A 57,671-nucleotide genomic window follows, 5' to 3' on the forward strand; every position below is an offset into this window, starting at 1 on the left:
ATCAAGCTCAGAAATTAATTGCCGTAATGTTTGATTGGCTTCAATTAAGTCTTCTTGCTGAGCCAACATAAATTCTCTTCGTTTAAGGATTTTAGGGTATTCTTCAATAGCTGCCTGATTTATAGGACCTAATTCTTCAATTTGTCGTTTGATTTCCTGAACCCTTTTCCATAGAACCGTCCTATCTTCATCTGTTTGATACAGCATTCCCTCTTCCCAAGTCAGAGAAAATTCCTCAGATAGGCGATTTAGAGCTGCCTCGCATTCAGTTTCCCAACGGACGACTCGGATTTCATGGGCGTGAAGACGCTGTTCAAGAGTACGGGCCTCCTGCCGTATACTATGAAGCTCCTGATCCAATTCAAGGACTCTGCTCGACAACCCTTCTCTAGCCTGTCTGGATTGCATTAGCTCATACTGCTGATTCTCCTGGGCTTTCGAATGTTTAGCTAGTTGTTGGCTGAGGGACTCTAACTCCTGCTCAACACTCCATCGAGTTTGCTCAATATCAGCTTTTCTCTGTTTTTTCTCTGCAAGGTTCAACTCACTTTCACGAACCCCTTTACGTTCTTGGGAAAGCTGCTCCATGCATTGCGTTAGCTCTTGCTCCCATTTAGCAAGTTGGATTTTCTCTTGAGTAAGCTTCTCGGTATAGGTTTCAATTTCTTCTGCTACGATCTTGGCTTCAGATTCTCTGTGGTTATATGCCTCGCGCAAATCAGCCGAAGTTCTTTCCGCAGTCCCCATGCTTTCAGTTAAACTGGTTAAGCGTAAAGTTAATTCATCCTTCTGGGTTATAGCTTCCTTACATCGCTGCCTTAATCCCAATAAATCCCCAGCTAATCGACGTAATTGACTTAACACGTTTTCGTGCTGGGCCCTAAGCTTGACCTGCAGTTCTTGCTGATTCCTAAGTTTCAGGCCCAAGGACTCCAGAATCTCCTGTTGTTCCCTAAGGCGTTGATCATTAGCTAGACATTCACGCTCTTTCTGAGTTAAGTCTTTCTCCATTTTCCCCAGAGATATGCGCAGTGTCTCAATTTCCCGAGAGCGGCCGAGCAAATTTCCACCTTTACGCTGAATACTTCCCCCGCTCAGAGACCCACCCGGATATACCTGATCTCCCTCAAAGGTCACTATCCGAAGTTTATACCCAGAGGCTCGTGCAATCCTAGTTGCTGCCTCCATATCTGTTACAACAACAATCCGTCCAAGCAGGAACTCCATGGCTGGCAGGTATGAATTGTTATACGTAATTAAATCTACTGCGAGACCGATATAGCCCTCATCCTGGGCAACAACCTTACTCACAGACATCCGATTTCCCTGAATGACGTCCAGAGGAAGAAAGGTCACTCGTCCTAATTGATGGGCTTTTAAATAAGCAATAGCTCTTTTTGCGGAGTGTTCATTCTCTGCAATAACATTTTGCATCCCTGCTCCGAGAGCAGTTTCTACAGCAAGTTCATATTTCTCCTCAACAGTGATCAGGTCAGCAACCGTCCCGCATAGACCTTGGCAATCCTTTAATCCCTTTTTCTTGGCTAGCATCACCTCTCGAACCCCTCGCTGATAGCCTTCAAGGGAGTCTTCTAAGGATTGCAAGGCATGTAGTCTGGCCCTAGCTTGATCACTAAGAGTTCTCTGTTTCTGTAGATCTTTTGCTCTTTCAATACCTAAAGCTTTAAGCTTATTTAATTCCGCCCTATGCTCTAACTCTTCTTTTTCTGTAGCTTGAGCTTGGATTACAAGCTGATTGAGTTCTCTTTCCTGGTCAGCGCTTGTGGCAAGCAGAGATTCATTTTCTTTGTTTTTTAACTCTTGCTCTTGTTCTATGCGAAAAATGTCCTGCTCCAGAGAAGCAAGTGTATGGCGAGTCCCTGTCAATTCATTTGAACAATTCGCTTGCTCAGTTAAAGCTTGGAAAAGGTCTGCTTTTAAACCTTCGATATCCTTGGCTAAGGTATTTTCTCTAATACCTGATAATTTCTGTTCCTGGTCTGCTACTTTGCGCCGAGTTTCTTCAACGGTATGATTTAAGATGGCTTGTTTCGCAACTAGTGTTTTAATCCGCTCCTGTAAAAGCTTAACCCTTTCTTCATCCCCATTGATCTCTTGGGTTAACCTATCCGTTTGCTCGTCAAAATAATTAAACCGCTCTTTGCGGAGGTTCTGGTCATGTTTTAGAGAATTCAGAGCTTGTTCTGACTGAAAAACTCGCTCTTGCTTTTGCTGAAGTAGAGTGTCTAAGCCTTGCAATTCATCCTTTAGTTGTAAACTTTGAGCTTCTTTCAGACCTACTGTTGCTTGTGCTTCCAAAGCACTGGCCTGAAGATTACCAAAATCTTGGCCAGCTTTTAATAGTTTCTGTTTGACCTCAGAGATGTCTTGAACAACCCCAAGAATTTCAAGACGTTTTTGCTCTTGCATCAAGGCAAGGCTCTGTTCGGCCACTTGGGCTTGGGCAGCCAGAGGAGTCAGTTGTCCCTCAATTTCTTGTACAATATCATTAATACGTTCGAGGTTCAAGGTCGTTGCATCCAGACGCTTTAAAGCCTCACGTTTTCGCGAACGATACTTAGTAATCCCCGCCGCCTCTTCAATTAATGATCGACGTTCTTCCGATTTGAGGGTTAAGATTTCCTCAACCCGCCCCTGCCCAATGATCGAAAACCCTTCTTTTCCGGCTCCCGTATCCATAAAGAGTTCTTGAATATCTTTAAGACGACAAGCAGCCTTGTTAATGAGGTATTGCCCTTCTCCATCACGATAGACTCTGCGGGTAATTGTTAACTCGCGAAAGTCCAATGGAAATATTCCAGTTGTATTATCAAAAATCAGAGATACCTCTGCCATTCCAACTGGCCGGCGCTGGGTACTTCCCGAAAAAATAACGTCTTCCATTTTTGATCCACGTAGGCTTTTGGCACTTTGTTCCCCTAAGACCCAGCGAACTGCATCTGCAACATTACTTTTTCCGCTCCCATTAGGACCGACGATAACGCTTAATCCCTGACCGAGCTCTAATTTAACAGCATCAGCGAACGACTTAAATCCCTGAATATGAATCCCCTTTAAGAAAACCGGGAAATTCTCAGGTTTAGTCATCGTTCTCACTCCCCCAAAAGTCTAAGACTTGCTTCGCGGCATGTTGTTCCGCTTCCTTTTTCGTCCGGCCTGTACCTTTCCCCATTAAATCCCCTTCCACAAAAACCCCCGCAGTAAAGCACTTATTGTGGTCAGGCCCTTCTTCTAAAAGAATCTGATAACTGACCTCTTTTTCGTCCCGTTGAGCCTTTTCCTGCAAAACGGTTTTGTAGTCTCCATAATTTCCTTTGGCCACTTCTTCAATAGCTGGTTTAAGTAACTCTAGAATTACTCTTCTAGCCTCCTGAAAACCGTATTGTAGATAAATTGCTCCAATCACCGCTTCCCACGCATCAGCCAAAATCGATGGCCGTTCTCGCCCGCCTGAAACCAGTTCTCCCTTACCTAATAACAACTCTTGCCCTAACTCAATCTCATGGGCCTTGCGTGCTAAGGTTGTTTCATTAACCACAGCAGCTCTCATTTTCGTAAGTTCTCCTTCCGGACGATCCGGATAACTTAAATATAAGTATTCTGCAATGACAAAATCCAAGATTGCATCTCCCAAAAACTCCAGGCGCTGATTATTTTCTCGACCAAACTGCGGATTTTCAAATACATAGGAAGGATGAGTTAAAGCAGTGGTAAACAACCGATTCGGAGGAATACCTAATTCTAAGCGTTTAGCCAACTTAACTCCAGGTTCAATCTTAAGAGATGTCAAGGCGAATTTTTTTCGCCCTGACCTCCCTCCTGCTTTCTTTGAATTATCTCCTATGCTTGATTTCTTTTCAACCATGCTTAGATCTCCTTGTCTTTAGGCAATTTCTGAAGAACGATGGTGGCATTATGTCCACCAAAACCTAATGAATTGGACATCGCTACATTTACATCATGCTGACGGGAACAGTTAGGAACATAATCCAAGTCACATTCAATATCTGGTTCACCGTAGTTCGTTGTAGGCGGGATCGCTCCTCGTTCAATGGCCAATGCACATATGACCGCTTCAATAGCACCTGCAGCCCCCATTAAGTGCCCAGTCATAGATTTAGTAGAGCTAATAGCCAACTTTCTGGCATGTTCTCCAAAAAGACTTTTAATAGCAACAGTTTCCGTTACATCATTTGGCCCGGTACCTGTTCCATGGGCATTAATATAATCGACCTCTTCTGTACTTATTCCTGCATCTTTTAACGCTGACCCCATAGAACGAATAGCTCCGCCGCCGCCGGGAACCGGGGTTGTAATATGATACGCATCCGAAGTACTGGAATATCCAGCTAATTCAGCATAGATATGAGCTCCCCGTGCTTTGGCATGCTCTAAGGATTCAAGGACTAATACGCCTGCCCCTTCACCCATGACAAAACCGCTCCGACGTTTATCGAAAGGACGGCAAGCTTGATCAAGCAACTCCGTTTCAGTGGACATTGCCTTCATTGAGCAAAAACCCGCAAAGGCCAATTTAGTAATCGGCGCTTCTGTCCCTCCACAAAGCACAACATCGGCTTCCCCACGTTGAATTAGCCTTAAGGCTTCGCCAATTGCATTTGTTGCAGAAGCACAAGCCGTAACAACCGTCAAACTAGAACCTTGCAAGCCAAACTCAATCGATATATGCCCTGCAGCCATATTGCCAATAAGCATTGGGACAAAAAACGGGCTGACCCGACCACTTCCTTTGCTCATCAACACCTCTTTTTGATCTTCAAAGGAGGTTACTCCACCTATTCCGCAGCCCATAACTGTTCCTATGCGTTCTTTGTCTTCCTTGTCTAAATCCAGCTTAGCATCTTGAATAGCCATCTTTGCAGCCGCTATGGCGAATTGGGCAAAGCGATCCATATGACGACTTTCCTTTTTACTGACCCAATCAGTTGGCTCGAAGTCTTTGACCTCCGCGGCGACCTTCGTTGGTAAATCTGATGTATCAAAACGTGTCAAAGGGCCAATTCCGGATTTCCCTTCCATCAAGTTGTTCCAAAATTTATCCAATTCATTTCCCAAAGGAGAGATTACACCCATTCCCGTAATAACTGCACGCTGCACACTTATACCTCCTTAAAACTGAGTATTCCTTTTTTTATATCTTCGAAAATCTCGTGTACAGACAAAACCTCATTAATTTTGTGGACTCTAGCGCCCGAAAAGATAAGGCCCTGCTGAACATCTCCCTGTTGTGCCATAATTAAGCGATCCATAATACAAAAGTTCCCTTCACAACTCTTGAGACAACCTTTGCAGTCTGTTGGCGCAACATCCACATCACTGTCAAGGGCCACGGTAAAGGGATTTTTAATTCCCCGCCCAGGCAGCCCTACCGGGCTGTGAATAAATACAATATCCTTTTGGGTTGCCTTTAGCATTTCAGATTTCCAAGCCAGTGCCGCACTGCTCTCTTCACTGAGTGCAAAACGGGTTCCCATTTGTACCCCGGCCGCCCCCTTCTTTAACATTTCCGCTACACCTTGTCCATCGATAACGCCCCCTGCGCCAATAACAGGAATATCCACCGCCTCAATGACTTCCGGAAGAATATCATGGATGGAACGGTCTGTTCCCAGATGTCCACCAGCCTCTACACCTTCTACAACAACAGCTGCAGCCCCTAGCTTTTGGGATAACTTAGCAAGTTTTGCCGAGGACACAATCGGCACAACCGGAATGCCTTTTTCTTTACCCCAAGTAAACATGTCTCGGGAAAAACCTGCTCCCGAAACTAATAAATCTATTTTTTCTTCAAAGGAAGCCTGGACTAATTGGGCAAATTCACGAACTGCAAACATAATGTTTACTCCGATTATCCCCTTCGTGCGTTTCCTAGCTTCTCGTATTTCTGCCCTAAGCTCCTCTACAGACAGACCACTGCCTGCTATTATCCCTATCCCTCCCTCTTCAGCTACCGCTGCAGCGAGAGGAGCCATTGATATTTTCACGGCCATTCCTCCTTGGATAACAGGAATTCTAGCCACTAAATTTCCAATACGAAGGTCGGGTATTTTCACAATCTTTCCCCCTGTTCAAGTTCTACCACACTCAATGAATTCTTTTAGAGCTTTACTCATATATTTAAACCCTCCAATCGATATTCGATATTCGTGGTTCGAGGCACGAATATACAGCTGAATATCTAAACCCAAATCACCTTTTAAAGAAGCATTAATCAGAAAGACTTTAACCTTTAATGATATTTGGATAAGTCTAATCTAAATCTGAAGATAGTTTCAAAGGCTTAAATTCTTGGTAAAGGAGAGAGAAATATCTTAAAAGAAAGTCCCGCATTGAATACGGGACCTTTTTGTGTTTATTTGTTTTCCGTGATGTAGTTAACTGCATCTCCAACTGTACGGATTTTTTCGGCTTCCTCATCCGGAATATCCATGTCGAATGCCTCTTCTAAAGCCATAATCAATTCAACGATGTCCAAAGAATCTGCATTTAGCTCTTCAAAGGAGGTTTCCGGGGTAATAGTTGCTTCATCTACCCCCAGTTGATCTACGACGATGGCTTTCACTTTTTCGAAAACTCCCATGCTGCTTCTTCACCTCCTCTCAAAAAAACTACAAAAACCATTTACATTTCCATTCCTCCATCAACACTCAAGGTCTGTCCAGTAATGTAGGAGGCTTCTGGGGACACAAGGAACCGAACTACGTTAGCAACATCTTCAGGACTCCCTATACGACCAAGTGGTATTCCTTTCAAAATGTCTGCCTGAGTCCCTTCTGGTAATGTCCCCGTCATATCAGTTGAAATATACCCCGGTGCAACCACATTAACGCGAATTCCACGCGAGGCAAATTCTTTAGCGACAGACTTAGTAAAGCCAATGATTCCCGCTTTAGCTGCCGCATAATTAGCTTGTCCTGGATTTCCGGAAAGACCCACTATCGAAGATATATTTACAATAACTCCTGAACGTTGTTTAAGCATTCCCTTGCTCACAGCCTTGGTACAGAGAAAAACTCCTTTTAGATTGGTTTCCAAGACTGCATCCCAATCTGCTTCTTTCATACGCAGAAGAAGTGTATCCCGGGTAATCCCGGCATTATTGACTAGAATATCGATCTTACCATACTTTTCTATAGCTGTTTTTATCAAGCGGTCTACGTCAGCCTGTTGGCTGACATCAGCCTGTACCGCCACTGCTTCCCCGCCGACAGCCCGAATTAACTCGACGGTTTCCTCAGCTTTGTCAGACCTACCTGCATAATTGACAACCACTTTTACCCCTGCAGTTGCCAAATTCACAGCTATGGCTCGCCCAATTCCTCGCCCGCTTCCTGTAACAATACCCACGCTATCTTTCAGCATCATTTTAACGACTCTCCTTCAAATATGCAAGTGACTTTTCTAAGGACGCATTATCTTCCACCCGCAGGAGTTGGACAGTAGGGGCAATTTTCTTAATCAAACCTGTTAGAACCTTCCCTGGCCCACACTCGATAAAGGTATCAACACCCAGTTCGAGAAGATGACGAACGGATTGTTCCCATAGCACAGCTCCGCTAACCTGCTCGACCAAAGTATTAATTATTCGATCCGAGGAAATAACCTCTTGTCCATCAACATTCGCAATCACAGGGCAACATGGAGTTTGCCAGGCTATTCCCTCTAAAACTAAGCGCAGTTCGTTTCCCATTCTCTCCATGAGACGAGAATGAAACGGCCCACTCACATTGAGAGGCAAGGCACGTTTTGCTCCTAGATCTTTAGCAACCTCTATAGCATGAGTAACAGCTTGTTTTTCCCCTGAAATAACAATTTGACCCGGACAATTATAGTTGGCTGGGGCTACTACTCCATGGCCAGAAGCCAAGCGACAAGCTTGCTCTACTTGATCGGTTGAGAGCCCAAGAATTGCCGCCATCCCTCCCTCACCCTTTGGAACAGCCCCTTGCATAAGTTCTCCCCGGGATCTTACCACGCGCAAAGCTTCATCAAAGCCAAGACTGCCGGCAGCCACATGGGCTGAATACTCACCTAGGCTATGCCCTGCTACGTAGTCAGGTTTAATTCCCTCATCGTGAAGCAGCTGCCACGCCACTACACTTACCAGTAATATGGCCGGTTGGGTATTTACCGTCATCTGAAGTTCATCTTCCGGCCCCTCTTCGATCAAGGAGATAAACTTATCTCCTAGGATTTCACGCGCTTTCCCCAGAGCCCTCCCGCCAACAGAAGTGTTGAAAATCTCTCTTCCCATGCCAACGTATTGGGATCCTTGTCCCGGAAAAACAAAGGCAAGTTTACCCAAAATTTAGAACCTCCTATCTCCAAACCGCGCAGTAAGACGTTCATACTCTAGTTCAGCTGAACGCATAATGTCTTGAATAATCTGGGCTGCCGGTTCAATACATCTTACTGCCCCAGCAACTTGTCCTGCCATGATTGAACCATTTTCTGTATCTCCTTCTACCATGGCCAGTCGTAGTTTTCCAACACCTAGCTTCTCAAGTTCTGAAGCCAGCATACCTTCTCGCTCATATTGATCCATTTCACGAGTAAACCTGTTATCTAAACAGCGAACAGGGTGACCGGTTGAACGTCCGGTAATCACAGTAGACCGATCTTTGGCTTTAAGAATTCTGTCTTTGACAAGCTGAGAAATCGTACATTCTTCGGCACACATAAAGCGTGTTCCCATTTGCACCCCTTCAGCCCCCAGTGCTAAAGCCGCAACTAAACCTCGCCCATCCACGATTCCTCCCGCCGCTATAACCGGGATCGAAACAGCATCTACTACTTGAGGAACTAGGGGCATTGTTCCGATCTCTCCGATATGTCCACCTGACTCCATGCCTTCTGCAATCAGCGCATCTACCCCAGCCTTTTCCAAGCGCTTGGCTAGGGCAACTGAAGCCACTACAGGAATCACCTTTGTTCCGACTTCTTTAAGCATGGGTACATATTTTCCCGGATTCCCTGCCCCCGTGGTAATGACAGGCACACGTTCTTCCAAAATAACCTGCATAACCTCGTCTACGAAGGGAGACATAAGCATGACATTGACACCGTAGGGTTTTTGGGTAATCGATTTAACCTTATGGATTTCTTGACGCAGCCAATCTGCCGGAGCCTGACCTGAGCCAATAATTCCTAACCCTCCGCCTTCAGAAACCGCCGCAACCAGTTCGCCTGTCGAAACCCAGGCCATTCCACCTTGAAAAATGGGGTATTCGATTCCGATCAGTTCACATAACCTTGTTTTTATCATACTTTCAAGCCTACTTTCGTCCATTTCAAAACACATGCGCCCCATGTAAGTCCCGTCCCAAAACCAACCATCACGATAATATCCCCCTCATGAATACGCCCCGCTTTGAATGTCTCATCTAAGGCAACCGGAATAGAAGCCGCTGACATATTTCCATACTTATCTAAATTTATAACCATTTTATCGGGAGAAATACCTAAACGCTTAACTGCAGCATCAACAATTCGAATATTGGCTTGATGGGGGATAAGAAGATCCACATCTTCCTTTGCTAATCCGGCATTTTCCAAGACCTTTACTGACACATCCCCCATAATTCGGACAGCAAATTTGTAAACTTCTTTGCCCTCCATTTGAAGAGTGTGTAAGTTCTTCTCTATAGTTTCCAGGCTAGCAGGATATTTTGACCCACCCGCCGGTTGACTGAGCAGCGAACCGCCAGAGCCATCTGAACCTAATTCAAAGCTCAAAAACCCAAACCCGTCTCTTACAGGCTGTAAAACCGCCGCACCGGCACCATCACCAAAAAGGATACAAGTCGATCGATCTTGCCAATTGAGTACTTTGCTTAAGGTTTCCCCGCCAATGACCAGCACTGTTTTATACATTCCTGTAGCGACAAACTGGCTGCCGGTTACAACTCCATAGATAAACCCACTACATCCGGCTTCCAAATCAAAGCCTGCGGCATTTTTCGCTCCCAGTCGATCTGCTACCAGACAGGCGGTGGCCGGAAATGCATAATCCGGAGTTATCGTCGCTACGATAACTAAGTCAACCTCTTCAGGCGCGATCCGAGCATCCTCTAAGGCCTTCAACCCTGCTTGGTAACACAATTCCGAAACAGGCATGTCCTTCGGAGCAATATGCCGTTGTCTAATCCCTGTACGCGAAATAATCCATTCGTCATTGGTGTCTAAAAACTGTTCAAAATCTTTGTTTGTTACAATATTTTCAGGAACATATGACCCTATCCCAACAATTCCAACGCTACGCATCGCAGTCCTCTTTTCTCGTTAACTAGTCAAATCAAACTCATTTAGGGAGGTCGTCGCGAATTTGTTCGATCAAACGCACTTGCACACATTCTTGAGCTACCCGAATGGCATTAGTAATCGCCTTGGCTTTGGAACTTCCGTGGCAAATAATGCTGATACCATTGACTCCAAGTAGTGGCGCTCCACCATATTCAGCATAATCCATCATTTGGGCAATCTCTTTTAACCCGGGTTTGACTGCCAAGGCACCAAGCTTACGTAGCATGTTCGAAGTAATCTTCTCCTTTATCTGCTGAAACAATACTCCAGCAAGACCTTCTGCTGTTTTCAGGAGGATATTGCCAGTAAATCCTTCACAAACAACTACATCTGCCCGGCCATAGGGAACATCCCGCCCCTCGACATTACCGATAAAATTAATAGGACTGGCCTTTAACAAGGGGTACGCCTTTTGGGTCAAATCATTTCCTTTTCCTTCTTCGCCGCCTACATTAAGCAGTCCAACCCGAGGATTAGAAATCCCTAAAATCTTTGTAGCATAGATGCTGCCCATTAATCCATATTGACAAAGCTGTTCTGGAGTGGCATCCATATTTGCCCCCACATCGAGAATTAGCTTTCCACCTTCAGGAGTTGGCAGGATAGTAGCAATAGCCGGTCGTTCAATTCCCTTAATACGCCCCAAGCCTAAAAGCGCAGCAGCCATTTGGGCACCTGTACTTCCAGCACTTACGACGGCATCTGCTTCACCTTGTTTAACTAACCGTGTAGCGACAACTATAGAAGAATCCTTTTTCTTCCGCACTGCATTGGCCGGATGCTCATCCATTGCTATAACTTCCGATGCTTCATACTGAGATATATTTTTTGGCAGCGAGCCTGATAAAAACTTTTGCATATGTTCTTTTTGCCCGACTAATATAATTTGAAAATCAGGACTTGCTTCGGCAGCAATTATGGCTCCTTTAATAATCTCTTCAGGAGCATAATCCCCACCCATGGCATCCACTGCAATTTTCATCTACTCCATCTCCCCTCTTATACCCGCCGGATCCTCTATAGCAAAAAGTACCCAGTTTCCACAAAGTACATCCTCCGCTCCAACACTTAACCTTATTTCAACCCAATATTTATTCAGCTTGCGCTTAAGGACTACGCCTTTTGCTAGAACAACTTCCCCTAACTGGACGGGCCTAATAAATTTCAATTCAACACTACCTGTCAAAGCCATCTTGGCGTCCACTAAAGCAATGGCCAGCGAATTAGCTTGGGCAAATAAATAATGGCCTCTTGCTACTCTAGCTTTAGTGAGTACCATACTCTCATCAACGACAAGCTTTGAACAAGCTCTTTCTCCAATTACAAGTTCCATCAATTCCCCGATTAGTTCCTGATCATCTAAGGACTTTAAGGTAGAATACGCTTCCTGAGCGACTGCTCGAGTCCGTTCCCGAACCTCAGGAATCCCAAGTTCTCCGCGGTCTAATCGAATTGTGGAAACGCTCACTATAAATCGTTCCGAAAGCTCCTCATCTGTAAAAAACGGATTCTCTGCAAGAGCCTCTTTTAAAAGCTTTCGGCGTTCCTCTTTGCTATACCGGGCCATCTATATCACCAATTTCTTGCTGTGTTAGTAGGATTAAATTAGTACCTGGTCACAATTATAAACTATATAATCTCTCTTATCAAGAATTTACCCTGTCGAATTATGAAATGAGTCTGCATTAAGTTGTGAGACATGCAAAAAACCAAGAGCCCCTCTCAAAAGAGCTCTTGGTTTCATGTGCCATACCTTATGATTCCACTGTAATAACAGCCTTAGAATTATAGTACCCACAGCTAGGGCAAATATAATGCGGCATTTTTGGTTTATGGCATTGGGGGCATTCGATGTGGTTTGGTGCGGTTATTTTCCACATAGCCCGACGTTTACGAACCCTTGATTTTGATTGTCGATGTTGCGGAACACCCATAATTACACCCCCTTTATGTTTTCTGAAATTAATCAGTCATTGGATTGCCACTTGGCCAGTGCTGCTAACCGGGGGTCAACTGTACCTTCCTCGCAATTACATGGAGTTAGATTTCTATTTACACCACAGGTTGGGCAGAGCCCATGACATTCTGCTGAACAAATAAACTTCATCGGTAAAGCTAACACAATTTGTTCAAAAATTCGATCCTTTATATCGATCTCATCTTTGTCTAAAAGGAGTGCTGTCTCAAGGAGATCTTCTGTTGCTAACGCCCGAAATGCCCACTCATCTTCATAAAGAAGTTCTACAGGATAAATGAACGATTCTAAACAGCGTCCACAGGTTGCTTTAAGCTCTGTGTGAATAGTTCCTTTTACTAACATAGCTCTACTGGTGTTGTTCACCTGAAGTTGGACGTGTACCGGTGCTTGAAAAGAGATTGATTCCATTCCCAAATCGAGAGCAGAAAAATCCTCCACTAAATCATAATGGACAGTTTCTCCACCATTTAAACGAACTTGGGCTACGTTCACTTTCATAATACCACCCCAATACACATTCATTATTATAGTTGGCACAATTTTCTTTGTCAAGGAAAACTCTTTACATAGCTACTATGCACTAAAACTACTGAATTAAGTCATGAGTTTCTAAAGCAATCATTAATTCCTCATTAGTCGGAATCACCAAAGTGCGGCAACGGGCGTTTGGTTTCGAAACATCTACTTCCTCGCTTCTGACCTTGTTTTTCTCAGCATCCAGATCTACTCCAATGTAATCGAGGTTTTTACAAATAGCTTCCCGCATAGGTCCAGAGTTCTCTCCAACCCCTGCAGTAAATATAATTGCATCAACACCACCCAGTACAGCAGCATACGCACCGATGAATTGTCTGACATCATGTTCAAAAATATCTAAAGCAAGTCGTGCACGTTCGTGCCCTTGGCCAGCCGCTACTTCAATATCTCTGAAATCTGAGCTTACTCCCGAAACCCCTAAGGCACCACACTTAGTATTTAAAAAATCATTCATTTGGTCAACGGTAAAGTTTTCTCTGCACATGATATAGGTTACAATAGCCGGATCTAAAGCACCTGAACGAGTACCCATCATAAGGCCGTCTAAAGGCGTAAAGCCCATGGAAGTTTCTATTGATTTCCCTCCACGAATAGCACAAATTGAAGCACCGTTACCTAAGTGACAGCTAATAAGCTTCAGATCGCTTAAAGGCTTTTGAAGAAGGACTGCAGCTCGTTGACTGACATATTTATGAGATGTCCCATGGAAACCATATTTCCGAATCCCATATTTCTTATAATAATCATACGGCAATCCGTAAATATAACTGTTAGGTCTCATGGTTTGATGAAAAGCGGTGTCGAACACAGCTACTTGCGGAACCCCCGGCATCATTTTTTGGCAAGCCATAATTCCAGCAATATTGGGAGGATTGTGTAAAGGAGCCAACTCTACACATTCTTTAAGGGCTTTCATGACCCCTTCATCAATGACTACAGACTTAGAAAACTTTTCCCCTCCATGAACTACTCGATGCCCAATCCCACAGATTTCTTTTAGATCTTTAATAACACCATAGAGAGGGGATACTAATGCTTCCAAGACAAGTTTAATAGCCACGGTATGATTTGTAATCTCAGCCGTGATCACTTCCTTATCGCCAGATCCAGTGCGATGAGTAAGCACCGATCCCGGAAGTCCTATTCGTTCAACCAGACCCTTTCCTATGGCATTTTTTGTCGCCATATCTATAACTTGATATTTTAGCGAAGAGCTTCCACAATTAATAACTAGAATCTTCATTTTCTATACCCCTTTATTATCCAAGCTAAAAATAATATAAATAAGATTTAGTAAAATATAGTCTTCCCCGAAAAAAGAATTTTTCATTTAGATAATAACGCCATTTCTTTCCACACAGGTTGTTTCATTTATAAAGTGTAGCATAAAAACCAAGCTTTTTTAACCCCTTACGCCATTATTCTCTTAATCTCAGAACATTTCGTCAACGCAATATTTCGTCCCAGCCTAATGCCTTCTTCGGCTCGATCAAACTGGAAACTTCCGATATGTCCAATATCAGGTTGCAATAGCAGATCAGCTCCATGACATTGCACCCGAAATACTTCATCCTCTAAAATCTCGATGGATTGCAGCAAGATGTCCATAGCACTGTTGAGTTTATTCATCAACCCTTTTTTAACATCGACAGCTAAAACTATTTCTGCTCCCATTTCCCGGGCAACATGAACGGGTAATCGATTTTTAACAGCCCCGTCAACCAAAAGCCGACCTTGATAACGATAGGGTTTAAAAAAGCCAGGAATCGAAATGCTGGCCCGAACTGCTTGAGCTACACTCCCTTCTTTAAATATAACAAGTTCCCCTGTTTCAAGATCTGTCGCCACAATGGCTAAGGGAAGTTTAAGATCAGCAAAGGTCATATCTCTGGTCAAAAGACGCAGGACTTCTAGTATCCTATCCCCTTTGATTAATCCTTCTTTGGAAACGGCAGGATCTAATATTTTTTTAGCAAACCCCGGGTAGGTCAACAGGCGCTCAACGCGATAGAGATCCATACCAGCGCACCATAAGGCACCGAATATAGCCCCTGCACTACACCCGACTACGAGATCCATACTTATCTTTTCTTCCTGAAGCACTTGCAAAAAACCTAAATGGGCAAACCCTCGTGCACCTCCGGCACCTAAAACAAGCCCTTTTTTTGGATTCACAGATTTTCCCTCCCCAAGACTTCTAGGGACAGCCATTCTTCCATATAAATTATGAAGGAAGGTGGGTTTTCATGTCCAATCTCATTCGTGTCCTGGCTTTAAGTCTTCTTGCCCTGGGAATGTTTATATATCCACAGGAAGTCCTCGGCTCAGCCGGTGAGGGCCTGACTCTCTGGTGGCGCTTTGTCCTCCCGGCATTACTCCCGTTCTTTGTTCTTTCAGAACTTTTGATGGCCTCTGGCTTCGTCCACTTTTTAGGAGTTCTTCTGGAGTCTTTTATGCGTCCAGTTTTTCGCCTTCCCGGGAAAGCGGCCTTTGTTGTGGCCATGGGATATACTTCAGGATTTCCTATGGGGGCAGTACTTACTGCTAAGCTGCGCAACGACAAAGAAATAACCCGCGAAGAAGGGGAACGTCTCTTAGCATTTACTAACAATCCCAGTCCGGGCTTCATGTTCGGGGCAGTCGCTTCCGGTATGCTCGGTGAACCGACACTAGGGATAGTATTAGCAGGTTCTGTATATCTTTCCAATTTGATTGTCGGATTTCTCTTTCGATTCTATAAGGCAGCTCCTAAATCCCTGCAAAATTCTTCAACCCCTTCATTTGGAAGAGCTTGGCAGGAGATGAAACATGCCCAAAACAGAGAAAACCGCTCATTCGGGCAAATCCTAAGTGATGCCGTTAAGCAAAGTACAAACACAGTCCTTATGGTAGCAGGTTTTATGGCGATTTTTTCAGTAATCCTTCGTCTATTAAACCTTTGGCATGTTCCTTTATTATTAGCTACCATCAGCCACAGGATTATCCAAATTCTAGAAGTTCCGGTTCTACAGGCTTTTTTTAATGGACTCTTTGAAATGACCCTAGGATGTCAAGAAGCAATTCAAGCTCTTTCGACACTCAATCAGCAAGTTGCCATGCTCGCCCTTATAATGGGCTGGGGTGGACTTTCCGTATTTGCTCAAATTGCCGGTTTGATAAGCGGCACCGACCTGCGCTTTTCCTCATTTTTAATAGCCAGGGCTCTTCATGCATTCATCGCTCTTGGGCTTAGTCAGATTTTCCTTTCAGTTGCGAAGGTTCCCACCTCAAGCCTACCAGTTCGAATTGTTGACCCGTCGACCCTTTTCTGGAATAGTTGGCAGATAAGTGCTCTGGTATTCTTAGGTTGCATGTCTGTTCTTTCCATTCTCGCTATTGTTCGCTTTCGCAACTAGGCGATAGGAATCTACTATATAACAAATAAGTCATATTTTCAAATCAAGTAATGAAACTCAAGCCCAAGTCCCCAGCAAGGCGTCTCCCTCAGTACTTACACTTCTGAAATCTACGACCTTATACTATAAAGCACAAGGAAAAAGAGTGAGTACTTTACTCACTCTCCTCCACTTCAGACCGACCGGTTCGCTCTTCTTTTGCTAACCCCTTCAGCTCTTCTCTGTTCTGACGTAAGGCCTGTAGGGTTTCATACAGGCTTTTCTCAACATGTTTAAGCATTTCATCAGCATATTGAACAGCGCCGGTTTTTACTTCCCTTGCAAATGTTTGGGCCTGTTTAACAATGTTTTCGCCATAGTCCTGAGCCTGTTTAACCACTTCATTTTCTAAAGCCATCTTATCAATATAGGTTTTTCCTTGTTCAATAAGTTTCTGTGCTTCTGTCTGTGCTTCATCTAAAATACGCTGTCTCTCTTTTAAAACCCATTTGGCATTGGTGATTTCTTCTGGCAAAGCTGCCCGCACACGATCCAGCAATTCAAAGATTACAGCATCATCAACCAAAACCTTACCTGTCATAGGAATCTTAGTCCCATGATCGACAATTTCTTCGACTTCATTGATCAAACTTTGAATATCAGTTTCCATATATATCCTCTCCCTCGTCATACATCCATTCTCTGTAGGTACCATATTTTCGTATCTCCATATTCCCCTGTTTTGCGAATTTCGAAGGGATAAATGACTCCTGTTAAATCTTCATCTTTGGCAGTCTCAGCGACAATCACTCCGTCAGGTGTTAAATAGGCAAAATCCTTTATAGATTGGATTACTTTGGGAATAAGTTCCTGCCGATAGGGGGGATCCAAAAAGATTAAGTTGAAAACTTCATTTGGATATCTATCAATGAACTTAAAAGCATCCATCAAATGTAGTTTTGTCTTATCAGCTACTCCAAGAAGACTAAGATTTTTCTGAATAACCTGATACGCGTCATGATTTTTTTCTACCAAAACCGCTTCACGAGAGCCTCGGGAAAGGGCTTCAATAGCCAAGTTCCCCGTTCCTGCAAAAAGATCTAATACCCGAGAATTTAAGACCTTTTCTCCAAGTACGCTAAAAATCGCGCCTTTTACTTTATCCGAGGTTGGGCGAGTATGTATTCCTTCAACTGCCTTAAGTTGTCGACCACGCATTTCTCCAGCAATAATCCGCATAAATCCTCCAAGATACATTATAGCAGTAATAATTTAACAGCTACAAGGACTTATCCTATTTTAGTTTCTTTTCAATATTTTTCAACAATTTATGACTCAATATATATTATTTTCTATAAAATTAGTATACCACAGGCAAAGACTAAATTCCTTGTATTAAGTATATCGTTTTACATTTTATCACATACTAGACTTGGCTAATGATGAACCATATAACTCATCGAATGCCCTTCCCCCATCCAGCTCTTCCTTCGTTTTTCCTCTGTTCACTGGGTGCTTAAATAGCCCCAGTGACTTTTTTAAAATTGCCATTATTATATTCTAAAGAATAAAGGAGTTTAAACCATGAAAAAATCAGAACTTTATCAACATCTTAACGTACAACTTGATCTGGCAGTTGAAGCACACCAGATGTTACGTGGAGAAAGTGGCGAAGAAATACCAGGCGTCTTAATGAATGAACAACAACTGGAACACGCTAAAGTTACTATTATCACCGTTGAAACTGAAGAAGGTGTAGAAGCTATAGGCAAACCAAAAGGACAATACATAACCATTGATGCTCCTGAAATACGGACAAACAATTATATTGTTCATGAAGATATTACACATGTTCTTGCTGATAGATTAATTGAGTTGATGAATCTCAAGGAAGACGCTAGTATACTAATTGTCGGCTTGGGTAATTGGAATGCAACTCCTGATGCTCTAGGCCCTCAAGTTATCGACAAAACCATGGTGACACGTCATCTGTTTAAACTATCTCCCGATGAGTTAAAAGGGCAGTTGCGAAAAATAAGCGCTATTGCCCCAGGGGTCTTAGGTCTTACCGGTATTGAAACCGCAGAAATAATTAAGGGACTTGTAGAACATGTCAAACCGGATTTAGTCATAGCCATTGATGCCTTGGCCGCTAGCTCCCTGGAACGAATTGGTACAAGCATACAGCTATCAGACACCGGAATTCACCCCGGTTCGGGCGTAGGTAATAGAAGAGCTGGGATCACTGAAGAAACAATCGGTTGCAAAGTAATTGCAATTGGGCTTCCGACGGTTGTTAATGCAGGTATCATTGCCCACGATGCAGTGGAAGGTGTGTTTAAAGAATTCGTAACCAGTCCTCAGCTCTACAAACTCTATAAGGGTATAAAACCCGAAGTGTTTAGTCAAATCATCGACGATGTTCTATCCCCGTTTCAAGGCAATCTAATGGTAACACCTAAAGAGATCGACTCTCTCATTAAAATTGTTGCCAAGATTATTGCCGGCTCATTAGCTATCAGCTTACATCCCGGAATTGATCGGGAAGACTATGAGCGGTATTTGCAATAGACAAGAGAATGAATAATTGAATCATTAACAATTTTAGTTATTCTCGGAATTATGAGTAATGATAGTTGTTAGAATTTATGAAAGGGTCAGGATAAAACCTGACCCTTTCATATTATTCTATTCCTGTGGCGAATTCGGGAAACTTTTGTGTTTTCGATTAGCTATTCCAATCTCTTGAGCAACCTCGTACTTGAACCTCTCTAACTCGGGTGTCAACGGAATCATTGGTTTAGTCGATTTAGCCAAAAGTTTCCCCTCCTTAATTTTTTTAGAACAGCAGACCTACTTCGCTACTGTCATGCTTATTAATTCTTTTTAAGATTTGCTCTTATTATTAGACATTATGATTAAGTTCATACTCGGCAATTCCTCCCAAAAAGAGAGTAAAATAACAATGATCAGTTACTTATATTTAACAATTTCTGCCTAATGTACCCCGATATCCTCCGGAGGAAACCTTTTTTGTACTTCATTAAGAATCAAATCATACCTCTCAGGACTTTGCAAAATCTTTTGGGCCATCTGATAAGCTTTTTCAACAAGGTATCCATCTCGAGAAAGATCAGCAAGACGCAATTCAGCTAATCCGTGCTGTCTAATCCCTAATAACTCCCCGGTTCCTCTTAGACGCATATCCTCTTCAGCAATTTTAAAGCCATCTTCAGTCTGACAAAGGATATCTAAGCGTTGACTCCCCTTACCTCCCGACATTAAAAAACAATACGATTGTTCACTCCCCCGACCAACTCGTCCTCTTAGTTGGTGTAATTGGGCAAGGCCAAACCGCTCAGCTGATTCAATAACCATAACTGAGGCATTGGGTACATTTACTCCTACTTCCACTACTGTAGTAGCTACCAGTATATCAATATCTCCAGCATTAAAGGCTGCCATAATTTCTTCCTTTTCCAACCCTTTCATTTTGCCATGTAAAAGGGAGATGTGGTGATTAGGAAATCTCTCCCGAAGTTCTGTCGCTTTCTGGGTTGCTGAAATAAGATCCAGAGTTTCGGATTCTTCTACCAATGGACAAACCACGTAAATTTGCCTGCCTAGATTAATTTGCTCATCTAGGAATTTTTCCATTTTCGGACGAGCTCGTTCTGTCAACTTTCTAGTAATTATCGATTTTCGCCCCACAGGCATCTCATCAAGGATTGAAAGCTGCAAATCCCCATAGAGTGTCAAGGCTAAGGTTCTCGGTATTGGGGTGGCGGTAAGCACTAAAACATGAGGACTTTCACCTTTGCTTTGTAACAAAGAGCGCTGCCTTACACCAAAGCGATGTTGTTCATCGGTGACAGCAAGGCCGAGGGCTTTAAACACAACTGTCTCTTGGATAAGCGCATGGGTTCCAACGGCGACATGGGCCTGTCCACTGGAAATCATCTCCAGTGTTCTCTCTCGGGAACTCTTACTCTGACTTCCTAGTAAACAAACCACACAAATGCCCAAAGGGGTGAATACTTTCTCAAGAGCTTGAAAATGTTGTATCGCCAAAATTTCTGTTGGTGCCATCATGGCCCCTTGATACCCCGAACCTACCGCACGCAATAATGCTGCCATAGCAACTGCGGTCTTACCGGATCCCACATCTCCTTGAACCAAGCGAGCCATTCCTTGGCATCTGGATAAATCATTGAATATCTCTTGAATTACACGCTGTTGAGCCACAGTTAGTTCAAAAGGCAACCCTTTATAAAAGCTCTGAAGCAATTCTTCTCCACCAGTAAGAGAGGGACTACCCATTCGCACAATTCCTTGGCGCAACCCTGCGACTGCTAATTGCAAAAAAAGCACCTCTTCCCAGACCAATCTCTCCCTCGCCTGGGCTAGCCTGGGATAAGTCTTGGGAAAATGAATTTCTCGATGAGCAAGAGAACGTTTCATCCAATCTCTTGATACCTCAGCGGGCAAGATTTCAGGAAACTCTTGCTCTACATTCTTAAGTACTCCTTGGATTAAGCTCCGGATTACTTTTGAAGATAGGCGCGCTGTCTCTGGATAAACTGGCAAAATAGTTTGTCCTTGGTCAGATTTATCCGATGAACTACTAATATTCACTTTTTCAATATCTGTCGCCAATAATTCCGGCGTCTGTTGCTGCCAATTCACTTTCCCTGTCACTGAAACTTGAGTTCCTACCGGGTATTGTTTGAGAATAAATGGTTGGTTAAACCAAGTTGCCTGAAGTAAGCGTCCAGATTGCTCGATGCTTAACTTTACCACTCTCAGCTTGCCACTAAGCACATTCCCTGCGACTACTTTTCCCTCAACGGTTGCTAATTCTCCGTCTTTCAGCTCGCTAATCATCCGCTTACGACGATCCTCGTACCTTCGCGGATAATATTCCAGCAAATCTTTTATCGTATGTATCCCAAGCTGTCCAAGCAGCCTGGCCCTTTCCGGACCAACCCCTTTGAGAAATTGTAAGGGGTTATCTTTTTGGGCTATAGTCTTACTCTTAGAACTTTTTTGATCCTCCAAAGACGGATTAGTCAACTGATGTCCCTGGCTTATATTTAGTTTATTATGATCTTGAGGATTCTCCGGCCTTTGCTGGCTTTGTCTAAAAGACCGAGACTCATTAACGTCAATATTCCGCTCTTCCTGAACGAGGGACATCAGAAGATTATCCCTTTTAGACGTCCCATTTTCCGATATTTTCTTGCTAGAGGTACGTTCATTTTCAGCCAAACCACTGTTTATAGTGTTCTGCTCTACTTCACCTGTTATTTCTGTCATGAACCGTCGAAGTTCGGAAAAGGCTTCTCTACGGCGGAGAGGACTTAAACTTGAATAGTTTTGCGCCAGGTTACTCAGCAACTCCAAATCCTTACCGGGGAATAATTTTTCCAGTCTGGGAATAATCCCTTTTAAAAAAGCATTAAATCCCCCTAATACCCCCCCATTGGTGAAACCTTGTCTTTCCTCGGCAACCAATGCCCTTTGAAAATTGCTTAAAACTAATTGAACTTGGGTAAGTTTCATAGAAAATCCGCCTGAATTCGTCGTCCTGTTGGCGTTACCGCCAAGCCACCCTGAGCAGTTTCCTTTAAAGCACAAGGCATTTGTTTACCCACCCGGCCCATTGTATCTATTACCTCATCAATTGGAATTGCACTCTTCACTCCGGAAAGTGCCATTTCAGCAGCGGCTAAAGCAATAGTAGCACCTGTAGCATTCCTTTTAACACAGGGTACCTCTACTAACCCTCCTACAGGGTCACAAACTAAACCAAGCATTGATTTCATCGCAATCGCTGCAGCATCAGCAGTCTGTCGTGGAGACCCTCCCGCTAATTCAACCGCAGCCGCTGCGGCCATAGCAGCAGCCGAGCCAATTTCAGCCTGACACCCACCTTCTGCGCCTGAAACGCTGGCACGTTCAGTAAGAACCATCCCTAATCCGGCCGCGGTGAAAAGGGCTAGGATAATATCTCTCTCCGAAGACTGGCATACCTCCTCAACCGTCAACAAGACTGCCGGAAGGACTCCGCAAGACCCTGCGGTCGGTGCTGCAACGATCTTACCCATACAAGCATTAACTTCTGCTACTGCGAGAGCTTTAGCAATAGCACCGCTTATTTCCATCCCAACTAAGTTATTGCCTTTTTTTCTGCGTTCTTCTACTTTGGCTGCGTCTCCTCCCACCAGGCCTGACACAGAGCGCCGTTTGCCACTTAACCCTGCTTCTACGGATCCTCTCATGACCTTTAGGTTATTATTCATTCGTTCGAAAAGGGTTTGTTCCGTTTGCTCCAATTCTTCCATTTGATCTTCAAGTATAACTTCGCTAAGTTTTTTTCCTTTAGATTCAGCCTCAATTACCCAATCTTCATAGGCTCGCATCTTGTTTTCCTCCTATTATAACTTGGCTAACGCCAAGCCATAGGCTCAGGCGACAACCGTAGTTGTACTGATATTCGGTAAGCAGTGCTTTCTGCCCATAATTGATTGCCATTATTATAAAGGCTCTATTGCCATTGCTTGCTCAATTTTAGGCAATTTCCTCAGTAATTCAAGAACAGCTTTATCAATAGTCTGGTCAGTTTCTAGAATCATTAGTGCTTGGGCTCCCTTTTTTTCTCGTGCAACACGCATACTGGCTATGTTAATTTGGGCAGTTGCTAAAAGAAGAGTCACTTGAGCAACTACGCCTGGGAGATCCTGATGCAAAACTACAAGTGTCGGATAGTCCCCCCGAATATCCACTTCATATTCATTAATTTTGCCAATGACTATGGTGCCTCCGCCAATCGATGAACCGATCACCTGAAGATGAACACCATTCTTTCCTTTCAAATCAAACTTCACCGTGTTAGGATGAACTTCCCCTAGATCAATGACTTCATATTTGACGCTAAGGCCTCGTTCCTCAGCAATTTTCCAAGCATCCGGTATTCGTTCATCATCAGGAAGCATGCCTAGCAGTCCAGCCAGCAATGCTAGATCTGTGCCATGCCCTTTGCCTGTCTTGGCAAAGGAACCATGTAGAAAAATTGTTCCTTCGACAGGTTCTTCCCCTAGGATTTTTCGAGCCATTCCACCTAAGCGGACTGCTCCCGCTGTATGTGAACTAGATGGACCTACCATGATTGGCCCAAGCAGATCAAAAACATTACTCTTTGCCAAAATGATTCCCTCCCGTATGTAGAAAACTTGGCAGACGCCAAGTCTAAAAACCACAACCTTAGTTTCACTTATACAAAAGAACCTCCGGAATAAATTCCGGAGGTTAACCTATTCCACACCAAAGATATAATAGTAGAGCGGTTGCCTACCGGGATGAATCTCAACTTCGATGTTCGAATTCTCTTCTCGGAGCCAATCTTGGAGTCGTTCAACATCTTCAAGTTTTGTCTCTTCTCCATAAAATATTGTAACCAAGTCATGGGTTTTCCATTCCATCTTATCCAGTGTGGCTTTTGCCACTTCATTGATGGATTTTCCAGTGGTCACTATAACATCTTCAACCAAGCCTAAAATATCACCGTCTGAAATCGTTAACTCTCCGTATTGAGAGTCCCGAACAGCATACGTTACCTCTCCCGAACGAACACTCTTTAGTCCCCGCTCCATATTTTTAAGATTCGTCTCAGCGTCTCCCTCGCCATTAAAGCTTAGCAGCGCAGAAATCCCTTGAGGTATAGACTTACTAGAGATTACATGGACTTGCTGCTCTTGTACAACATCTTTTACCTGACGAGCAGCCATAATTATATTCCCATTATTAGGAAGGATGAAAACTTGTTTTGCCGGAACCTTTCGGACTGCTTCGGAAAGGTCTTCTGTACTTGGGTTCATGGTTTGCCCACCATACACAACTTCATCAACTCCGAGGCTCATAAAGACCTCAGCAATTCCCTCACCCATTGCAACGGCGACTACTCCAAATTCTTTAAGCACCTGTTCTTCGTCTTTGGTTTCCTTACTAATCTCTTCCCCATTTTTATCTGTGTCTTCTTTCATAGCGTGAGCCATATTTTCATTCTGTTCTAACATATTGTGAATTTGCACCTGGTGCAATGTACCCCATTGAATAGCATAATCTAAGATCTTGCCCGGGTTTTTAACATGTACATGAATTTTTACAACTTCGGGTGTTCCTACTACTAGCAGACAATCCCCTCGGTCTAATAAATCATGCTTTATTTGTTCAACACGTAAATCCGTTCCCTTTACCAAGAATTCAGTACAATAGGGATAGTCTAAGTTCTCAATTTGCAGGAACTCATGTTTAGCTTCGGTAGACCCGGCATCACTTATCTTTGAAGAACTATCTACTTCGTTGAAAGTATCTACTAGAGTTTCTCCGGTCAATACTCCAATCCATCCACCTAAAATAATGAGGAATCCCTGCCCCCCAGCATCTACTACCCCAGCCTGCTTAAGTACGGGCAGCATTTCCGGAGTTTTGGCCAAACTTTTAAAGCCCTGTTTCTGGGCCTCCTGAAGAGTCTCTAGTATGGTTCCACCATTTTTGGCTATAGATAAAGCAGCTCGTGCAGTCTCCTTCGAAACTGTAAGAATTGTACCCTCCACGGGTTTCATGACTGCCTTATAGGCTGTGTCAACTCCCGATTGGAGAGCTTGCGCAATTTGAAGAGCATTTGCAGTATTTAGCCCTTCTAAGCCTTTCGCGATACCCCTTAATAGCTGAGACAATATAACTCCTGAATTTCCGCGGGCACCCATTAAAGAGCCCATCGACGCTGCAGATGCAACTTCGCCGATAGACTGGCTATTATTTTTCTCGGCATCCTTCGCCGCAGACTGAATAGTCAAGAACATATTTGTTCCCGTATCTCCATCCGGTACAGGAAACACATTCAGAGCATCAACATCGTGCTTTTTTAGTTCCAGGGCTTTCGCGCCCGACACCATCATTTGTTTCCATAGTTGTCCGTCAAGAACACTTATTATCTTTGTAGCTGCTGGTCTCAAAACCGTATCCCCCTAATCTTTGCCTACTCTAAAACGCGAACACCTTTTACGTTCACATTCACTTGGGACACGTTTAATCCCGTGAGCTTTTCAGTGGTATAACGAACGCGCTCCATAACACTGGCGGCAACTTCAGAAATCTTAACACCATATCCAACAATGATATAGAGGTCAATAACAACCTCATTGTCTTTAACCGTAACCACCACTCCACGGGCTAAATTCTCTCGCCCCAACATATCAGCCACGCCATCCGTAATTTTACGTGAGGCCATACCGACTAAGCCGTAACACTCAACTGCTGTAGCACCTGCAATCGTGGAAATGACTTCTTCAGAGATTTCAATTTTACCCAAATGATTAATAATTTCTTTTCCCATAAAGGACCCTCCCCTTCCGGTATCGTCCACGTTGAACTTATTCTACCAAGGAAATGAAAAATGTTCAAAGAAAAAGTAAAAAAAAATTTCCAGATCCCAGAATTTTTCAAAAAAATTATCTTTTTACAAATAAAATAACTAACTTGTTTCTAGTTAATCTGCCTTAATGAATTATTATCCCCTCATAACCCGAAATTTCTCCAGGGAAGGCTTGCCAATCCGAAGGACTTTTGATAGAATGTATAAGTGTCATTTCGGCTGCAAAGGAGGTTTAGCGCATGGCTAATGTTTGTGCTGTATGCGCCAAAGGAGTAGTCACTGGATTTCAAGTCAGCCACTCTCATATAAGAACAAAGCGAACTTGGAAACCAAACTTGCAAAATGTTCGTGCTATTGTGAACGGCACTCCTGCCCGGATCAAAGTTTGCACCAGATGCTTACGTTCCGGAAAAGTACAACGCGCTTAATGAATCAAAAGCCCGACATTTTGCTCGGGCTTTTTTCATTTTGCCCTCATCCCAAAATCATAATCTAAAGCATTTACGTCCTCCAAGGAAATCTTCGGAGGACTTTCTTTTTTCCCCCGCCCCCTTCGACCTCAGCCCAGAGGGCATGATTTTGCGCAGCGAACCCTTTTGGCAGAGTCGCGTCAATCACGCTTAGATTTCGAAGCGCCAGCGTGGCTTGGGTTCACATGCAGGTAAGCCCAGAGGTTTGCCAAAGCTCGCTTCGGAATCAAGCGCGATAGCAACGGCGCCATGGGTGAGCGGAGCAACATCATGCCCTCCCCCGACCCCACGTCCCACGCTCCCCGTTGACCTCAGCCCAGAGGGCATGATTTTGCGCAGTGAACCCTTCTGGCAGAGTCGCGTCAATCGCGCTCAGATTTCGAAGCGCCAGCGTGGCAGTGGGTTCACATGCAGAAAACCCAGAGGTTTGCCAACGCTCGCTTCGGAATCAAGCGCGATAGCGACGGCGCCATGGGTGAGCGGAGCAACATCATGCCCTCCCCCATTATGCCCTCTCCCAAATCTCCCGCAGCTCATCCACATCAAAATGATAATGCTCATTGCAAAAATGGCACACCATCTCGGCTTTCTCATCCGAGATTAGGTCTGCTATTTCTTTTTTCCCCAAGGACACCAAGGTACCACTCAACCGTTCTTTTGAACATGTACACGTAAAACCGATAGGACGCCGTTCAAGGACCTGGTACGAAAGCTGCCCCATCAAACGGCTCAATAGCTGATCCATACTTTCACTCTGAGCTACTAGCTCACTAATGCCCGTCTCTAATTGACCCAAGAGATTTTCTATCGTCTGAATAACCTCTTCAGATGCTCCCGGCAATAGCTGGATCAAAAACCCACCTGCCCCCGCAACGTGATAATCTTTCTCCACTAAAACCCCCAGCAACAAAGCCGAAGGAATTTGTTCAGAGTTTAACAGATAATTCACTAAGTCTTCGGCGATCTCCCCACTAACCAAGGGAACCATCCCTGTATAAACCTCACCATTCTGTAAACTCCTGCTAACGGACAACTCGCCAAGGCCAACCGCAGCCCCCACATCAAGTTTGCCGGAAGCCTTAAGAGGCAGGTCAACTAAAGGCTCACGCACATAGCCTCTCACTTGCCCTTGCGCATTCCCCACAGCAACAACCCCTTGCAAAGGACCATCACCTAATAAACGCAAAGTAATACTCTCATCCCCTTTAAGGGAACTAGCTAATATAAGAGCCCCTGTCATTAATCTCCCTAGAGCCGCTGTAGCAACCGGAGACATACCATGACGTCTGCGAGCCTCATCTGTTGTATCCGTGGACTTTACTAAAACCCATCGAGCATTTCCCTCAAGCATAGTCCCAATCCATAGTTCATCTTGTTGCATAATCGTCAATCCTTTATAAAAATCTATTTAATCCAAAATTTACAATAACATCAGGTATTAACTTTAGCCTATCCCTATAATGTAATCATTACACCTATAAATTCAAAGTAAAACAGAACCACTCCAAAATATTCCATCTTCTCCGCGGCATTAAGCCGAGGGTAAGTGAAACAAAGCAACTTCACGACCTCAACTTCGTCCAAACTTCCGTCGACCTCAGCCCAGAGGGCGTGATTTTGCGTAGCGAACCCTTTTGGCAGAGTCGCGTCAATCGCGCTTAGATTTCGAAGCGCCAGCGTGGCACGGGTTCACATGCAGTAAAACCCAGAGGTTTGCCAACGCTCGCTTCGGAATCAAGAGCGATAGCGACGGCGCCATGGGTGAGCGGAGCAACATCATGCCCTCCCCCATCACGCCCTCGGCAAAACCACCATAACCCAGCCCTCATGAACTTCAACCGTAGCCTTTTCACCTACAAAAACATTGCTAATACCCCTAGGACGCTCCTGTAGTAGAACACCCTTATACAGCGGATAATATAACCCCTCTGTCGTAACCACGGCCTTCTCCGAAAGAGCTATCAATGAAATTTCCTGCCCTGGGGCCCCTTTTATCTCTTCCCGTCCTTGAACAATCCATAAGTCTTGTTCCGGATCAATTACGCGCAACCGATATCCCTTCCGAGCATAAGCAAGCATCAGCGCTACATTCCCTAAGAAATGATCGATTCGCTTTCCTGTGGCCCCATAGAGCCATATATCCTGTTCACCAAGCAGACCAGCCTTTTCCTCAGCACGCAAAAGAGCTAACTCTAGATCCGTCTCATCCTTTTCACAGGGGTAACGTTCTATGACACATCCGGAATCTTCACATCGACTTAAGTTTTCTGGCAAAATAGAATCCAGGTCTCCAATTACGTGATCTGGCATACGCAAAGATAGGGCAGCATTGTTCGCTCCCCCATCTGCGCAAATTAAAAAATTAACGTCTTCAAGAGCTTGAATCCCCCATTCATAATCCCAAGCTCCATTTGCTAAAACGGCAATCTTAATCTTATTCACCTTACCTCAAGCTAGCAGCCTGGCGAATATCTTTTACAGCCTGTTGGGGATCAGGTTGAGAGAACACAGCTGCGCCAGCCACCAAAATATGGGCCCCAACTTTGCCAACCACCGGTGCCGTTTCTAGGTTAATGCCGCCATCCACTTCAATCTGACAAGCGGATCGGGTTTGAGTAAGATGATGGTGAAGCACCTGAATTTTGGGGACAACATTAGTGATAAATTTTTGTCCGCCAAACCCGGGGTTGACTGTCATCAAAAGCACCATATCTAAATCTTCTAGAATATACTTTAATCCGTCAAGGGGAGTGGATGGGTTAAGGGCAACTCCAGCGGTCATTCCATGTTCCTTAATCTGCTGGATTACGCGGTGAACATGAGGAGTCGTCTCCAAATGAAAGGTGATATGGTCGGCACCGGCAGCTGCAAAATCCGCAATAAATTTTTCCGGCTCATCAACCATCAAATGGACGTCAAAACGCATTTGTGATTGAGCCCTGATAGATTTCACTAAGGCCGGCCCAAAGGTAAGGTTAGGTACAAAGTGTCCATCCATGATATCGATATGCAAGACCTCAGCGCCTGCTTCCTCAACCAAATTCACCTGCTCTCCCAGACGAGAAAAATCGGCGGATAATATAGAAGGTGCCATTTGAATCAAATTAATACTTCCTCTCTGCTTCGATTACTTCTTTTAAGAATATAAGATAATGGTCGTAACGTATAGGAGAAATTTCTCCTGTCTCTAAAGCAGCCTTAATCGCACAATTGGGTTCTTTATCATGTAGACAGCTGTTAAACCGACATTGGTTGCGACGAATGGCGAATTCAGGGAAACAATCGGCTAATTCCGCTCGCTTCATCTCCGGCATAAAGAGCGATGAAAAGCCGGGAGTGTCCGCTACTAACCCCCCTGAACAAACCATTAATTCTACATGGCGTGTGGTATGGCGCCCGCGCTTTGATTTGTTGCTGATTTCTCCCGTTTTCAACTGAATCCCAGGAGACAGAGCATTGAAAAGGCTGGACTTACCCGCTCCGGAAGGGCCTGCCAGCACGCTGATCTTATTGGTCAGACGTACAGCAATGTCGGCAATCCCTTGACCGGTTTTACTGGAAACTTCGAACACTATGTATCCAATATTGCGGTAAACATCCGTGATCTCAAGACCCTCTTTATGGGCAGTTCCAGAATCCTCATTATACTTATCTAATTTCGTAAAAACTATAATGGGCTCAATCCCTGCATCTGTCACTTGAATCAATAGGCGATCTAAAAGATTAAGATCAGGCTTAGGCGAGGTCATAGCAAAAACCAAAATTGCTTGATCTACGTTAGCTATTGTTGGTCTGGATAATACATTCCGCCTAGTTAGCACTGACTCAATAGTCGCCTTATCCTCCTGTTCCGGTAGAATCTTCACCCGGTCACCGGGGATAAACTCTTGATCTTTAACACGAAAGCGACCGCGCAGGGAACATTCCCATACTCGGTCCTCCGCGTAAACATAATAGAAGCCTCCATATCCTTTGAGTAAAACACCATCGATCATTTCTTTTCCTCGCTAAGCATCGTGTTAGGGATGATAATGTTGAAAAATCTTGACAAGGACTGGGCCAACATTACTTTACCACTGCTTGCTTGATCAAACATTCCTTGAGCTAATGGACCCGGCCCACTCGAGACAACCACATTTACCTCCGAACCCTGTTGAATACTTTCCCCTGGGTTAGGAGTCGTTCTTATCACAACATCTAGTGGATAGGTATTAGATCCTTCTGTCTGTATGTTCAGAACTAACTTATTCTGATCCTGAAGTATGGTTTTCGCTTCAGCAGATGACCGACCAATAACATTGGGCATATTGATGATTTGCCATTGGGGGCCCACGCTGATAGTTAAAGTAATATCACCATTTTTAGGCCAAGAAGCTTTGGGTGCCGGATTCTGATCAATCACTGCATCCTTTGGCAAATTTGCATCCGGTGCAGGCACAAAGGTTATTTTCCCTGTAAAACCGGCGTTCTGAATGAGATTTAAAGCGTGTTCCTTTGACATATTTCCTGTTTTGACATCAGGAAATTCCCCCTTATCAATTCCCTGGCTAACGGTAAGTTTTACAGCTCTGCCAACCTTAACCGAGGATTCTGCTTCAGGTTCCTGGGAAATGATTCGATCCTTTTCAACTTTATCGCTAAACTCATAGGTAATCTCCGGATCACGAACTAATTCTCTCTGCTTCAAATAATCCTCGGCAACGGGAACGGTTTTACCTGCTAAGTCCGGAACAATTGTGGACTCCACCGCAATGAAATTTTTTAACCAAAGCCCTCCACCAACTAAGACAAAGAGAAGTACAAGGCCGCCAATAATCCAAAACTTACGTTTATTATTAGGATTATCGTTGGGTTTATTTGCTGCAGAATCCTTTACATCAAAAGGCGCCAGAGCCTTGCTCATCCCTTGATGAGTCCGTGTTGCTTCCGGATCATCCTCAGGAAAAAGTCCAAACCACTCAATGGGCTGCCCCGCTTGAATACGGTTTAGATCTTCAAGCAATTCTTTAGCTGACAAATACCTTTTTTCTGGCGTCTTGGCAATCGCTCGCATAATGACCGCTTCAAAGTCTTTTGTGATCCGAGGGTTAAGCTTACTCGGCGGAAGGGGCTCCTGTTGTAAATGCTTTAAGGCTATAGCAATAGGAGTTTCACCGTCGTAGGGAACTTTGCCCGTTAAAAGTTCATAGAGCACGATACCCAGAGAGTATATGTCAGATTGTTCATTGCTTTGAATTCCTTTAGCTTGTTCAGGTGACAAATAATGAACCGAGCCTACAATATCTCCCGTATGAGTAACAGTAGCTGAAGATACTGCTCGAGCAATCCCGAAATCTGTTACTTTAGCATGTCCGTCTGAGGTGACTAATATGTTGTGGGGCTTAATATCCCGATGAATAATATGATTTTCATGAGCGTTTTGAATAGCACCTGTTATTTGACGGGCTAGATTAATAGATTGCTCTGTGGAAAGAGGGGCATATTCACGAATAATTTCTTTAAGATTACGACCTTCCACAAATTCCATGACAATGTATTCTGTATCTCCGTCTTTTCCCACATCATAAATTGACACAATATTGGGGTGAGACAAGCTAGCAGCAGACTGAGCTTCCCTCCGAAAACGACGAATAAAGTCTTCATCTGTAACAAACTGCTCTCGGAGAACCTTGATAGTCACAACGCGGTTAAGTAAAAGATCCTTAGCCTTGTAAACAATCGCCATTCCTCCGGCTCCAATTCTCTCTAAAACCTCGTATCGTCCTCCGAAGATTTTACTCATTTTTTGTCACCTACTTTCTGATTCAGTGCTTCCTGAATAATCTGTCGTGCAATAGGAGCGGCATTCCCGCCCCCGGTTCCTCCATTTTCCACGATTACAGCTACTGCAATCTGAGGATCTTCAGCCGGAGCAAAGGAAATATACCAAGCATGTGTCAATACATCCCCACCAGGTTCAGCAGAGCCTGTCTTTCCTGCAACCTGAACATTAGGCAAGGCCCCTGGCGCCGCCGTTCCGTCTGTTACTGCAGTGACCATAGCACTGGTAATCTTATCTGCCTCCTCTTTAGAAAGGGCAGTCAGCCAGGGCTCCGGCTTTTGTTCAAATAATACATCTTGCGATGAGTCTAGAACTCTCTCAACAATATGCGGTGTCATAATCACACCGTGGTTGGCAATTCCCGCTGTCATTAGGGCCATATGAAAAGGACTTACTAAAACCTCACCTTGTCCAAAGGTACTGGCCGCCAACAGGTTTGTATTTAAAACTGTTGGATTCATAGACTCCTTCGTAATCGAACTCCGAGGTACGTTTAGTTCGAAAGGAATCTTCTGACCAAATCCAAAACCTTTGACAACGGAAAGGAAAGTCTTATCTCCCGCCTGAACTCCAAAGGTCGCAAAATACGTATTGCAGGATTCAGCCAAAGCCATATTATAATTGACCCAGCCATGGGCTTTATCATTTTGCTCCGGAATCACTTGTCCATTAATAATTGTTGATCCCTGACATTGATATAAATCGGTTGTATTCACTCCACTCCGAAATAAAGCTGCAGAGGTAACAACCTTCATAGTCGATCCTGGTGGAAAGAGAGAAAAATATCGATGCTCTAAGGGTCTTTGCTTTTCGGCCAGAGACCTCTTTTCCTCTTGGCTAATTAATTCACTCCATTTTTGATCAAGGTTAGTAGGGTTAAAGCTTGGTTGGCTTACCATGGCCAATACTTCTCCTGTTCGAGGATCTATAGCTACCGCAGTTCCCATTTTTCCTTTAAGGGCATTATAGGCTATACTCTGCAAACGTGAATCTAAAGTAAGAACCACATCATTCCCTTGCCGAGGCAAGGCAAAAAGCTGCTGAACTGCTTGGGTGGGAGTTGCATTCTTAATTCCTAATAACCAGTCAGCCAGACTTCCCTCCAGTCCCGCTGCCCCGAGCTTTACCGATGAATAACCCAGGACTGGTTCAAACATTTCACCTTTAGGGTAAGTTCTGACCTTTTTTCCCTCTACCGTTTGAGTTTGGGCTATTATTTCGCCGTTGCGATCAAAAATTCCTCCCCTTGTCACACGGCTTTCCATAAGAATCAATCTTCGATTCGCGGAATTCTGAAGTAACGTATCTGCCTGAACAACCTGCCAATAGACTAACCCAAGACTTAAAACAAAAAAACTAAAGGCCATGCCTAATGCTACTTGACGTACTCCTCGCATTATGTTGCATACTCCCTTCCGCGATTCTTGCTGCTGTGTGAACTAACCGCAGTTGCGTTAGAAATATTCAGTAAAACCCCCAATAAAATAAAATGGACTATCAGCGAACTACCGCCATAGCTCACCCAAGGAAGAGGAATTCCCGTCAAAGGAAGCAACTTTGTGACCCCGGCAAGAATTATTAGGGTTTCGGTACCGAGAAGAATTCCAATCCCTGCAGCCAAAATTTGCCCAAAACGATCTTTAGCCTTAAGACTTATGGAGAAGGCTCTCATAACTACAATCAGAAAAAGCACTAGTACAGCCATTGCTCCGGCAAATCCCAGCTCTTCGGCAATGACAGAAAAGATAAAATCGCTTACTGCTACAGGCACTGTCGAGGCGCCAATCCCATTCCCTAAACCCGTGCCCAAAACTTTCCCACCACCAATAGCAAACAATGATTGGGCTATTTGGTACCCCATGCCGTTGGGATCTTGCCAGGGGTTCAACCACACGGACACTCTAACCCGAACATGTCTAAAAAGCATATATCCAACAGTGCCCGTTAACAGAAAAATGGGCAACGAAATTCCTAAATACAACTTCCGTTCTGTTACAACATAAAGCATGAGGACAAAAAGCATATAAAACACTAAGGCTGTTCCTAAACTTTTCTGGGCAGCCAGAATCCCCAGGACAAAGGCAACCATAATCATAAACGGTCTTAAGGTTCGCCAATCAGGCAAGGAGATTTTTCCCCATTGAACTGTCCCAACTCGAAGTAATTCTTCATTTTCTTCTAAATATGAAGCCATAAATAAAAGCAAGACCAGCTTAACAAACTCTTCCGGCTGAAGTCCAATTCCTGCGATCTTAAATGAGCTTGTTGCACCACCTTGCTCCGAGCCAAATAAAAGGGTAACTAACAATAGACCCACCGCTAAGAGTCCCCATATATATCTAAACCTGCCAAAATAGCGATAATCTCTAATTGACCATAACACAGCATAGAAAATTAACTGACCGATATTAGCCCACCAAAACTGATGTAAAGCTACATCCGGATTAATTCTCACGACAAATACCAGCCCAATTGCCATAATAGCCTGGACTACAGGAAGAATATAGGGATCTCCTTGAAAACGGAAAAGGTGCTCCAGGATGCTGCCAATAAGAACAATGCCCGTAAAAATTAATGCTTGCCAAAGAAGCCTGCTTGAATCAGCATCTAAATTCAGCAAACCCAGTCCTATCCACATCATTCCTAAAATCAATACTCGTAAGATTAAACGCAGAATCATAGTATTACTCCATAATACAGCACAAGGCTGTAAAATTATCCGGGGCTCCTCTTTCCAGCGTCAGATTTCTTAATTTTTCAAACCGTTCTTCCCAGGAGCTGGGTTCAAGAAATTCTTCCGTCAGTTCCTGGTCGCTGATCATATTTGAAAAGCCATCTGTGCATAGGAGGAATACATCTTTCGATTGCAAACCAATGCTCCTGCAATCTACTTCAATGGTGGGATCTGCTCCAATTGCACGCATTAAGACATTGCGTTGAGGGTGTTTTTTAGCTTCATCGAGTGAGATCTGGCCTAATCTAACAAGTTCCCCAACTAAGGAATGATCCATAGTTAAAGGTGTCAGCATCTCATTTCGCCATAGATACGCTCGACTATCACCAACATGGGCAATAAACACTTTCTTATTCCGGATCAACAATACCGTCAACGTTGTCCCCATCCCCGCATTTTCCGGTTCAGTCAATGACGATTCATGCACTACCCGATTTGCTTGAACAAAGGCTTCAGTTAATCCGTTTTCCAAGGCTAGCTCTTCCAGCCCCTCCAGGCGAGGAATCCACATCTCCAGCTCATGCAAGGCTACGGAAGAAGCCACTTCGCCTGCTCGGTGTCCTCCCATACCATCAGCAACAGCATAAAGACCTTCGGCCGATAACACCAAAAAAGAATCCTCATTATTTTTTCGAATACAACCTTTTTCACTAAAGCTTAGAACTCTCATTTTGCCACCTCGAGTATTGGAAGGTAATGCTTCCAATTTTCACATAGTCTCCAGCTACCATTTGAACCGGAGAATGGATTTGCTCTCCATTAACCCAGGTTCCATTCGTACTTCCCAAGTCTTCCAATATGGTTTGTCCTTTTTGCAACCGAAAAACAGCGTGATCAATGGATGCAAAATGATCCGGCAAAACAATATCGTTGTGCTTGCCTCTTCCTACACGCAGCCCCTTCCCATCCACTTTAAAGACGCGCCCTCGTGAAAGGGTTTCTCCTCCGGTAAGAACCTCTAAACGCCCACATTCATTAGATGAGCGTTGAAAAACTCCCTTCATTTGGAGATCCGCCAAAAGAGCTGTAAAAATGCGAAAAATAAAAAGGTAGATAAGGGCAACAAAAGCAAGCCGTCCTATCACTAAAACAAATTGCATACAAGCCTCCCAGTCGAAAATAGAGGTTGAACACCACTAATTCTCCATAACATCACGGCAGAGGGGATCTTTGTATAACCAATGTACTTTGTCCGATGGTTATACGATCTCCGGGAGCGGTTGTATGATGGGTGATTCGTTGACCATTGACAAACGTTCCATTCGTACTTCCTAAGTCATCAAGCCACCAACCGTTATCTCCTCCCGGGGCAATCTTTAGGTGTCTTCTGGAAATTTCAGGATCGCGAAGCACCAAATTACATTGGCTATGACGACCAACAATAGCTTCTTCATCCTGAAGTGAAAACCTCTGCCCCATATCCGGCCCTTCTATAATTTCTATATAGTAATTTGAATTCCTGCCGGCTATTCCCTCAACTGACAAGTTATTCTTGACACTATCTCTAAAGATTGTCGTGCTTTCTCGCCAATTCGATTGATTAAGTTGAAGTTGTTCGTTATCTTTTGCTGTCTCCTGATCATCCTCTCCCCAGTCAACGACAATTGAGTCATCAAAGTCGACTTCAATAGCCATTTGCCGGGGACTAACAGTCTCATCAGAATGCAACTCTATAGCAGGCTTAGTTAGGAATGTATAACCATTACGTTCTGCCTCTGCAAACAAGTATTTTGATAACTCAATGAGAAAAGCATCTCCAAAACTAGCTATTGGCCCCCAATCCTTGGAATGGAGGTATACCCGATAAATGTTGGGTACATATACTTGAGAGATGCTTACCTGCTTATTTTTAAGCATTGCCTTCACAAGTTCCTTGGCGATTTCTACTGGTTGAAGGCGGGAGGCACTTTTTTTAAATGCTTCAGTAAAGAGAAACTCGGCCATCCCTTCAAATCGGGCCAATAGGCTCATACTAACTTACCCTCCCACTGTCGGCGAAGTTGACCGCAAGCTGCATCAATATCTGTACCCCGTTCTTCACGGGAAGAAACAGAAATCCCTGCATCTTCTAACACCTGGGCAAACTTCACAATTTTCTCTTGACCAGGACGCTCCATACCAGTTCCAACTACTGGATTGACCGGAATTAGATTAACATGTCCTAACTGACCCTTTAATAATCGAGCAAGAGCCTCAGCTTCAGCTGGCTTCGAATTATCAGCAGTCAAAGCAACTTCAAAGGTAATCCGGCGATGAGTTATTCTGCTATACTCCCGACATGCTTCCATTAGTTCACTCAAAGGATAGCGGCGATTCATAGGAATTAATTTATCTCGCGTGCTATCGTCTGCTGCATGAAGGGATACTGCAAGACCCACTTGAGAATTATCCTTAGCCAACTGAATAATTTTTGGTACAACTCCAGACGTAGAAATTGTCATCCTCCTCATACCAATATTCAACCCCTGAGCTTGATTCAAAACCCGGATTGATTTAAGAACCTGATCATAATTGAGCATGGGTTCTCCCATTCCCATAAATACTATATTCGTTACTTGAAAATCGGGATCCTCTTGCCGAATATCTTGAGAAATATCTAATACTTGACTAATAATTTCGGCAGCACTCAAGTTGCGCCTAAAGCCTTCTAAGCCTGTAGCACAAAACGCACACCCCACAGGACATCCAACTTGAGTTGACACACAAATCGTATGTCTATCCCGAGCTTTTAACCTGGCATAATCCATCAAGACACACTCAATCGTCTCACCATCTTCAAGACGAAACAAATACTTTCGCGTACCGTCCTTAGAGCGTTGCTCACGAACCTTATTTAAGACAGAAAAATGTAAGTGATTGCTTAATGTTTCCAGGTCACTTTTACTTATGTTTTTTATATCAGCCCAGGAACGCACAGCTTTCTGCTGTACCCATTGAAACAATTGGATTGCCCGAAATCTTTTTAACCCTATTTTCTGACAGATCTCAATCAGTTCATCTTCTGAACAACCGCGCAACTCAATTCTTTCCATAATAGTTATTATTCACCCAATTCATTCCAGTTAAACTTCCTGATTAATAAAAATTGTTTTATTCTTGCGGATTAGTTCGCCGAAATTTTGCTAAAAAGAATCCATCAGTTCCATGACGATGAGGCATAAGCTGTAACATCCCCTTACTAGCTTGTTGAATATCTCGCTTCTCCTCAAGTCTAAAGGGGAGATCTTCAACCAGATTAACCGGTTCAAACTCCGGATGGGCAGTCCGAAATTTCTTAACAAGTTCGAAGTTTTCCTCAGGCTCGATTGTACAAGTTGAATAAACGAGAGTTCCACCCTCTTTGACACAAGATGCAGCCCGTTCTAAAATTGCAAATTGCAATGAAGGTAATTCCTGAAGGCCTTGTTCTTCTTTTTGCCAGCGCAAATCTGCTCTGCGTCGAAGAACTCCCAATCCGGAACAGGGAACGTCAACAAGAACGCGATCTTGAGATTCCAACCTTATCCCAGGCAAATCTCTCGCATCGCCGAACTGAGGCTGAATAATTGTTATACCAAGTTTCGTCGCTAACTGCCCAATAAGTTCTAATTTGTGATTATGGATATCAAAGGCTTGGATCTCACCTTTGTTTTGCATTAGCTGAGCCAGGTGAGTAGATTTTCCACCCGGAGCACTACAAGTATCTAATACAGACTGTCCCGGTTTCGGATCAACCACATGGGCAACCAACTGGGAGCTTTCATCTTGAACGGTAAACAGCCCCTCCTGAAAGCTTGCCAATTGTTCTAACGCACCAAAATCTTGAATCTTTAAGCTCTCAGGCACTAAGAGCCCTAATTCCACGCTAATTCCCTCACTAATTAGCCGCTCTTTCAAGGCCTCTCGTGAAATTTTCAAGGTATTTGTTCGAATCCAAGTTTGAGCTGGCTCATTATTAACTTTGCATAAAGCTTCAGTTTCCTGAGCTCCCCAGCGTTTCAGCCAACGTAGAATCAACCATTCGGGATGTGAATAGCGTACTGAGAGATAACGAGCCGGTTCACGTTTCAGATCCGGCCAAGGAATATCCCACCCCTTTTCCATAACCTTACGTAAGACTACATTTACTAACCCAGGAAATTTGGGATAGTTTTTGGCTAATTCAACACTTTCATTAATTGCTGCCGCAGGGGGCACTTTATCCATATAAAGAATTTGGAAAGCCCCAATTCGTAAAATTGCCCTGACTTCGTGAGGAAGTGACGACATTGGTTTACTCAAATGCTTTCTTAGAGCGTAATCTAGGGTTAATCTATGTTTTAGTACACCATTTACCAGAAGTGTTACAAATTGTCGATCTCTAGAATCTATTAACCTGGAGATATTTTTTTGCAAAAGCAGATTAGCATAGGCGCCTTCTACTTCGACACGTGTCAGCAGATTGACAGCCATTCCACGAGCAGTCTCTTTAATCATCACTTCTACCCCGAGCTATCAGTATGAATCTCAGCAATTGGAGGATCGCCGCCAAAGCGGCTGCCACATAAGTTAAAGCAGCTGCATTTAACACTGAACGTGCTCCGCCGATTTCCTCACTCCCCAGCATTCGCCCTTCTTGTAAAAGAGATAAAGCTCTACTGCTGGCATTATATTCTACCGGAAGCGTAATCACTTGAAAGAGTACAGCAAAGGCAAAAGCAAAGATCCCTAGTTCCAGAAGCCATCCATAGGTCGGCATAAAAAGTCCAATCATAATTAAAATCGGACCTGCCCCACTGCCAATATTGGCAACAGGCACAAATGAAGACCTGAGCTGCATGGGAAAATACCCTGAGGCATGCTGTAAAGCGTGCCCTGTTTCATGCGCCGCTACAGCGATAGAAGAAAGAGAGCTGCCATGAAAAACGTCCTCACTAAGTCTAATAATCCTGGTTCGCGGATCATAATGGTCAGAAAGTCGGCCTCCAACCGGTTCTACCCGTACATCATAGAGACCATTGCTATTTAAGATACCTCGGGCTACTTGAGCCCCCGTAAGCCCTGACTGTGCACGAACTTTAGAGTAACGATTATAAGAAGAAGATATCTTAAATTGAGCAAATAACGAAAGTAATATCGCCGGAATTAGAAGAACCATCGTCGGATCCCAAAAAAAAGGCATAAGCGAACCTCCTTTTAATAGTTAATAGTTAATAACATGCTAATGGAAAATTTCTAACCGCTAAAAAGGCTTAGGGATAGAATCCCCCCTTGAAGCCTCGGTGTTCAACTTTAGCTAAACGAGTTTACTCAAAAACTTCTCCTACTTGACCGTGGCGACCGTTTAAGAAGTCCCGTGCCGGCATCGCGCGTTTCCCTGCCGGTTGAACCTCAATCACACGGAGTATCCCCTCACCGGTCTGAACAAGTAAACTGTCTCCAAGCACTTGAATAATCTGACCTGGACAATTGACCGTTGCCTTTGATTCTACATGTTCTATTTCCGTTTCTACAACCTCACCTGGTGGGAAAAAGGGTAAGCTCCGCCAAACTTTGAAGTTTTCTCCTCGAAATTTAGCAAATGCACCCGGCCATGGGTTTAATCCACGAATTTGATCATGTAAATCAACCGCCCTACGAGACCAATCTAATCCTTCATGCTCTCGTTTTAAAAGAGGTGCATAATTGGACTCCCCTGTTTGAGGTGTCGGTATGACTCTCCCTACTTCAATCAGGTTTAAAGTATCAATTAGAAGCTCTGCACCTATAGTCGCCAACTCATCGTGAATTTCTCCCGTGGTTGATTCAGGTTTTATGATGATTTCCCGTTTTAGGAGCATATCCCCTGTATCCAGTCCTTCATCCATCAGCATAGTGGTTACTCCCGTAACGGTTTCTCCCTTCATTACCGCCCAATGGATTGGAGCTGCTCCGCGATAAGCCGGAAGCAGTGAAGCATGGACATTAATACATCCATGTTTAGGCAATCCAAGGATCTCTTTAGGGAGAATTTGCCCGTATGCCACCACAATAATACTCTCGGGAGCTAAATCCTTTAGTTGTTGAATCCAGTCCTGAGTTTTTATTGAGCTGGGTTGAAAAATAGATAGACCTAATTCTTCAGCAGCAACTTTTACGGGACTGGGTTTTAAGTTCTTTCCGCGGCCCGCCGGTCGATCAGGTTGGGTGAAAACTCCCACTATATCTTGACCACTCTCCGCTAAGGCTCTCAATGTAGGTACAGCAAAATCAGGGGTACCCATAAAAACAACACGCATACTATCCCCCCTACTCATGGTTCGTTGTTCGTAGTTATTGGTTCGAACTTTAGGCTCGATAGGTTTTCTTCGCAACATCTACAAAAAGTATTCCTTCTAGGTGATCGATCTCGTGCTGTAACGCGCGAGCTAATAATTTCTCCGCCCGAATATCGACCATCTCTCCTTTTCGGTTTAACCCTTGCACTCGAACTTTCGCAGCCCTTACCACGTCTCCGGTCATATTGGGAATACTTAAACACCCTTCCTCTGCGCTGTTAGCTCCTTCTTTTTCTAAAATTTCCGGATTAATCAGCTCTACCAGCACATCGTCTACTTGAACGACAATTACTCTCTTAGAAACCCCTATTTGCGGGGCTGCCAACCCTACTCCCTCTGCGGCACGCATTGTATCCACCATGTTATCCAAAAGCTTGATGATTGATTCGTTAACTTCTTTAACCTCTTTAGCCTTTTCACGCAGAACATCTGCACCAATTTCTACAATTTGATAAACAGCCATTTCTGATTACTCCTTTCATTATAAAAGCCTTACAAATAATCTAAGAATTAAAACCAGAATTAAATTTTTGGGTTCCCACACCATTAACTTGAGAGTGGGTCAACCTCAATGTTTAATATAATTCCATTACTAGCCGAACTTCTAAAAAACCTTTGTACTCCCTGATGCAAAAACTCTCTAAGTAAATCCTGCCGTTTTCCTTTGACAGAAATTTGCCATCTCCACTGGTTCCTGAGCCTAACTAAGACGGCAGGCGCGGGGCCAAGAATATCCAAGTCAGTATTTCCAAATTTAGGTTCTCGCATTCCTTGTTGTAAGCAAGCGCCTAATTCATTAGCACCTTTAATAACACGATCCTCTTTCTCATGCAACAATAAAACTCTTAAGATATGTGTATAGGGTGGGTATTTTCGTTCTTTGCGATAACGGATCTCCTCCCAAAAAAAACCTTCAAAATCATGGTGTGAGGCTCTTAGAATAGCACTATCATGTGGAGAGTAGGTTTGTATTACCACCTCACCGGGTTTTGTACTCCGGCCCGCCCGCCCAGCAACCTGAGTCAAAAGTTGAAACGTGCGCTCCCGGGCTCGAAAATCCGGCATGTTAAGGGTTTGATCAGCGGCAATCACCCCGACCAAAGTAACATTAGGAAAATCTAAGCCTTTGGCCATCATTTGCGTTCCTACAAGTATTGAAGCTTCCTGGCGCCTAAATTTATTCAAGATTATGTTATGCCCTTCAGCAGACCTGGTTGTATCAAAATCCAAACGCAAGATCGGAACCTCTGGCAAGAGACCTTGGAGCTCTTCCTCCACACGTTGAGTTCCCTGCCCAAAAAACCGAATAAATCTACTTTTACAATTTGGGCAAGTATGGGGCGGCAATTCTTGATGGTCGCAATAATGGCACCGCATCGCCTGCCCTTGAGTATGATAAGTCAAGGCAATCTCACAATTGGAACAACTGACTACATACCCACAGTCACGACAAATTACAAAGGTTGAATACCCTCTCCGATTCAAGAAAAGCATGGCTTGCTCGCCTCGAACCAGCCTTTCCTGTAATTTCTGCTGTAACGTCAGGGAGAATATACTTCGGTTGCCCTGGCGAAGTTCCTCTCGCATATCCACGATTTCAACAGTCGGCAATACACTCTTTCCGATCCTCGAAGTCATAGTTATCATACGGATTTTACCTGATTGCGCCGCCGCATAGGCTTCTAAGGATGGTGTTGCACTTCCAAGTAGAACCACACCTTTGAGTTGATCCATCCTTTTACGAGCAACATCCCGCGCATGGTATTTCGGGTTTTCATCCTGTTTATATGCCCCATCGTGTTCCTCATCCAAAATAATCAGGCGCAAATTGGGCAAAGGTGCAAACACTGCGGAACGTGCACCAATCACAATTCGTTTATTCCCTGACACAATGTCCGCCCATGCCTTCATCTTATCCCGCTGACGTATACCCGAGTGTAAGATAATAACTTGCTCTCCGAATTGACTCTCGAAATAACGTGCAACTTGTGATGTTAACGATATCTCAGGCACCAGAAGAATGGCATCTCCACCTTGAGCCAAAACCTGAGCAATCAATTCTCGATAGACTGCTGTTTTTCCACTACCGGTTACACCATGTAATAATACTGTTTGAGACGCACCTTCTTCTAACGAACTCAATACACCCTGCACAGCTGATGACTGCTCCCTAGTCAACTCGTAGGTTCTATCCCTCGAAGTTTCCACATTTTTTGTCTCGTGTTTTGGCCCTTCAGCAATGGACTGCTTAAGAGAAGAATCTTCTCTCGTCGTAAGAAAGCGAACCTCTTTTTTTACCCATCCTTGTTTGAGTAGTTTCTCAAGCATCCCTTGCGTGACATCCGCTCGCTTTAAGAAAGTTTTCAAAGGAATAGCTTTTTTTCTTGCTCGGTTAAGAACAGTTAGGGCCCTAAAAGCCTCGGAATCCAGCCATTGCAGAGCCTGAATATCGGTATCCTCCATTGTTGCTAACGGGACAATCCACTCTTCCACCTTCCCTTTTAGGAGCGGCCAAACTGTATGTAGACTTTGGGCTACAGAACAAACTGTTGTTTGCGCCAGCCATTGGGCAAGTTCGATTAAATCTTCAGGAACCAGACTATCCCTCTCGGCAATTTCCAGCACGGGTTTTAGATTAATACTATCTAATCCCTCTGGCAGATGATTCATCAGGTTGACTACGAGCCCTTGAACTTTTCGATTTTGAAGCGGGATCAGCACTCTCATTCCAGACTTTATACTAAGATGTTCTGGAATACTATAATGATAGCTCTGATCCAGACGCCGATTTGCTACATCAACCAATACTTCAGCATAGCGAAACATGATGTGGCCTCCTTAATTAAACGATGTTAAATCAATAGCGCTAATGTCAATATTGGTCAAAATACATTATATCAAATCTTAGCTTCGGATTACAATTTAAAACACCTATAGGTGGGCTATAAATCAACATTATTAGGATTAATTTCACAATCTTTCATAGCAAATAGCAAATTTCTCTTGTCAAAGTAGAATAACTTGTGATATGCTTTAGGACAGTTAAATTCCTAACCTTTAAATTAGTCCCGTGAGACTAAGAAGGGAATGGCGAACCATGATTTTAACATGGACACCTCTTTCTTGCTTGCGGGCGGGGAAGAGGTTTTTTGTTAGAAAGAGGAGGTAAAATTATGTCGACAGAAGTTCAGATTCACGAGAAGCTCCCCCTTGCCCAAGCGATTCCCCTCGGTTTACAGCATGTCTTTGCCATGTTTGGCGCAACAGTTTTAGTTCCTTTTTTAACCGGTCTGAGTCCATCAGTAGCTCTCCTTTCCTCAGGAATCGGTACTATTATATTCTTATTACTGACCAAAAGCAGAGTTCCAGCCTATCTCGGTTCCTCATTTGCTTACATTGCTGCTTTAACCACCTTTGTTCAATCCGGTAACACTTCCGGAGCTATGGGCGGAGTTTTAGCAGTTGGCGTTGTGTACATCGTCCTCTATCTGTTGATGGCGGCTTTCGGAACACGATGGATTCATACTATTGTTCCCCCTATAGTAGCTGGGCCCGTCGTTGCTATTATCGGCTTAAGCCTGACTCCGGTAGCTGCAGATATGGCCTCCGGCAATTGGTATATCGCCGCTTTCACTTTAGCCGTTGCAGCTCTCCTTTCCGTTTATGCTAAAGGTTTTTTTAAGATTATTCCCATCTTAGTTGCAATCATTATCGGTTATATCGTTTCCGCGGGCATGGGACTTGTGGATTTCGCACCTATTTTAGCCACTTTAAGACCTGAAAAGTTTTTCCTCTTTCCCGTTCAGTTAGGAAGTAACTTTCAACTACCCAGCTTAGACAAAGCAGCCATCTTAGTAATGGCCCCCCTAGCCATGGTGACCATCATTGAGGATTTAGGACACATGATAGTTCTGGGCAACATCACTCATTCTGATCCTATTAAAAACCCGGGATTTCATAGAGTCCTCCTTGGTAACGGATTAGCTACTGCCGTAGCCAGCTTTATCGGTGGTCCTCCTGTCACTACCTATGGTGAAAACATTGGAGTCTTAGCAGTGACAAGAGTATACAGCACTTTTAATATCTGGATTGCCGCCTTTCTGGCCATCGCCTTTAGTATGATTAACCCTTTACAAGCTGCTATCATGTCTATTCCTACAGCAGTAATGGGTGGAGTTTGTATACTCCTTTTCGGTATGATCGGCGCAGCGGGATTACGTACGCTTATCGAAGCTAAAATAGACTTCTCCGAAACAAAAAATCTCATTATTGCCTCAGTCATCTTTGCTCTCGGAATCGGACTTCCGGAACATAGCGTAGCCTGGGCCACCGTTGTCGGAATAACCTTAAACCTCGTTTTGAGAGGACATTCTGAAAACCCCAGTGGGAAATTGAATCAGTAAACAATCGTTTAAAGGACGCGTAAGCGTCCTTTTTCTTTTGATCAAGAACAAAAAACTGGGGACACCATCACTATAAGTGGGTGTCCCCAGTCGCATAACTTCTTCTTTAAAGTACAGGAAGATTAAGTGTCTGCATGGCCTTTTCCATAATCGCCTTATCTTGCACTCTGAGCACAACTAAGGCCTGCTCGTTCTCTTTCTCAACAAAGGCATACATGTATTCCACAACTACATCTTGTTGGACGAGCTGGTTCAGTACTTCAGCAAGCCCGCCTGTGCGGTCAGGAACTTTGAGCACCCAAACGGGTGTCAAAGAAACCACAACTTTTCGTTCGCGTAATTTAAGGGCAGTTCCTTCCGGATCATCTACGATGATTCTAAGCACTCCATAATCTTTGGTATCAGCTAATGACAAAGCCCGCAAATTAACCTTGCATTCCGCTAAAAGACTTATGACCTCCGCTAATCGTCCCTTAGCATTTTCTAAAAAAATCGATAATTGAAGCATTATTTTACCTCCTTATTTCGTTTATCGACAACCCTTACAGCTTTCCCCTCACTTCGCGGAATACTTTTAGGTTCAACAAGCCGAATACGCACAGAAATCCCCAGAACGTCTTCAATTCTCTTATGAAGGCGTTGTTGACGGGCCTCTAACTCCCGGACTTCGTCAAAAAAGCTGGTTTCGTTCACTTCTACTTGAACCTCTAGTTGATCCAAATTGCCAACTCGGTATACAACCAGCAAATAATGAGGTTCAAAACCCTCAAGGAGAATTGCCTCTTCAATTTGACTTGGGAAGACATTAACTCCACGGATAATCAGCATGTCGTCCACTCGAGCGGAGACACGATCCATCGTCCAACCTACTTGCCCACAGGAACAGGTGCCATAATGCAAGGTTGTTAAATCTTTGGTTCGATAGCGCAGAACGGGAAAACCTTTTTTGTCTAAGCTAGTAATGACTAATTCTCCTCGTTCTCCAACAGTCAGCGGATTTCCTTCTTCATCGAGGATCTCCGGATAAAAATGATCATCAATATGTAACCCTTTATGGGCAGGACACTCCATTGCTACACCAGGTCCCATAGTTTCACTAAGACCGTAAATATCGTAAGCTTTGATTCCGAGCCGTTGTTCGATTTCTTCCCTCATGCCTTCAGTCCAAGGCTCAGCGCCGAAAACCCCAATTCTTAATTTCAGCTCATCTCGGGAAATACCTGATTCTTCGAGACTCTCTGCTAAATATAGGGCATAGGAAGGTGTACAGGCTAAAACAGTTGTGCCAAAATCCCGCATAAGCATAAGTTGCCGGGCGGTATTTCCCCCTGAGATGGGAACAACAATTGCCCCTAATTCTTCGCACCCATAGTGTAGTCCCATTCCACCGGTAAATAATCCGTATCCATAAGCGATTTGCACAACGTCCTTTTTGGTTACGCCTGCTCTTTTAAGACTATTAGCGACAATCCTAGCCCAAAGTGTAATGTCCTCGCGAGTATAACCTACAACTGTCGGCTTACCCGTTGTTCCAGAAGAGGCATGTAGGCGAACAATATTCTCCATCGGTTCTGCAAAAAGCCCAAAGGGATAATTCTTGCGCAGATCTTCTTTGGTAGTAAGGGGTAGTTTCTGAAAATCCTTAAGAGATTTAATATCTGCTGCACTCTTAATCCCTATCGCCCCATAGCTTTCTTGATAGTGATGTATAGGCAAAACCATCTCTACAGTTTTTCGAAGTCCCTCCAGCCACTGTTCCTCTGTACGTTCCGTTTCCTGTGATACATTATTTGCTAAGTCCATAACCCCATCCCCTATTTCAATTTGTTTGAACTAAATATAGTTTCTATAACAGATATCATACTGAAACACAATTATATGATCTAATATACTACAGTTTCGAATATCATACCACCTATTTTTCCTCATGCCAAAGCCTCTAATGATTGGAAAATCTGTTTACATGAATAGCATTTAAGTATACAATTCAATTAGTGCATCACATTAGTAATGCACTACGTCTCTAAGGATGCCTGGAGGTAGATAATGTGATTTTAAATACCGATAGTATTAAACCAATATATTTACAGATTGCAGAGTGGCTTGAAGTCGAAATACTTAATAACAATATTCAAGAAGATGAACGGATTTATTCACAATATCAACTTGCAGATATGTTCACTATTAACCCTGCCACAGCTGCCAAGGGATTGAACCTCTTAGCCGATGAGAACATTGTGTATAAAAAGCGGGGCCTTGGCATGTTCGTTTCACCAAATGCCAAGCAGTTTATCTTGACTAAGCGAAGAAAGCAGGTGTTAGAGCAGATGATAAAAGGACTTGTAGTAGAGGCGAAAAGGCTAGATGTCAGTGAAAATGAACTTATTAAAATGATTCAGGCCTTTAAACCAGTCGGTAAGGAGGAGGAACATCTTTGAAAGTTATACAATCTCATAATCTATCGAAATCTTATGGTAAGACAACTGCTTTAAATGACTTAACCTTTGAAATAGAAGAGAACACCATCACAGGCCTGATTGGTAGAAATGGAGCCGGAAAAACAACCCTTTTAAAGATAATGGCCGGGCATATCCAGCCAACTCACGGTGAGCTTCGAATCTATTCACAAAAGCCCTTTAATAATTTAGAAAGATCTGCTGGGACAATACTTATTGATGACAGTATGATGTACCCCGATTCATTTAGACTCGTGGATATATTATCTGAAGTCGCGCCCTTTTATGCTAATTGGAACAATACTCTTGCAAATGGGCTATTTGACTATTTTTCCTTTAACCCCAACCAGCTTCACAGCAATTTGTCCAAAGGATCCAAAAGCACCTTTAATAGTATCATCGGGATTGCTTCGCGCTGCCCACTCACACTATTTGACGAGCCGACGACGGGTATGGACTCTGCAGTGAGGAAGGACTTTTACAAGGCATTGCTCAAGGATTATTTAAAACATCCCAGAACCATCATTCTTTCGAGCCATCTACTAAGTGAACTTGAAGAAATACTAGAGGAGATACTCTTGATCAAGCAAGGATCCAAGCGCCTTCATCTTCCAGTCATGGAATTAAAAGAGCTTGCAGTAGGTATAAGAGGAAATGCACAAATCTTACAGCCCTTTGTTGAAGGCAAGGAATTGATCTATAGGGAGGAGTTTGCCAAGGACAACTTGTACATTGTACTTCGAAAAGAGTTACTGCAACAAGAAGGCGAAGTAATGAAACAGAAAGGACTGGAAGTGTTTCCTATATCAACAGACGACTTGTGCGTCTATTTAACAGCTTCCAACAAAGGAGGTATTGATAATGTCTTTAAAAAAGATTGATCCCCTATCCATATCTCTCAGACTGTATTTTTACAAACTTAAAGGCTATTCAGTTTTGTTGTATGGACTTATTCTCGCTCAAATTATAGCTCTGCTGTTCTCTCTAAATGGAATAAGTTATATGTCGTCTAATAATGGAGAATTATCGGTTTCCGTTAATACTTATTCCGCCAGTTTAGTTATAGTGTTTTCGCTTGTTTGGATTTTCTATACTGCAATACAGTTAACTACAAAGCGATATAAAAGAATTGAGATACCCCTGGTAACCAACAACATCACTGGACATCTATCGGATATAGGCTTTTTGATGACTGCTTGTTTTTTTGGGGGCTTAACTTCCTCACTTGCCGGTGTGCTCCTAAGAGTTATCATTTACTTCACCTTTGACAGATCCCAAGTAATTGTTGACCAATTTTTCCTACCCTTTATAGATCTATTACTAGGTGCAGCTGTTTCAGCTTTATACATGATCTTAATCTCAGCGATAGGTTACCTGATTGGCGTATTGACTAAGGTAAGCATGGCTTTTGTAATTGTAATTCCTACAGTGATTTTAGGATTATTGAGAGTTTATGCAGATTTTGTTCAAACTCTTGTTGCTTTTTTCACGAGGGAGACTTCATTTCCCTTATTTGTTCTAAAGGTCCTTATTACATCCATGCTGCTGTTTGGCTTTAGTTTTTTATTGTCAAATAGAAGGGAGGCCGTCCAATGAATGCGATGATATCTCTTTTACTAATATTTTTAATAGTGATTGTAATAGTATTCTTCATTCCGGTAGTAAGAGCTAAGCTTTTTACGCTTCTTTCCTGGAAAATAACGTTAACGCTAGCTGGGCTGTATCTTGGAATTTTAATGATGATTGTTCCCATATTATATATATTGCCAGAAAATTGCTTAATAAAAAATAATGAGACTAAAGATCAAGTTGTGGCAACCTCACAAAATCTTATAAGTGACTTGTATAATAAACGTGTTCCTTCTGAAAGAGATTTGAGTAAACTCGAAGGAATCTATAAGAATAGCAGCCATACCTTTAATGCAGATTCAAATCACTTATCCGTTAACATACAAGCGAGTACAGGAAGTCGCCATGTTTTCATTGAGCGAAAAGCTGTTGATGATGGACAAATCGGTGTTTCTTCATACGCTACAGCTCAATATATCGGCGACGTTAATTTTACAAAGCTAATATCCCCTCCAACTTTCACACTTCAAAATGGAACGCTGTCCTTAAAACCACCGGGGCATCAGATCCTGAATTTCAAACAACTTAATGCAGACTTTACAATAAATCAATTTAGCAATCGAAATTATGCTATTCATGAGCTTTCCACAAATTTTGGAGAGCAGATTGTTTATATCCGCGTTCCCAAAAGCCTGGTAATCGATAAAGGGCAGCACACAGATCAAATTCAAATGGTTGACCCCGTTGTTCAGTTTTAACTGAACTGGTTCACTCTTTTTAACAGAACAAAAAGGCAGGTGAATTAATACCACCTGCCTTTTTTATGCTATTTTATTGAATCTTTTTCTTCAGCTGCAACTTTGTACTGCCCATGATTATTATTTCAAACCCGCAAGCTTTCTTAAGGCTTCGACTTTATCTGTTCTTTCCCAAGGAAGATCCAGATCGGTTCGGCCGAAATGACCGTAAGCAGCAGTTTGGCGGTAAATAGGACGTCGAAGATCTAAAGCTTTAATGATTCCTGCCGGTCTAAGGTCAAATGTTTGTTGTATAAACTCAACAATCTTTTCATCAGTTATTTTTCCAGTGCCAAAGGTCTCAACGGAGACTGATACGGGTCGAGCTACCCCGATTGCATAAGCAATTTGGATTTCGCAACGATCGGCTAAGCCTGCAGCAACTACGTTTTTTGCTACATAACGAGCTGCATAAGCTGCTGAACGGTCAACTTTTGTGGGATCCTTACCAGAAAAAGCCCCCCCGCCATGACGGGCCATTCCACCATAAGTGTCCACAATAATTTTTCGTCCGGTAAGTCCACAATCTCCTTGAGGACCGCCAATCACAAACCGCCCAGTCGGATTGATGAAATACTTGGTATCTTCGTTTAATAGTTCTTTAGGAACCGTTGGATAAACTACATATTGAAGCAAGTCTCTGCGGATTTGCTCATTCGTAACATCCGGGTGATGCTGAGTAGAAATAACAATCGTATCGACTCTAACCGGCTTATTATCCTCATATTCCACAGTAACCTGAGTTTTTCCGTCAGGACGCAGGTAGGTTAAATGATTAGATTTTCTCATTTCGCTTAATCTGCGCGCAAGGCGATGAGCTAAATCTATAGGAAGAGGCATATAGCTTTCTGTTTCATTGGTGGCATAGCCAAACATCATGCCCTGGTCGCCTGCTCCTATAGCATCAATATCAGTTTCTGTCATTTCGCCATTCTTTGCTTCTAAAGCTTTATCGACACCCATGGCAATATCTGCAGATTGTTCTCCTATTGATGTCAATACTGCACAAGTATCCGCATCGAAACCGTATTTAGCACGAGTATAACCAACTTCACGAACTGTCTCGCGAACAACATGAGGAATATCCACATAACAAGAAGTCGTGATTTCTCCACTAACAAGAACTAATCCCGTTGTAACTGTGGTTTCACAAGCTACACGAGCATTGGGGTCTAAGGTATAAATGGCATCTAAGATGGCATCGGAAATCTGATCACAAATCTTATCAGGATGCCCCTCTGTTACAGATTCTGACGTAAATAATTTTTTAGCCAATTACTTCACTCCTTTGTTAACCGAGGAGATTGACAATCTCTTCAACGAGATTACGTGCAATCTCTAATTTGCTCATTTGAGGAAAATCTATTCTTCTTCCATCCGGAAAGAGAAAGCTGACAATATTTGTTGGACTTCCAAAGCCAGCGCCAGGTTTAGTAACATCGTTTGCTACAAGCAGGTCAACATTCTTCCTGTGCATTTTTTCTTGGGCATAAGCGAGGAGATTCTCAGTCTCAGCGGCAAATCCAATTAGAACCTGAGAGGTTTTCCTGCGCCCAAGTTCAGCTAATATATCAGGATTGGGAACCAGCTCTATCGTACGGTTAGTTCCATCCTTTTTAATCTTCTGCTCGGCGTTAGTAGCTGGGCGGTAATCTGCAACCGCTGCTGCTTTAACAATAACATCCATGTTCGAGAAATTATCAAGAACCACATCGTGCATTTCAAGGGCTGTCTGCACAGAAACACGCTTAACACCCTTGGGTACCGGCAAATCTGTAGGTGCGCTGACAAGAATAGTCTCTGCGCCAGCTTCCTGCATTGCTTGAGCTATAGCATACCCCATCCGCCCAGAACTACGATTACCCAGAAAACGAACTGGATCCAAGGGTTCTTGAGTCCCACCTGCTGTGACAAGCACTTTCTTTCCTTTTAAAGGAGTAGACTCTGAAAAAAAGTACGTGATAGCTTCGACAATTTCAACCGGTTCGCTCATCCGACCTACACCTTCCGTGCCACAGGCCTGAAACCCGGTGCCGGGTCCAATAACCTTTATCCCGCGGCCTTTGAGCCGAGCAAGATTTTCTTGTGTCGCCGGATGATCATACATTGCCTGGTTCATTGCCGGGGCAACGAAAATCGGGGAACGGGTTGCTAAGAGCACAGTCGAAAGAAAATCATCAGCCAGCCCCATAGCCATTTTCGCGAGAATATTAGCGGTTGCAGGGGCGACGATGACTGTATCAACATGCTCTGCCAAAGCGATATGCTCAACGTTCCATAATTTTGGTTCGTCAAACATATCCACATACACAGGATTTGTTGAGAGGCTGCGAAGAGTAAGAGGCGCAATAAATTGAGTGGCTGACTTAGTCATAGCAACATGGACTTCAGCGTTCAATTTGCGTAGACGGCTAACCACTTCTGCAGCTTTATAAGCTGCAATTCCACCGGAAATTCCAACGAGGATTTTTTTTCCTGTTAACATTGCACATTCAGTTCAGGATTACATTCGTAGCTGAGATCATTTTGAGAAATCTCTTCTAAAGAGATACTGACTGGTTTTACACCCTTGGCTAAATCCTCGTGCTTCGCTTCTTCCATTATCTGGCGCGCCCGTTTAGCGACTACAATAACTAGTGTATACTTACTATCTACTTTACTCATTAGAATATCGAGTGAAGGTTGTTTCACTTAAATTCCTCCTTCAAAAACAAACGGTTTTCGTTTTACCCGGCATTTTTCTGCAACCAAAATACTTTTTAATTTATCAACAGCCTCAGGAACTTCATCATTAACGACAACATAATCATATTCACTCACATATTCAAGTTCATGTATGGCAGTGGCTAAGCGCTTTTGAATAACTTCCTCACTCTCAGTCCCCCGTTTGTGAATTCTCTCTGAAAGAGCGTCCATTGAGGGTGGAACAATAAAAGTAAAAACTCCTTGAGGAAAACGCTTCTTAACTTGTAATGCTCCTTGAATCTCAATTTCCAAAATTACATCTTGCCCTGCTTGGATTGCTTCTTCAACTGCAAAACGCGGTGTTCCGTAGTAATTATCACAAAACTGGGCCCATTCCAACAGCTCATCTCTTTCAATCAGAGCTTCAAATTCTTCCCTCTGACGAAAGAAATAATGAATTCCATCAATTTCACCAGGCCGGGAATTCCGTGTGGTCATAGAGACGGAATACTTTAATGTAGGGAGCTGACGGAGTAATTCTTGGCAAAGGGTTCCCTTTCCTGCCCCCGAAGGCCCGGAAAGGATAATTAGTAATCCATGACTTTGTTCCACTACTCCACCCCTAATCCGTCGGGTCTTCGACATGGCTGCTCGACTCTTTAGCTGTAAGACGATGAGCCACAGTTTCAGGCTGAACTGCAGACAGAATTACATGATGGCTGTCACAGATAATCACTGCCCGGGTACGCCGACCATAAGTAGCGTCAATGAGCATGCCCGCATCACGAGCTTCTTGAATAATTCGTTTGATTGGGGCGGATTCTGGACTAACAATCGAAATAATCCGATTGGCAGATACAATGTTACCAAATCCGATGTTTATGAGCTTAATGTCCAAGATGAATCCTCCATTACTCTAAATTTTGAACTTGCTCGCGTACTTTTTCCAGTTCACTTTTTACCTTAATTACTTTTTGACCAATCATTAAGTCATTGGCCTTTGATCCTATTGTGTTAATTTCTCGGTTCATTTCTTGAACTAAAAAATCAAGTTTTCGTCCTACCGGTTCCTCACTTCTCAAAGCCTCTCTACTTTGGGCAAGATGGCTGTCAAATCGGATTAACTCTTCTGTGATTGACCCTCGATCTGCGAAGTAGGCAACTTCGTTTGCCAATCGAACACCATCTAACTCAACTTCACCTAAGAGGGCCTGAAGCCGTTCCTGTAAGCGTTCTTGGTAATCTGTTACAACATATGGTGCACGCTCACCAATCGTGTGTAAATTTTCAGCAATAAGGTCTAACCTTTGCAAAAGATCTTGCGTTAATTTATCTCCTTCAGAACGCCGCATTTGCCCAAATCCATCGACTGCCTTAGACAGTGCTTCGAAACATGTCTGCCATAAAGCAGCGAGATCAATTTCAGGCTCTATCACCGTAAGAACCTCAGGAAAACTAACTAAACGATAAATATCTGTTTCATACTCCGTATGTAGCGCAAAGGCGAGATCTTTCAATGTCTTATCATACGACAGTGCCAAATCATTGTCAACCTTCACCAATCTCTTTCGTTCTTCTGTTTCCACCATATTAACATGCACTTCAATCCGACCGCGCTGGAAATTATCTTGTAATACTTTACGTATTCGTTCTTCAAAACTATTATAGTTTCGAGGTATCCGCACGACAATTTCTAAAAAACGATGATTAACGGATTTCAGCTCAAAGGATACTTGATAACCATTTCCACATGCTTCTCCCCGGCCAAATCCAGTCATGCTGTTAGACATAAGCCATTACTTCCTCTCTTATCTTAATCAGTCCTCCCACTTTGTTGCCTAGTTATATTGTTACCAAAAATCCTCTGTCTGCTACGCCTATATGTAAAGATGATATCACAAAAATAGAGTGTACCTAATATAAAAGTACAGCAGGTTAATAACCTGCTGCACTTTTATTATATCACATGACCATTTATCTAAGAAATGGTAAGAGAAATCTTCAACCCTTGTACATTTACGTACATGTTCTGGCATGAAGACGCGCCTTTTTCCTATTATCAAAGAAGATAAACAGGAATGCAATCACTGAACCCACTATCAAAGCGATCATAACTGACATAAAGCCATAGAAAGGCCCTTCATAGATTGCCATGTTATTTAGCCATTTGACAATCCCTACCGTCTCAACATTAAACGTTTTACGACTAGTTCCAATAATTTTCTCGTCCTTAATGAAATAGACTGTAACCACGCACTCCTCTTGGGGAATATTGGCGGGCAGTTCTAAACTTGTCTCAAATCGATCATTTTGAACCTTAACCGCACTTTCGTTTAGGCTGTACAAACCGCCCTTCTTGAATATACTTATCATTGAACTGACAAAATCTTTTGCTTCAGACGTTTCCAACCTAACCGGCCCGCTATCACTATGCTTAGTAACCTCTGCTGTCTGATAGACTGTTGAGAAATCTTGATCAATACCTAAGGCTTTTTTTTGGTCTTCAGTTAAGTCAGCTAAGGGTCTGGATGAAAGAATCTGATACAATTTTGGCACCTTGGTGACAGAAGTATTTTCAACATTCATCCAAAACAAACTTACTTTCCCTTTTTTACTCAAATCCAGAATTGCGTCATTAGGGGAGAGAACTTTAATATAAACTCCTGCATCGTCGGGAACAATCCCAGAGATATTGAGTGTTGCTCCTTGGAATCGCAAACCAACTTCCACTTTTTCCGGCGAAACCGTTAATTGGGTTTCATCAGCCATCACTTGACTAGTAAAGGAAAGAATCAATATCAGTCCCAAAACAATTGAGGTCAATCGTTTCATTAGTGGCCACCTCCTAAAGAAATTAAAGAGGACGGCTGTAAAACTAAATCAAAGAACATTTTTAACATTACGGCTAAGACTATCACAGAAAAAATTACTCTTAGCTGCTCAGCCGGAAGCCTTTTGCCAATTCTAGCTCCAAATTGGGCCCCAATGGATGAACCAATCAACAAAACAATTGCCAAGACAACATCGACAGTGTGATTTAAAGTACTTTGAGCCAGTGTCACATTAATGGCTGTAAAAATGATTACAAAAACACTAGTTCCTACAGCCTTGATGGTGGGAATCCCCAACAAGTAAATCATGACAGGCAACATAATAAAGCCACCACCAACACCCATAAGTGCTGCAAGTATCCCTATGAGTAAACCAAGCAAAAATAGCGAAATGACTGAACAGTCGATACCCGACACCTCAAAATGTATTTTTATTGGCAGCTTATTCATAAAACGCATTGCTTTGGATTCTTTAGGTACTGCCGAATTATTCTGCCCCTTTTTTCTTAAGGTATTGATACTTTCTAAGAACATAAAGGCGCCTACGAATAACAGCATGACCACGTAAGTGGATTTTAGTACAAAGTCGAAGTTGCCAAGGGATCGTAAAACTTTTACCAGAGCAGTCCCAAAACTTCCCCCAACCAAACTACCCACCAAAATTATAAATCCAAGCTTAAAATCCACATTTTTATTTCTGCTATGAGCAATGGTGCCAGAAACAGAAGCCGCAACGATTTGGTTAGTATCGGAGGCCACAGCTACTGCAGGTGGTATCCCCATCCACATTAAGAGGGGGGTTAATAAGAATCCCCCTCCAACTCCAAACAGTCCAGAGAGTAAGCCAACTAAACCACCCATACCCAAAATTGCAAAAATTGAAATTGGCATTCTGGCGATAGGGAAGAAAATGTCCATTATTCTCCCCCCTTATTATATTGAAAGTTAATGGTTTCGTATTTGGAAATCAATGTCTTCGTATAGACCCTAATACCTACTTTTTGAAAAGCAATTCCTAAGAGCATAGTAAGCAGCAATAGTCCCGTGGAACCCCAAGTGAAGTTGGCGACTTGTGGATCTTCAGGAGTATAAACATTTCCCCGAGCATCTTTCCAGGAGTACAGTTCTTTAGTATCTTGATTTTGACTTACAATAACATGTTTATTCGGATTGTAATAGTGAGTAAAAACTTCTGACTCAAGTAAGTTTAGACCAACCCAGAAGAATAGGACCGAAAGCATCAATACAGCCAAACTTAACTTAATACTAAACTTGCCTAATTTTTTCTTGCTTATCACTGTCATGGTTTATTCCTCCCTCACGTATTTCTGGATAAATTGTTGATATAGTTAATTCCTATACTATTGATAAAATCCAAGTAACTTTATGCAGGGTTTTTGACAATTGCGCCGAACAATACAATTGGAATATTTCGTATTTTCCCTAATTTAACAGGACACCACCTCCGAGAATGAAGGATTTATTATTATCTATTTGCTTTACGTATAAGTAATATAAGCAAAATCAATGCCACATTATTGATTTATATGATATCCTAGATTTATGGGCAAAAACAAAGCCGACAACTCTGACTGTTGTCGGCTTTGGGAATATTTTTTCCCATTCTATGGGCATATTTTGCTCGTTAGTTCTATAATAGATCATATTCTTTCATCTTTGCATAGAGTGATCGTCTATTTAACCCTAAGGTGTTAGCAGACTCCTGTCTGTTCCAGTTGTGATCTCTCAAAGTTCTTATAATTACTTCCTTTTCTACCTCTGCTAGAATGTCTCTGATTGGCCTCTTTAGTCTCACGGTTAGATCCAACTCGAAATTCGAGTCTCGCAAAGACTTTCGACTCCCTTCAAATATGCCTAGCTCATCTGGTAGAATGACTGTGCCCCTGGTCAAAACAACAGCTTGTTCACAAATATTTTTAAGTTCCCTCACATTTCCCGGC

The 57,671-nt window shown here is 43.2% G+C and carries 59 protein-coding genes (2 of these 59 cut by a window edge); 8 read left to right on the forward strand and 51 right to left on the reverse strand.

What is annotated here, in order from left to right; translation table 11 throughout:
- The 15 genes from smc to BLS16_RS00365 form a co-directional block, all read right to left on the reverse strand.
- Window positions 1-3,108 carry the 5' portion of a chromosome segregation protein SMC gene (smc, locus tag BLS16_RS00295; RefSeq protein WP_092328477.1) on the reverse strand. Its footprint begins 489 nt before the window's first position, so the window shows 3,108 of its 3,597 coding nt (coding positions 1-3,108); it begins with the start codon at window positions 3,106-3,108; its stop codon lies off the left edge, out of view.
- Window positions 3,101-3,886, reverse strand: coding sequence for a ribonuclease III (rnc, locus tag BLS16_RS00300; RefSeq protein ID WP_092328480.1), 786 nt, complete (start codon window positions 3,884-3,886; stop codon window positions 3,101-3,103). The genes smc and rnc overlap by 8 nt, the downstream gene beginning before the upstream one ends.
- Window positions 3,887-3,888: 2 nt before the next feature.
- Window positions 3,889-5,145: a beta-ketoacyl-ACP synthase II gene (gene fabF, locus BLS16_RS00305; protein WP_176786038.1), complete on the reverse strand. Its 1,257-nt coding sequence runs from the start codon at window positions 5,143-5,145 to the stop codon at window positions 3,889-3,891.
- Window positions 5,142-6,095 carry an NAD(P)H-dependent flavin oxidoreductase gene (locus tag BLS16_RS00310; protein WP_092328484.1) on the reverse strand — a complete coding sequence of 318 codons (954 nt, stop codon included), beginning with the start codon at window positions 6,093-6,095 and terminating at the stop codon, window positions 5,142-5,144. Before BLS16_RS00310 ends, fabF begins: the two co-directional genes overlap by 4 nt.
- Window positions 6,096-6,394: 299 nt before the next feature.
- The gene (acpP, locus tag BLS16_RS00315; protein WP_014904489.1) at window positions 6,395-6,622 is read right to left on the reverse strand and encodes an acyl carrier protein; all 228 of its coding nucleotides are present in this window, start codon (window positions 6,620-6,622) and stop codon (window positions 6,395-6,397) included.
- Window positions 6,623-6,663: 41 nt separating this feature from the next.
- Window positions 6,664-7,407 carry a 3-oxoacyl-[acyl-carrier-protein] reductase gene (gene fabG, locus BLS16_RS00320; protein ID WP_092328487.1) on the reverse strand — a complete coding sequence of 248 codons (744 nt, stop codon included), beginning with the start codon at window positions 7,405-7,407 and terminating at the stop codon, window positions 6,664-6,666.
- Between the two features lies 1 nt (window position 7,408).
- A complete protein-coding gene (fabD, locus tag BLS16_RS00325) occupies window positions 7,409-8,347 on the reverse strand; it encodes an ACP S-malonyltransferase (RefSeq protein ID WP_092328489.1) in 939 nt (312 codons plus the stop codon).
- A 3-nt stretch (window positions 8,348-8,350) separates the two neighbouring features.
- On the reverse strand, window positions 8,351-9,307 hold the full coding sequence (gene fabK, locus BLS16_RS00330) for an enoyl-[acyl-carrier-protein] reductase FabK (protein WP_092329117.1): 957 nt from the start codon (window positions 9,305-9,307) through the stop codon (window positions 8,351-8,353).
- Window positions 9,304-10,305, reverse strand: coding sequence for a beta-ketoacyl-ACP synthase III (locus tag BLS16_RS00335; protein ID WP_092328492.1), 1,002 nt, complete (start codon window positions 10,303-10,305; stop codon window positions 9,304-9,306). The genes fabK and BLS16_RS00335 overlap by 4 nt, the downstream gene beginning before the upstream one ends.
- Before the next feature lie 37 nt (window positions 10,306-10,342).
- The gene (plsX, locus tag BLS16_RS00340; RefSeq protein ID WP_092328496.1) at window positions 10,343-11,326 is read right to left on the reverse strand and encodes a phosphate acyltransferase PlsX; all 984 of its coding nucleotides are present in this window, start codon (window positions 11,324-11,326) and stop codon (window positions 10,343-10,345) included.
- Window positions 11,327-11,911, reverse strand: a complete 585-nt coding sequence (fapR, locus tag BLS16_RS00345; RefSeq protein WP_092328499.1) for a transcription factor FapR — start codon at window positions 11,909-11,911, stop codon at window positions 11,327-11,329.
- A gap of 187 nt (window positions 11,912-12,098) precedes the next feature.
- Window positions 12,099-12,278, reverse strand: coding sequence for a 50S ribosomal protein L32 (gene rpmF / locus BLS16_RS00350; protein WP_014904496.1), 180 nt, complete (start codon window positions 12,276-12,278; stop codon window positions 12,099-12,101).
- Between the two features lie 32 nt (window positions 12,279-12,310).
- Window positions 12,311-12,844 carry a YceD family protein gene (locus BLS16_RS00355; RefSeq protein WP_174278185.1) on the reverse strand — a complete coding sequence of 178 codons (534 nt, stop codon included), beginning with the start codon at window positions 12,842-12,844 and terminating at the stop codon, window positions 12,311-12,313.
- Window positions 12,845-12,908: 64 nt separating this feature from the next.
- Window positions 12,909-14,102: an acetate/propionate family kinase gene (locus BLS16_RS00360; RefSeq protein ID WP_014904498.1), complete on the reverse strand. Its 1,194-nt coding sequence runs from the start codon at window positions 14,100-14,102 to the stop codon at window positions 12,909-12,911.
- Window positions 14,103-14,269: 167 nt separating this feature from the next.
- A complete protein-coding gene (locus BLS16_RS00365) occupies window positions 14,270-15,034 on the reverse strand; it encodes a patatin-like phospholipase family protein (RefSeq protein WP_092328501.1) in 765 nt (254 codons plus the stop codon).
- Between the two features lie 71 nt (window positions 15,035-15,105).
- Here BLS16_RS00365 and ylbJ point away from each other — a divergent pair, with 71 nt between their 5' ends.
- On the forward strand, window positions 15,106-16,254 hold the full coding sequence (gene ylbJ / locus BLS16_RS00370) for a sporulation integral membrane protein YlbJ (RefSeq protein ID WP_092328504.1): 1,149 nt from the start codon (window positions 15,106-15,108) through the stop codon (window positions 16,252-16,254).
- Between the two features lie 154 nt (window positions 16,255-16,408).
- Here ylbJ and BLS16_RS00375 read toward each other — a convergent pair whose 3' ends face one another.
- Together BLS16_RS00375 and rsmD are read right to left on the reverse strand one after the other, a co-directional pair.
- Complete coding sequence (locus BLS16_RS00375; RefSeq protein WP_176786022.1) at window positions 16,409-16,903, reverse strand: ATPase; 495 nt, start codon at window positions 16,901-16,903, stop codon at window positions 16,409-16,411.
- Window positions 16,904-16,920: 17 nt separating this feature from the next.
- A complete protein-coding gene (rsmD, locus tag BLS16_RS00380; protein ID WP_092328507.1) occupies window positions 16,921-17,472 on the reverse strand; it encodes a 16S rRNA (guanine(966)-N(2))-methyltransferase RsmD in 552 nt (183 codons plus the stop codon).
- A gap of 345 nt (window positions 17,473-17,817) precedes the next feature.
- On the opposite strand from rsmD, the gene gpr reads away from it, so the two are divergent.
- Window positions 17,818-18,804, forward strand: coding sequence for a GPR endopeptidase (gene gpr / locus BLS16_RS00385; RefSeq protein WP_092328509.1), 987 nt, complete (start codon window positions 17,818-17,820; stop codon window positions 18,802-18,804).
- A 117-nt stretch (window positions 18,805-18,921) separates the two neighbouring features.
- Here gpr and BLS16_RS00390 read toward each other — a convergent pair whose 3' ends face one another.
- The 6 genes from BLS16_RS00390 to BLS16_RS00415 form a co-directional block, all read right to left on the reverse strand.
- Window positions 18,922-19,050, reverse strand: coding sequence for a small, acid-soluble spore protein, alpha/beta type (locus tag BLS16_RS00390; protein ID WP_034598600.1), 129 nt, complete (start codon window positions 19,048-19,050; stop codon window positions 18,922-18,924).
- A 180-nt stretch (window positions 19,051-19,230) separates the two neighbouring features.
- Entirely contained in the window at window positions 19,231-21,795 is a 2,565-nt protein-coding gene (recG, locus tag BLS16_RS00395; RefSeq protein WP_092328512.1) for an ATP-dependent DNA helicase RecG, read from the reverse strand.
- Window positions 21,792-22,655: an L-serine ammonia-lyase, iron-sulfur-dependent, subunit alpha gene (sdaAA, locus tag BLS16_RS00400; RefSeq protein ID WP_092328514.1), complete on the reverse strand. Its 864-nt coding sequence runs from the start codon at window positions 22,653-22,655 to the stop codon at window positions 21,792-21,794. The genes recG and sdaAA overlap by 4 nt, the downstream gene beginning before the upstream one ends.
- A 114-nt stretch (window positions 22,656-22,769) precedes the next feature.
- Entirely contained in the window at window positions 22,770-23,438 is a 669-nt protein-coding gene (gene sdaAB / locus BLS16_RS00405) for an L-serine ammonia-lyase, iron-sulfur-dependent subunit beta (protein ID WP_092328517.1), read from the reverse strand.
- Between the two features lie 108 nt (window positions 23,439-23,546).
- Window positions 23,547-25,193 carry a DAK2 domain-containing protein gene (locus BLS16_RS00410; protein ID WP_092329122.1) on the reverse strand — a complete coding sequence of 549 codons (1,647 nt, stop codon included), beginning with the start codon at window positions 25,191-25,193 and terminating at the stop codon, window positions 23,547-23,549.
- 80 nt (window positions 25,194-25,273) lie between these two features.
- The gene (locus BLS16_RS00415) at window positions 25,274-25,630 is read right to left on the reverse strand and encodes an Asp23/Gls24 family envelope stress response protein (protein ID WP_034598596.1); all 357 of its coding nucleotides are present in this window, start codon (window positions 25,628-25,630) and stop codon (window positions 25,274-25,276) included.
- Between the two features lie 278 nt (window positions 25,631-25,908).
- Here BLS16_RS00415 and rpmB point away from each other — a divergent pair, with 278 nt between their 5' ends.
- Window positions 25,909-26,097 (forward strand): 50S ribosomal protein L28, encoded by a 189-nt coding sequence (gene rpmB, locus BLS16_RS00420; RefSeq protein WP_014904509.1) that lies wholly within the window; start codon window positions 25,909-25,911, stop codon window positions 26,095-26,097.
- 547 nt (window positions 26,098-26,644) lie between these two features.
- On the opposite strand, the gene hslO is transcribed toward rpmB, so the two are convergent.
- The 16 genes from hslO to priA form a co-directional block, all read right to left on the reverse strand.
- Window positions 26,645-27,520 (reverse strand): Hsp33 family molecular chaperone HslO, encoded by an 876-nt coding sequence (gene hslO / locus BLS16_RS00425; RefSeq protein ID WP_092328519.1) that lies wholly within the window; start codon window positions 27,518-27,520, stop codon window positions 26,645-26,647.
- A 410-nt stretch (window positions 27,521-27,930) separates the two neighbouring features.
- The gene (locus BLS16_RS00430) at window positions 27,931-28,572 is read right to left on the reverse strand and encodes a thiamine diphosphokinase (protein WP_092329125.1); all 642 of its coding nucleotides are present in this window, start codon (window positions 28,570-28,572) and stop codon (window positions 27,931-27,933) included.
- Between the two features lie 10 nt (window positions 28,573-28,582).
- A complete protein-coding gene (gene rpe, locus BLS16_RS00435) occupies window positions 28,583-29,242 on the reverse strand; it encodes a ribulose-phosphate 3-epimerase (protein WP_092328522.1) in 660 nt (219 codons plus the stop codon).
- Between the two features lies 1 nt (window position 29,243).
- Window positions 29,244-30,134, reverse strand: a complete 891-nt coding sequence (gene rsgA / locus BLS16_RS00440) for a ribosome small subunit-dependent GTPase A (protein WP_092328524.1) — start codon at window positions 30,132-30,134, stop codon at window positions 29,244-29,246.
- On the reverse strand, window positions 30,131-31,921 hold the full coding sequence (gene pknB, locus BLS16_RS00445; protein ID WP_092328527.1) for a Stk1 family PASTA domain-containing Ser/Thr kinase: 1,791 nt from the start codon (window positions 31,919-31,921) through the stop codon (window positions 30,131-30,133). The genes rsgA and pknB overlap by 4 nt, the downstream gene beginning before the upstream one ends.
- Window positions 31,918-33,357 carry a peptidoglycan D,D-transpeptidase FtsI family protein gene (locus BLS16_RS00450; protein ID WP_092328529.1) on the reverse strand — a complete coding sequence of 480 codons (1,440 nt, stop codon included), beginning with the start codon at window positions 33,355-33,357 and terminating at the stop codon, window positions 31,918-31,920. The genes pknB and BLS16_RS00450 overlap by 4 nt, the downstream gene beginning before the upstream one ends.
- Window positions 33,357-34,640 (reverse strand): FtsW/RodA/SpoVE family cell cycle protein, encoded by a 1,284-nt coding sequence (locus BLS16_RS00455; RefSeq protein WP_092328531.1) that lies wholly within the window; start codon window positions 34,638-34,640, stop codon window positions 33,357-33,359. The genes BLS16_RS00450 and BLS16_RS00455 overlap by 1 nt, the downstream gene beginning before the upstream one ends.
- A gap of 4 nt (window positions 34,641-34,644) precedes the next feature.
- Window positions 34,645-35,364, reverse strand: a complete 720-nt coding sequence (locus BLS16_RS00460; protein WP_092328534.1) for a Stp1/IreP family PP2C-type Ser/Thr phosphatase — start codon at window positions 35,362-35,364, stop codon at window positions 34,645-34,647.
- Window positions 35,345-35,794, reverse strand: coding sequence for an FHA domain-containing protein (locus BLS16_RS00465; RefSeq protein ID WP_014904519.1), 450 nt, complete (start codon window positions 35,792-35,794; stop codon window positions 35,345-35,347). The genes BLS16_RS00460 and BLS16_RS00465 overlap by 20 nt, the downstream gene beginning before the upstream one ends.
- 52 nt (window positions 35,795-35,846) lie before the next feature.
- Complete coding sequence (locus BLS16_RS00470; protein WP_092328536.1) at window positions 35,847-36,665, reverse strand: FHA domain-containing protein; 819 nt, start codon at window positions 36,663-36,665, stop codon at window positions 35,847-35,849.
- Window positions 36,662-37,735, reverse strand: coding sequence for a dual-specificity RNA methyltransferase RlmN (gene rlmN, locus BLS16_RS00475; RefSeq protein ID WP_092328539.1), 1,074 nt, complete (start codon window positions 37,733-37,735; stop codon window positions 36,662-36,664). Before rlmN ends, BLS16_RS00470 begins: the two co-directional genes overlap by 4 nt.
- A gap of 49 nt (window positions 37,736-37,784) precedes the next feature.
- A complete protein-coding gene (rsmB, locus tag BLS16_RS00480) occupies window positions 37,785-39,149 on the reverse strand; it encodes a 16S rRNA (cytosine(967)-C(5))-methyltransferase RsmB (protein ID WP_092328542.1) in 1,365 nt (454 codons plus the stop codon).
- Window positions 39,142-39,834, reverse strand: coding sequence for a zinc metallopeptidase (locus BLS16_RS00485; protein ID WP_092328544.1), 693 nt, complete (start codon window positions 39,832-39,834; stop codon window positions 39,142-39,144). The genes rsmB and BLS16_RS00485 overlap by 8 nt, the downstream gene beginning before the upstream one ends.
- Before the next feature lie 124 nt (window positions 39,835-39,958).
- Window positions 39,959-40,930, reverse strand: coding sequence for a methionyl-tRNA formyltransferase (gene fmt, locus BLS16_RS00490; RefSeq protein WP_092328547.1), 972 nt, complete (start codon window positions 40,928-40,930; stop codon window positions 39,959-39,961).
- Window positions 40,931-40,979: 49 nt separating this feature from the next.
- Complete coding sequence (gene def / locus BLS16_RS00495; RefSeq protein WP_092328550.1) at window positions 40,980-41,432, reverse strand: peptide deformylase; 453 nt, start codon at window positions 41,430-41,432, stop codon at window positions 40,980-40,982.
- Between the two features lie 83 nt (window positions 41,433-41,515).
- Window positions 41,516-43,795, reverse strand: coding sequence for a replication restart helicase PriA (gene priA / locus BLS16_RS00500; protein ID WP_092328552.1), 2,280 nt, complete (start codon window positions 43,793-43,795; stop codon window positions 41,516-41,518).
- 347 nt (window positions 43,796-44,142) lie between these two features.
- On the opposite strand from priA, the gene BLS16_RS00505 reads away from it, so the two are divergent.
- Window positions 44,143-45,372 (forward strand): solute carrier family 23 protein, encoded by a 1,230-nt coding sequence (locus BLS16_RS00505; RefSeq protein WP_092328555.1) that lies wholly within the window; start codon window positions 44,143-44,145, stop codon window positions 45,370-45,372.
- Window positions 45,373-45,478: 106 nt separating this feature from the next.
- Here BLS16_RS00505 and BLS16_RS00510 read toward each other — a convergent pair whose 3' ends face one another.
- Complete coding sequence (locus BLS16_RS00510) at window positions 45,479-45,880, reverse strand: amino acid-binding protein (protein WP_092328557.1); 402 nt, start codon at window positions 45,878-45,880, stop codon at window positions 45,479-45,481.
- Window positions 45,880-47,175: a phenylacetate--CoA ligase family protein gene (locus tag BLS16_RS00515; RefSeq protein ID WP_092328560.1), complete on the reverse strand. Its 1,296-nt coding sequence runs from the start codon at window positions 47,173-47,175 to the stop codon at window positions 45,880-45,882. Before BLS16_RS00515 ends, BLS16_RS00510 begins: the two co-directional genes overlap by 1 nt.
- Window positions 47,176-47,420: 245 nt before the next feature.
- On the opposite strand from BLS16_RS00515, the gene BLS16_RS00520 reads away from it, so the two are divergent.
- Genes BLS16_RS00520 through BLS16_RS00535 form a run of 4 tightly spaced genes read left to right on the forward strand, consistent with a single transcriptional unit; the run spans window position 47,421 to window position 50,155 of the window.
- Entirely contained in the window at window positions 47,421-47,810 is a 390-nt protein-coding gene (locus tag BLS16_RS00520) for a GntR family transcriptional regulator (RefSeq protein ID WP_092328563.1), read from the forward strand.
- Window positions 47,807-48,709, forward strand: coding sequence for an ATP-binding cassette domain-containing protein (locus tag BLS16_RS00525; RefSeq protein WP_092328565.1), 903 nt, complete (start codon window positions 47,807-47,809; stop codon window positions 48,707-48,709). Before BLS16_RS00520 ends, BLS16_RS00525 begins: the two co-directional genes overlap by 4 nt.
- Entirely contained in the window at window positions 48,690-49,424 is a 735-nt protein-coding gene (locus tag BLS16_RS00530) for a hypothetical protein (RefSeq protein WP_092328568.1), read from the forward strand. Before BLS16_RS00525 ends, BLS16_RS00530 begins: the two co-directional genes overlap by 20 nt.
- Complete coding sequence (locus tag BLS16_RS00535; protein ID WP_092328570.1) at window positions 49,421-50,155, forward strand: hypothetical protein; 735 nt, start codon at window positions 49,421-49,423, stop codon at window positions 50,153-50,155. Before BLS16_RS00530 ends, BLS16_RS00535 begins: the two co-directional genes overlap by 4 nt.
- A 120-nt stretch (window positions 50,156-50,275) precedes the next feature.
- Here BLS16_RS00535 and metK read toward each other — a convergent pair whose 3' ends face one another.
- The 10 genes from metK to BLS16_RS00585 form a co-directional block, all read right to left on the reverse strand.
- Window positions 50,276-51,469, reverse strand: coding sequence for a methionine adenosyltransferase (gene metK, locus BLS16_RS00540; RefSeq protein WP_092328572.1), 1,194 nt, complete (start codon window positions 51,467-51,469; stop codon window positions 50,276-50,278).
- 16 nt (window positions 51,470-51,485) lie between these two features.
- On the reverse strand, window positions 51,486-52,679 hold the full coding sequence (gene coaBC / locus BLS16_RS00545) for a bifunctional phosphopantothenoylcysteine decarboxylase/phosphopantothenate--cysteine ligase CoaBC (RefSeq protein WP_092328574.1): 1,194 nt from the start codon (window positions 52,677-52,679) through the stop codon (window positions 51,486-51,488).
- Complete coding sequence (gene rpoZ, locus BLS16_RS00550; protein WP_092328577.1) at window positions 52,673-52,885, reverse strand: DNA-directed RNA polymerase subunit omega; 213 nt, start codon at window positions 52,883-52,885, stop codon at window positions 52,673-52,675. The genes coaBC and rpoZ overlap by 7 nt, the downstream gene beginning before the upstream one ends.
- Window positions 52,886-53,491, reverse strand: a complete 606-nt coding sequence (gene gmk / locus BLS16_RS00555) for a guanylate kinase (protein WP_092328579.1) — start codon at window positions 53,489-53,491, stop codon at window positions 52,886-52,888.
- Window positions 53,492-53,501: 10 nt separating this feature from the next.
- Window positions 53,502-53,777 (reverse strand): extracellular matrix/biofilm regulator RemA, encoded by a 276-nt coding sequence (remA, locus tag BLS16_RS00560; protein ID WP_034598547.1) that lies wholly within the window; start codon window positions 53,775-53,777, stop codon window positions 53,502-53,504.
- A 13-nt stretch (window positions 53,778-53,790) separates the two neighbouring features.
- Window positions 53,791-54,669, reverse strand: a complete 879-nt coding sequence (locus BLS16_RS00565) for a YicC/YloC family endoribonuclease (protein WP_092328582.1) — start codon at window positions 54,667-54,669, stop codon at window positions 53,791-53,793.
- A 226-nt stretch (window positions 54,670-54,895) separates the two neighbouring features.
- Window positions 54,896-55,711, reverse strand: a complete 816-nt coding sequence (locus BLS16_RS00570; RefSeq protein ID WP_092328584.1) for a TIGR02186 family protein — start codon at window positions 55,709-55,711, stop codon at window positions 54,896-54,898.
- Window positions 55,711-56,628: a sulfite exporter TauE/SafE family protein gene (locus tag BLS16_RS00575; protein ID WP_092328587.1), complete on the reverse strand. Its 918-nt coding sequence runs from the start codon at window positions 56,626-56,628 to the stop codon at window positions 55,711-55,713. The genes BLS16_RS00570 and BLS16_RS00575 overlap by 1 nt, the downstream gene beginning before the upstream one ends.
- Window positions 56,628-57,014 carry a hypothetical protein gene (locus BLS16_RS00580; protein ID WP_092328589.1) on the reverse strand — a complete coding sequence of 129 codons (387 nt, stop codon included), beginning with the start codon at window positions 57,012-57,014 and terminating at the stop codon, window positions 56,628-56,630. The genes BLS16_RS00575 and BLS16_RS00580 overlap by 1 nt, the downstream gene beginning before the upstream one ends.
- Window positions 57,015-57,361: 347 nt before the next feature.
- Window positions 57,362-57,671, reverse strand: partial view of a sigma-54-dependent transcriptional regulator gene (locus tag BLS16_RS00585; protein ID WP_092328592.1) — the 3' end only. 1,067 nt of this gene lie beyond the right edge of the window; only the last 310 of its 1,377 coding nucleotides appear in the window; its start codon lies off the right edge, out of view; its stop codon occupies window positions 57,362-57,364.

The sequence above is a fragment of the Desulfosporosinus hippei DSM 8344 genome, from assembly GCF_900100785.1.
GTDB classification, from domain to species: Bacteria; Bacillota; Desulfitobacteriia; order Desulfitobacteriales; family Desulfitobacteriaceae; genus Desulfosporosinus; species Desulfosporosinus hippei.

Bases quoted from the DNA above. Each gene is read 5' to 3' on its own strand.
- BLS16_RS00580 (WP_092328589.1), bottom strand. From the start codon at position 57,014: ATGACAGTGATAAGCAAGAAAAAATTAGGCAAGTTTAGTATTAAGTTA.
- BLS16_RS00530 (WP_092328568.1), top strand. From the start codon at position 48,690: ATGTCTTTAAAAAAGATTGATCCCCTATCCATATCTCTCAGACTGTAT.
- gpr (WP_092328509.1), top strand. From the start codon at position 17,818: ATGAAAAAATCAGAACTTTATCAACATCTTAACGTACAACTTGATCTG.
- sdaAA (WP_092328514.1), bottom strand. From the start codon at position 22,655: ATGCGAGCCTATGAAGATTGGGTAATTGAGGCTGAATCTAAAGGAAAA.
- fapR (WP_092328499.1), bottom strand. From the start codon at position 11,911: ATGGCCCGGTATAGCAAAGAGGAACGCCGAAAGCTTTTAAAAGAGGCT.
- BLS16_RS00460 (WP_092328534.1), bottom strand. From the start codon at position 35,364: ATGAGAGTTCTAAGCTTTAGTGAAAAAGGTTGTATTCGAAAAAATAAT.
- coaBC (WP_092328574.1), bottom strand. From the start codon at position 52,679: ATGTTAACAGGAAAAAAAATCCTCGTTGGAATTTCCGGTGGAATTGCA.
- BLS16_RS00535 (WP_092328570.1), top strand. From the start codon at position 49,421: ATGAATGCGATGATATCTCTTTTACTAATATTTTTAATAGTGATTGTA.
- fabK (WP_092329117.1), bottom strand. From the start codon at position 9,307: ATGATAAAAACAAGGTTATGTGAACTGATCGGAATCGAATACCCCATT.
- recG (WP_092328512.1), bottom strand. From the start codon at position 21,795: ATGAAACTTACCCAAGTTCAATTAGTTTTAAGCAATTTTCAAAGGGCA.
- rpmF (WP_014904496.1), bottom strand. From the start codon at position 12,278: ATGGGTGTTCCGCAACATCGACAATCAAAATCAAGGGTTCGTAAACGT.
- BLS16_RS00505 (WP_092328555.1), top strand. From the start codon at position 44,143: ATGTCGACAGAAGTTCAGATTCACGAGAAGCTCCCCCTTGCCCAAGCG.
- acpP (WP_014904489.1), bottom strand. From the start codon at position 6,622: ATGGGAGTTTTCGAAAAAGTGAAAGCCATCGTCGTAGATCAACTGGGG.
- BLS16_RS00415 (WP_034598596.1), bottom strand. From the start codon at position 25,630: ATGGGAAAAGAAATTATTAATCATTTGGGTAAAATTGAAATCTCTGAA.
- BLS16_RS00515 (WP_092328560.1), bottom strand. From the start codon at position 47,175: ATGGACTTAGCAAATAATGTATCACAGGAAACGGAACGTACAGAGGAA.
- fmt (WP_092328547.1), bottom strand. From the start codon at position 40,930: ATGCGTGTTGTTTTTATGGGTACCCCTGATTTTGCTGTACCTACATTG.
- BLS16_RS00570 (WP_092328584.1), bottom strand. From the start codon at position 55,711: ATGAAACGATTGACCTCAATTGTTTTGGGACTGATATTGATTCTTTCC.
- BLS16_RS00335 (WP_092328492.1), bottom strand. From the start codon at position 10,305: ATGCGTAGCGTTGGAATTGTTGGGATAGGGTCATATGTTCCTGAAAAT.
- BLS16_RS00485 (WP_092328544.1), bottom strand. From the start codon at position 39,834: ATGCCTTTTTTTTGGGATCCGACGATGGTTCTTCTAATTCCGGCGATA.
- BLS16_RS00565 (WP_092328582.1), bottom strand. From the start codon at position 54,669: ATGTCTAACAGCATGACTGGATTTGGCCGGGGAGAAGCATGTGGAAAT.
- rsmB (WP_092328542.1), bottom strand. From the start codon at position 39,149: ATGATTAAAGAGACTGCTCGTGGAATGGCTGTCAATCTGCTGACACGT.
- BLS16_RS00470 (WP_092328536.1), bottom strand. From the start codon at position 36,665: ATGAGCCTATTGGCCCGATTTGAAGGGATGGCCGAGTTTCTCTTTACT.
- BLS16_RS00575 (WP_092328587.1), bottom strand. From the start codon at position 56,628: ATGGACATTTTCTTCCCTATCGCCAGAATGCCAATTTCAATTTTTGCA.
- BLS16_RS00450 (WP_092328529.1), bottom strand. From the start codon at position 33,357: ATGCGAGGAGTACGTCAAGTAGCATTAGGCATGGCCTTTAGTTTTTTT.
- def (WP_092328550.1), bottom strand. From the start codon at position 41,432: ATGGCTGTTTATCAAATTGTAGAAATTGGTGCAGATGTTCTGCGTGAA.
- rpmB (WP_014904509.1), top strand. From the start codon at position 25,909: ATGGCTAATGTTTGTGCTGTATGCGCCAAAGGAGTAGTCACTGGATTT.
- ylbJ (WP_092328504.1), top strand. From the start codon at position 15,106: ATGTCCAATCTCATTCGTGTCCTGGCTTTAAGTCTTCTTGCCCTGGGA.
- pknB (WP_092328527.1), bottom strand. From the start codon at position 31,921: ATGAGTAAAATCTTCGGAGGACGATACGAGGTTTTAGAGAGAATTGGA.
- rnc (WP_092328480.1), bottom strand. From the start codon at position 3,886: ATGGTTGAAAAGAAATCAAGCATAGGAGATAATTCAAAGAAAGCAGGA.
- BLS16_RS00455 (WP_092328531.1), bottom strand. From the start codon at position 34,640: ATGATTCTGCGTTTAATCTTACGAGTATTGATTTTAGGAATGATGTGG.
- BLS16_RS00360 (WP_014904498.1), bottom strand. From the start codon at position 14,102: ATGAAGATTCTAGTTATTAATTGTGGAAGCTCTTCGCTAAAATATCAA.
- BLS16_RS00410 (WP_092329122.1), bottom strand. From the start codon at position 25,193: ATGATGGTGTCGGGCGCGAAAGCCCTGGAACTAAAAAAGCACGATGTT.
- BLS16_RS00465 (WP_014904519.1), bottom strand. From the start codon at position 35,794: ATGCAATTTGTTTTAGTGATAGGACGGCTTGCTTTTGTTGCCCTTATC.
- BLS16_RS00375 (WP_176786022.1), bottom strand. From the start codon at position 16,903: ATGGAAACTGATATTCAAAGTTTGATCAATGAAGTCGAAGAAATTGTC.
- rsgA (WP_092328524.1), bottom strand. From the start codon at position 30,134: ATGATCGATGGTGTTTTACTCAAAGGATATGGAGGCTTCTATTATGTT.
- hslO (WP_092328519.1), bottom strand. From the start codon at position 27,520: ATGCAACAAGATGAACTATGGATTGGGACTATGCTTGAGGGAAATGCT.
- fabG (WP_092328487.1), bottom strand. From the start codon at position 7,407: ATGATGCTGAAAGATAGCGTGGGTATTGTTACAGGAAGCGGGCGAGGA.
- BLS16_RS00510 (WP_092328557.1), bottom strand. From the start codon at position 45,880: ATGCTTCAATTATCGATTTTTTTAGAAAATGCTAAGGGACGATTAGCG.
- BLS16_RS00355 (WP_174278185.1), bottom strand. From the start codon at position 12,844: ATGAATGTGTATTGGGGTGGTATTATGAAAGTGAACGTAGCCCAAGTT.
- plsX (WP_092328496.1), bottom strand. From the start codon at position 11,326: ATGAAAATTGCAGTGGATGCCATGGGTGGGGATTATGCTCCTGAAGAG.
- rsmD (WP_092328507.1), bottom strand. From the start codon at position 17,472: ATGCGGATTATTGCTGGAGAAATGCGTGGTCGACAACTTAAGGCAGTT.
- priA (WP_092328552.1), bottom strand. From the start codon at position 43,795: ATGTTTCGCTATGCTGAAGTATTGGTTGATGTAGCAAATCGGCGTCTG.